This window comes from Providencia sp. PROV130 (genome assembly GCF_028482225.1).
GTDB classification, from domain to species: domain Bacteria; phylum Pseudomonadota; class Gammaproteobacteria; order Enterobacterales; family Enterobacteriaceae; genus Providencia; species Providencia rettgeri.
Window position 1 is genome coordinate 173,014 of sequence record NZ_JAMPQC010000003.1, and the last position, 57,671, is coordinate 230,684.

At 39.7% G+C, this 57,671-nt stretch carries 54 protein-coding genes, 3 tRNA genes and 2 pseudogenes (1 of these 59 running past the window's edge); 36 read left to right on the top strand and 23 right to left on the bottom strand.

What is annotated here, in order from left to right; all coding sequences use genetic code 11:
* Positions 1–149: 149 nt before the first annotated feature.
* From PSF28_RS01910 to PSF28_RS01930, 5 genes are read right to left on the bottom strand one after another with little or no spacing between them, the layout of a single operon-like run.
* Complete coding sequence (locus PSF28_RS01910; protein WP_210840045.1) at positions 150–593, bottom strand: universal stress protein; 444 nt, start codon at positions 591–593, stop codon at positions 150–152.
* A 21-nt stretch (positions 594–614) separates the two neighbouring features.
* Complete coding sequence (locus tag PSF28_RS01915; RefSeq protein WP_210840046.1) at positions 615–1,388, bottom strand: siderophore-interacting protein; 774 nt, start codon at positions 1,386–1,388, stop codon at positions 615–617.
* Positions 1,369–2,793 carry an efflux transporter outer membrane subunit gene (locus PSF28_RS01920; protein WP_210840047.1) on the bottom strand — a complete coding sequence of 475 codons (1,425 nt, stop codon included), beginning with the start codon at positions 2,791–2,793 and terminating at the stop codon, positions 1,369–1,371. Before PSF28_RS01920 ends, PSF28_RS01915 begins: the two co-directional genes overlap by 20 nt.
* The gene (locus PSF28_RS01925) at positions 2,793–3,851 is read right to left on the bottom strand and encodes an HlyD family secretion protein (RefSeq protein WP_210840048.1); all 1,059 of its coding nucleotides are present in this window, start codon (positions 3,849–3,851) and stop codon (positions 2,793–2,795) included. The genes PSF28_RS01920 and PSF28_RS01925 overlap by 1 nt, the downstream gene beginning before the upstream one ends.
* 23 nt (positions 3,852–3,874) lie before the next feature.
* Positions 3,875–5,416, bottom strand: a complete 1,542-nt coding sequence (locus tag PSF28_RS01930; protein ID WP_272684546.1) for an MFS transporter — start codon at positions 5,414–5,416, stop codon at positions 3,875–3,877.
* A 153-nt stretch (positions 5,417–5,569) separates the two neighbouring features.
* Between PSF28_RS01930 and PSF28_RS01935 the strand changes: the two genes are divergently transcribed.
* Positions 5,570–6,472 (top strand): LysR family transcriptional regulator, encoded by a 903-nt coding sequence (locus PSF28_RS01935; RefSeq protein ID WP_210840050.1) that lies wholly within the window; start codon positions 5,570–5,572, stop codon positions 6,470–6,472.
* 113 nt (positions 6,473–6,585) lie between these two features.
* Here PSF28_RS01935 and PSF28_RS01940 read toward each other — a convergent pair.
* From PSF28_RS01940 to PSF28_RS01950, 3 genes are all read right to left on the bottom strand, one after another.
* Positions 6,586–6,661, bottom strand: a tRNA-Asn gene (locus tag PSF28_RS01940).
* Between the two features lie 263 nt (positions 6,662–6,924).
* Positions 6,925–7,000, bottom strand: a tRNA-Asn gene (locus tag PSF28_RS01945).
* A gap of 135 nt (positions 7,001–7,135) precedes the next feature.
* Entirely contained in the window at positions 7,136–7,639 is a 504-nt protein-coding gene (locus tag PSF28_RS01950) for a YlaC family protein (protein ID WP_210840051.1), read from the bottom strand.
* Positions 7,640–8,118: 479 nt separating this feature from the next.
* Here PSF28_RS01950 and cspE point away from each other — a divergent pair, with 479 nt between their 5' ends.
* From cspE to mgtA, 4 genes are all read left to right on the top strand, one after another.
* Positions 8,119–8,331: a transcription antiterminator/RNA stability regulator CspE gene (gene cspE / locus PSF28_RS01955; RefSeq protein ID WP_004909801.1), complete on the top strand. Its 213-nt coding sequence runs from the start codon at positions 8,119–8,121 to the stop codon at positions 8,329–8,331.
* A 102-nt stretch (positions 8,332–8,433) separates the two neighbouring features.
* Positions 8,434–8,625 (top strand): protein DsrB, encoded by a 192-nt coding sequence (gene dsrB, locus PSF28_RS01960; protein ID WP_210840052.1) that lies wholly within the window; start codon positions 8,434–8,436, stop codon positions 8,623–8,625.
* A gap of 397 nt (positions 8,626–9,022) precedes the next feature.
* Entirely contained in the window at positions 9,023–9,721 is a 699-nt protein-coding gene (locus tag PSF28_RS01965) for an MgtC family protein (protein WP_004255789.1), read from the top strand.
* 149 nt (positions 9,722–9,870) lie between these two features.
* Positions 9,871–12,573: a magnesium-translocating P-type ATPase gene (mgtA, locus tag PSF28_RS01970; RefSeq protein ID WP_272684547.1), complete on the top strand. Its 2,703-nt coding sequence runs from the start codon at positions 9,871–9,873 to the stop codon at positions 12,571–12,573.
* Between the two features lie 114 nt (positions 12,574–12,687).
* On the opposite strand, the gene PSF28_RS01975 is transcribed toward mgtA, so the two are convergent.
* Entirely contained in the window at positions 12,688–12,999 is a 312-nt protein-coding gene (locus PSF28_RS01975; protein ID WP_004909809.1) for a DUF5339 domain-containing protein, read from the bottom strand.
* A 1,039-nt stretch (positions 13,000–14,038) separates the two neighbouring features.
* On the opposite strand from PSF28_RS01975, the gene fliZ reads away from it, so the two are divergent.
* A complete protein-coding gene (gene fliZ, locus PSF28_RS01980) occupies positions 14,039–14,557 on the top strand; it encodes a flagella biosynthesis regulatory protein FliZ (RefSeq protein ID WP_004255757.1) in 519 nt (172 codons plus the stop codon).
* A gap of 219 nt (positions 14,558–14,776) precedes the next feature.
* Here fliZ and putA read toward each other — a convergent pair whose 3' ends face one another.
* Complete coding sequence (gene putA / locus PSF28_RS01985; RefSeq protein ID WP_272684548.1) at positions 14,777–18,760, bottom strand: trifunctional transcriptional regulator/proline dehydrogenase/L-glutamate gamma-semialdehyde dehydrogenase; 3,984 nt, start codon at positions 18,758–18,760, stop codon at positions 14,777–14,779.
* A 498-nt stretch (positions 18,761–19,258) separates the two neighbouring features.
* On the opposite strand from putA, the gene putP reads away from it, so the two are divergent.
* Positions 19,259–20,743 (top strand): sodium/proline symporter PutP, encoded by a 1,485-nt coding sequence (gene putP, locus PSF28_RS01990; protein WP_272684549.1) that lies wholly within the window; start codon positions 19,259–19,261, stop codon positions 20,741–20,743.
* Between the two features lie 69 nt (positions 20,744–20,812).
* On the opposite strand, the gene cycA is transcribed toward putP, so the two are convergent.
* Positions 20,813–22,213 (bottom strand): D-serine/D-alanine/glycine transporter, encoded by a 1,401-nt coding sequence (gene cycA / locus PSF28_RS01995; RefSeq protein WP_210838623.1) that lies wholly within the window; start codon positions 22,211–22,213, stop codon positions 20,813–20,815.
* Positions 22,214–22,468: 255 nt separating this feature from the next.
* Between cycA and PSF28_RS02000 the strand changes: the two genes are divergently transcribed.
* A tRNA-Lys gene (locus PSF28_RS02000) sits at positions 22,469–22,544 on the top strand.
* 14 nt (positions 22,545–22,558) lie between these two features.
* Here PSF28_RS02000 and PSF28_RS02005 read toward each other — a convergent pair.
* Genes PSF28_RS02005 through PSF28_RS02015 form a run of 3 tightly spaced genes read right to left on the bottom strand, consistent with a single transcriptional unit; the run spans position 22,559 to position 24,163 of the window.
* Positions 22,559–23,716 carry a site-specific integrase gene (locus PSF28_RS02005; RefSeq protein WP_272684652.1) on the bottom strand — a complete coding sequence of 386 codons (1,158 nt, stop codon included), beginning with the start codon at positions 23,714–23,716 and terminating at the stop codon, positions 22,559–22,561.
* A complete protein-coding gene (locus PSF28_RS02010; RefSeq protein WP_272684550.1) occupies positions 23,599–23,946 on the bottom strand; it encodes a helix-turn-helix domain-containing protein in 348 nt (115 codons plus the stop codon). Before PSF28_RS02010 ends, PSF28_RS02005 begins: the two co-directional genes overlap by 118 nt.
* The gene (locus PSF28_RS02015; protein WP_210838626.1) at positions 23,939–24,163 is read right to left on the bottom strand and encodes a hypothetical protein; all 225 of its coding nucleotides are present in this window, start codon (positions 24,161–24,163) and stop codon (positions 23,939–23,941) included. Before PSF28_RS02015 ends, PSF28_RS02010 begins: the two co-directional genes overlap by 8 nt.
* Positions 24,164–24,427: 264 nt before the next feature.
* Here PSF28_RS02015 and PSF28_RS02020 point away from each other — a divergent pair, with 264 nt between their 5' ends.
* The 9 genes and pseudogenes from PSF28_RS02020 to PSF28_RS02060 all read left to right on the top strand — a co-directional run bounded on the left by PSF28_RS02020 (position 24,428) and on the right by PSF28_RS02060 (position 32,422).
* Positions 24,428–25,774, top strand: coding sequence for an HNH endonuclease signature motif containing protein (locus PSF28_RS02020; protein WP_210838629.1), 1,347 nt, complete (start codon positions 24,428–24,430; stop codon positions 25,772–25,774).
* A 2-nt stretch (positions 25,775–25,776) separates the two neighbouring features.
* Positions 25,777–26,037, top strand: coding sequence for a bacteriocin immunity protein (locus PSF28_RS02025; protein ID WP_210838631.1), 261 nt, complete (start codon positions 25,777–25,779; stop codon positions 26,035–26,037).
* A gap of 457 nt (positions 26,038–26,494) precedes the next feature.
* Positions 26,495–27,676 (top strand): hypothetical protein, encoded by a 1,182-nt coding sequence (locus tag PSF28_RS02030; protein WP_210838633.1) that lies wholly within the window; start codon positions 26,495–26,497, stop codon positions 27,674–27,676.
* A gap of 34 nt (positions 27,677–27,710) precedes the next feature.
* Positions 27,711–27,806 (top strand): annotated as a pseudogene (locus PSF28_RS02035) (DUF4113 domain-containing protein); the annotation flags it as partial.
* Positions 27,807–27,926: 120 nt separating this feature from the next.
* The gene (locus PSF28_RS02040; protein ID WP_272684551.1) at positions 27,927–28,430 is read left to right on the top strand and encodes a DUF4365 domain-containing protein; all 504 of its coding nucleotides are present in this window, start codon (positions 27,927–27,929) and stop codon (positions 28,428–28,430) included.
* Positions 28,427–28,681 (top strand): hypothetical protein, encoded by a 255-nt coding sequence (locus tag PSF28_RS02045; RefSeq protein WP_272684552.1) that lies wholly within the window; start codon positions 28,427–28,429, stop codon positions 28,679–28,681. Before PSF28_RS02040 ends, PSF28_RS02045 begins: the two co-directional genes overlap by 4 nt.
* Before the next feature lie 236 nt (positions 28,682–28,917).
* Complete coding sequence (locus PSF28_RS02050) at positions 28,918–29,559, top strand: hypothetical protein (protein ID WP_210838641.1); 642 nt, start codon at positions 28,918–28,920, stop codon at positions 29,557–29,559.
* 84 nt (positions 29,560–29,643) lie between these two features.
* A complete protein-coding gene (locus PSF28_RS02055) occupies positions 29,644–30,036 on the top strand; it encodes a hypothetical protein (RefSeq protein ID WP_272684553.1) in 393 nt (130 codons plus the stop codon).
* 331 nt (positions 30,037–30,367) lie between these two features.
* Positions 30,368–32,422 (top strand): hypothetical protein, encoded by a 2,055-nt coding sequence (locus PSF28_RS02060; protein WP_272684554.1) that lies wholly within the window; start codon positions 30,368–30,370, stop codon positions 32,420–32,422.
* A 271-nt stretch (positions 32,423–32,693) separates the two neighbouring features.
* Here PSF28_RS02060 and PSF28_RS02065 read toward each other — a convergent pair.
* The 3 genes and pseudogenes from PSF28_RS02065 to PSF28_RS02075 form a co-directional block, all read right to left on the bottom strand.
* Positions 32,694–32,867 (bottom strand): annotated as a pseudogene (locus tag PSF28_RS02065) (integrase); the annotation flags it as partial.
* Between the two features lie 116 nt (positions 32,868–32,983).
* Complete coding sequence (locus tag PSF28_RS02070; RefSeq protein WP_272684555.1) at positions 32,984–33,979, bottom strand: acetyltransferase; 996 nt, start codon at positions 33,977–33,979, stop codon at positions 32,984–32,986.
* 482 nt (positions 33,980–34,461) lie between these two features.
* On the bottom strand, positions 34,462–34,914 hold the full coding sequence (locus PSF28_RS02075) for a hypothetical protein (RefSeq protein WP_210840497.1): 453 nt from the start codon (positions 34,912–34,914) through the stop codon (positions 34,462–34,464).
* Positions 34,915–36,562: 1,648 nt separating this feature from the next.
* On the opposite strand from PSF28_RS02075, the gene flhD reads away from it, so the two are divergent.
* From flhD to PSF28_RS02140, 13 genes are all read left to right on the top strand, one after another.
* The gene (gene flhD, locus PSF28_RS02080; protein ID WP_004909823.1) at positions 36,563–36,913 is read left to right on the top strand and encodes a flagellar transcriptional regulator FlhD; all 351 of its coding nucleotides are present in this window, start codon (positions 36,563–36,565) and stop codon (positions 36,911–36,913) included.
* Positions 36,910–37,500, top strand: a complete 591-nt coding sequence (gene flhC, locus PSF28_RS02085; RefSeq protein ID WP_004909826.1) for a flagellar transcriptional regulator FlhC — start codon at positions 36,910–36,912, stop codon at positions 37,498–37,500. The genes flhD and flhC overlap by 4 nt, the downstream gene beginning before the upstream one ends.
* A 97-nt stretch (positions 37,501–37,597) precedes the next feature.
* A complete protein-coding gene (gene motA / locus PSF28_RS02090) occupies positions 37,598–38,485 on the top strand; it encodes a flagellar motor stator protein MotA (protein ID WP_004909829.1) in 888 nt (295 codons plus the stop codon).
* A gap of 7 nt (positions 38,486–38,492) precedes the next feature.
* The gene (gene motB / locus PSF28_RS02095; RefSeq protein ID WP_210837451.1) at positions 38,493–39,410 is read left to right on the top strand and encodes a flagellar motor protein MotB; all 918 of its coding nucleotides are present in this window, start codon (positions 38,493–38,495) and stop codon (positions 39,408–39,410) included.
* A 103-nt stretch (positions 39,411–39,513) separates the two neighbouring features.
* Positions 39,514–41,583 carry a chemotaxis protein CheA gene (cheA, locus tag PSF28_RS02100; protein WP_210837449.1) on the top strand — a complete coding sequence of 690 codons (2,070 nt, stop codon included), beginning with the start codon at positions 39,514–39,516 and terminating at the stop codon, positions 41,581–41,583.
* Between the two features lie 16 nt (positions 41,584–41,599).
* A complete protein-coding gene (gene cheW / locus PSF28_RS02105) occupies positions 41,600–42,097 on the top strand; it encodes a chemotaxis protein CheW (RefSeq protein ID WP_004909833.1) in 498 nt (165 codons plus the stop codon).
* A gap of 104 nt (positions 42,098–42,201) precedes the next feature.
* Entirely contained in the window at positions 42,202–43,887 is a 1,686-nt protein-coding gene (locus PSF28_RS02110; protein WP_272684556.1) for a methyl-accepting chemotaxis protein, read from the top strand.
* 116 nt (positions 43,888–44,003) lie between these two features.
* A complete protein-coding gene (locus tag PSF28_RS02115; RefSeq protein ID WP_210837445.1) occupies positions 44,004–45,572 on the top strand; it encodes a methyl-accepting chemotaxis protein in 1,569 nt (522 codons plus the stop codon).
* A gap of 133 nt (positions 45,573–45,705) precedes the next feature.
* Entirely contained in the window at positions 45,706–46,542 is an 837-nt protein-coding gene (locus PSF28_RS02120; protein WP_210837457.1) for a CheR family methyltransferase, read from the top strand.
* Entirely contained in the window at positions 46,542–47,609 is a 1,068-nt protein-coding gene (locus tag PSF28_RS02125; protein ID WP_210837443.1) for a protein-glutamate methylesterase/protein-glutamine glutaminase, read from the top strand. The genes PSF28_RS02120 and PSF28_RS02125 overlap by 1 nt, the downstream gene beginning before the upstream one ends.
* A gap of 41 nt (positions 47,610–47,650) precedes the next feature.
* Positions 47,651–48,043: a chemotaxis response regulator CheY gene (cheY, locus tag PSF28_RS02130; RefSeq protein ID WP_004255705.1), complete on the top strand. Its 393-nt coding sequence runs from the start codon at positions 47,651–47,653 to the stop codon at positions 48,041–48,043.
* A 24-nt stretch (positions 48,044–48,067) separates the two neighbouring features.
* Positions 48,068–48,706, top strand: coding sequence for a protein phosphatase CheZ (locus PSF28_RS02135; RefSeq protein ID WP_210837441.1), 639 nt, complete (start codon positions 48,068–48,070; stop codon positions 48,704–48,706).
* A gap of 87 nt (positions 48,707–48,793) precedes the next feature.
* Entirely contained in the window at positions 48,794–49,111 is a 318-nt protein-coding gene (locus PSF28_RS02140) for a helix-turn-helix transcriptional regulator (protein WP_247605343.1), read from the top strand.
* 51 nt (positions 49,112–49,162) lie between these two features.
* Here the strand turns inward: PSF28_RS02140 and PSF28_RS02145 are convergent, their stop codons facing one another.
* From PSF28_RS02145 to PSF28_RS02155, 3 genes are read right to left on the bottom strand one after another with little or no spacing between them, the layout of a single operon-like run.
* Positions 49,163–49,720 (bottom strand): hypothetical protein, encoded by a 558-nt coding sequence (locus PSF28_RS02145; protein WP_210837439.1) that lies wholly within the window; start codon positions 49,718–49,720, stop codon positions 49,163–49,165.
* A 15-nt stretch (positions 49,721–49,735) separates the two neighbouring features.
* A complete protein-coding gene (locus PSF28_RS02150; protein ID WP_210837437.1) occupies positions 49,736–50,044 on the bottom strand; it encodes a CcdB family protein in 309 nt (102 codons plus the stop codon).
* Complete coding sequence (locus PSF28_RS02155) at positions 50,044–50,283, bottom strand: type II toxin-antitoxin system CcdA family antitoxin (RefSeq protein WP_198641275.1); 240 nt, start codon at positions 50,281–50,283, stop codon at positions 50,044–50,046. The genes PSF28_RS02150 and PSF28_RS02155 overlap by 1 nt, the downstream gene beginning before the upstream one ends.
* A 164-nt stretch (positions 50,284–50,447) precedes the next feature.
* Between PSF28_RS02155 and flhB the strand changes: the two genes are divergently transcribed.
* The 3 genes from flhB (at position 50,448) to PSF28_RS02170 (ending at position 54,201) form a co-directional block, all read left to right on the top strand.
* A complete protein-coding gene (gene flhB / locus PSF28_RS02160; protein WP_210837435.1) occupies positions 50,448–51,599 on the top strand; it encodes a flagellar biosynthesis protein FlhB in 1,152 nt (383 codons plus the stop codon).
* Positions 51,592–53,691: a flagellar biosynthesis protein FlhA gene (gene flhA, locus PSF28_RS02165; protein WP_272684557.1), complete on the top strand. Its 2,100-nt coding sequence runs from the start codon at positions 51,592–51,594 to the stop codon at positions 53,689–53,691. The genes flhB and flhA overlap by 8 nt, the downstream gene beginning before the upstream one ends.
* A 189-nt stretch (positions 53,692–53,880) precedes the next feature.
* Positions 53,881–54,201 carry a helix-turn-helix domain-containing protein gene (locus tag PSF28_RS02170; protein WP_210837433.1) on the top strand — a complete coding sequence of 107 codons (321 nt, stop codon included), beginning with the start codon at positions 53,881–53,883 and terminating at the stop codon, positions 54,199–54,201.
* Between the two features lie 46 nt (positions 54,202–54,247).
* Here the strand turns inward: PSF28_RS02170 and PSF28_RS02175 are convergent, their stop codons facing one another.
* From PSF28_RS02175 to flgA, 3 genes are all read right to left on the bottom strand, one after another.
* Entirely contained in the window at positions 54,248–54,688 is a 441-nt protein-coding gene (locus tag PSF28_RS02175; RefSeq protein WP_336298956.1) for a flagella synthesis protein FlgN, read from the bottom strand.
* An 11-nt stretch (positions 54,689–54,699) separates the two neighbouring features.
* A complete protein-coding gene (gene flgM / locus PSF28_RS02180; protein WP_210837431.1) occupies positions 54,700–55,002 on the bottom strand; it encodes a flagellar biosynthesis anti-sigma factor FlgM in 303 nt (100 codons plus the stop codon).
* Between the two features lie 266 nt (positions 55,003–55,268).
* Positions 55,269–55,937, bottom strand: a complete 669-nt coding sequence (gene flgA / locus PSF28_RS02185; protein ID WP_210837430.1) for a flagellar basal body P-ring formation chaperone FlgA — start codon at positions 55,935–55,937, stop codon at positions 55,269–55,271.
* Between the two features lie 204 nt (positions 55,938–56,141).
* On the opposite strand from flgA, the gene flgB reads away from it, so the two are divergent.
* The 3 genes in view from flgB to PSF28_RS02200 are tightly spaced (at most 12 nt apart) and all read left to right on the top strand, a layout consistent with a single transcriptional unit that may run on beyond the window.
* Positions 56,142–56,555, top strand: coding sequence for a flagellar basal body rod protein FlgB (gene flgB, locus PSF28_RS02190; protein WP_210837428.1), 414 nt, complete (start codon positions 56,142–56,144; stop codon positions 56,553–56,555).
* Positions 56,556–56,560: 5 nt separating this feature from the next.
* On the top strand, positions 56,561–56,965 hold the full coding sequence (flgC, locus tag PSF28_RS02195; protein WP_004909868.1) for a flagellar basal body rod protein FlgC: 405 nt from the start codon (positions 56,561–56,563) through the stop codon (positions 56,963–56,965).
* Between the two features lie 12 nt (positions 56,966–56,977).
* Positions 56,978–57,671 carry the 5' portion of a flagellar hook assembly protein FlgD gene (locus tag PSF28_RS02200; protein ID WP_210837426.1) on the top strand. 164 nt of this gene lie beyond the right edge of the window, so only the first 694 of its 858 coding nucleotides appear in the window; it begins with the start codon at positions 56,978–56,980; the stop codon falls past the right edge of the window.

A 57,671-nucleotide genomic window follows, 5' to 3' on the forward strand; every position in this document is an offset into this window, starting at 1 on the left:
GAAAATAGGGTAGTGTTGATTAATCAAGGCCATACACTAACAAAAAGACGGTTACAAATTTAAGTCAATGGGAGGTATATGATTTCAAATTTAGTGGTTAACCGTAGCTAACCACTGAGTAATGGGTGGATGTAACTTACCGAAAATATCTACAGCGGAATAACGAGAACCGGTTGGGCGATGTCATCGAGTAAACTGCGAGTCACTGAGGTACTAAGCCAGCGTCCAAGCGAAGAAAGATGACGATGAGAGATAATTAATAACTCACAGTTATATTTTTCCATTTTTTTGGGAATGGTATCGATAGGAGTACCTGCAGCGAGTAGTCCTTGGGCTTTAAATCCCATGCTATTTAAGGCGTTTGTGACCTCTTTTAATTGTTTTTGTGCCAAAGCTTCTTCATTTTGCGCGGCAGGGTATTCATCCCACTCATCACTCTCTTTAGTTAATCCAGTGCGGCTTAGTGCAAAGGTATTATCAACAACAGTTAATACAATCACATTGCTGACACAGCCAGTCATTCGTTGCATAAAACTAAGCGCATTACTGCTATTCTCAAAGCTGTCGACTGCTAACAACACATTATTAATCATGATTATTTCCTGATGGGCGAGCTAAATAGCGCCTTTAAAGTTAGATTCCCCTTTTTTCCAATACCCTTTGGCAAACAGCGAGGTTTTGGGGATCATCCGTTCATTGATAAAGTGATTTTTAAGATAAGCAGCGGCTTGTTGTTCACAAGCGAGCCAAATTTGACCCGGTTCAGCGGGAAGCGCGTAGCGACTGACTGCTTTAACAAGTAGGCTGTTCATGACATTTTCGTAATGGCGTTCACGTACTTGCCAGCTATTGACTATCAAATGTGGATAATCAAGGCATTGAATTTCTTGTTTATCACCCACTTCAGCAAACCAAAAAACAGGAATCGGCCGAGTTAAAGAGGCTAAAATAGAGCGCATTGCAGGAATGGCAGTTTCATCTCCAAGCAGTAGTAACCAGTTAGCGTCCGTTAGCGGTTTAAATCCTCCAGAACAGGGGCCTGCAAAGCCCAGTTTATCGCCAACCAATGCCTTTTCCGCCCAACATGATGCAGGGCCTTCACCATGTAAAACCATATCAATATCTATTGTACGGTTGGTTTTATTAATTTCACTGATGGTGTAAGCGCGGCCTGCTAGGTTATCTTTCCATGGAAAGAACACTTTTATCCAACAAGCGGGCTCATAGGCACGTAAATCATCTAAAAATTTATCAACATCTTCACCGCATAATGTAATGCGGCGCAGGTATTTGGTTGGTTTCTGTACAGCACTAACCGTAGCTTCACGTTTACGCTTGGTATCTTTTTCCAATATGTCACCAACAATTTTATTCATTGTGTTGTGCATAAGAATGCTCCTGCTGCATATTTGATGGATAAGTTTGCTCCCAGCCGCCTCCAAGGGCTCGATACAAATTCACGACGGCAAGTGCAGTTTCTTCTTGAGAGGCAATTTGAGCCGATTGCAAATCCAATAAGGCTCGTTGTGTACTCAGTACATGTATAAAATCGCTAGCACCATTGAGATAGCTATCTCGTGCCAGTGAAAATGCGTGTTGATTGGCGCTAACAGCAGTGGCAAGGTGAGATTGCCTAATTTGTTGAGTTTGGTAATCCGAAAGTGCATCATCAATTTCATGCCAAGCACGTAATACAGTTTGTTGGTAAGCAATGGCCATTTCTTGTTGACGATACTCACTGAATTTGACTTGTTGTGTGATTTTTCCACCATTAAAAAGGGGTAAATAAAGTGAAGGGCCAATCGAAAAGGAGCGTGTTGACCAGTTGCCCATATCTGACAGGGAAAGCACTTGGTAGCCAGCATTACCGGTAAGTGTAATTCGTGGATAATAATCCGCTTTTGCAACGCCAATTTCTGCGGTTGCTTGGTGTAATCGCTGTTCAGCTTCGCGAATATCAGGCCTACGCAATGCTAATTCAGAAGGAAGCCCCATCGGCACTGAACTTGTTAAATGTGGTAGGGATTTGGTCGCTGCAAGTTCAGTTTTAAGCGCTCCGGGCTGTTCACTAAGTAATAGGCTCAGCGCATTATTCAAGCGATTTTCTCTATCATTTAAAACAGGCAACAAAGCTTTTACTTGGTCTAATTGAACTTGAGCTTGTTCAACATCTAATTGATTACCCGAACCATTTTTCAATCTCACTTTAGTTAACTGTAACGTTTTCAGGGCAGTAGCATGGTTCTCTTTTGCAACAATGATTTGTTGCTGTGTCGCTCGTAAACGTAGGTAATTAGCGGCAATTTCTGCGGCGATAGATGTGAATAAAGCACGACGGTTTTCCTCGGAAGCGGCAAAATTAGCTAGTGCACTTTCAGAGGAACGACGTAATTTCCCCCACAGATCAATTTCCCAGATAGCACTAAACCCGCCTTGCCAGTTATTGAAATCAGCTTCGTCTTTTTTACCTGAAGGATCACGTTGACGTTGATAAGCGCCATCAAAGTTTAAATCAGGTGTTAATGCTGAATCTGTGATACCCAATAAAGCGCGACTTTGTTGTATACGTGTCGTTGCTAGCTGAAGGTTTAAGTTATGCGTTGTTGCACGTTGTACTAACTGAGTTAGTTGTGGATCACCAAAGACAGCCCACCACTCGGTGGGCAAAGTTGCGGAGTTTTGCATTGCTCCCCAGTTGCCTGGAAGTGAGGCTTGCGGTGGAGAAAAGTCTGGCCCAACGGCTTGGCAGCCAGTGAGTGCTAACAAAACCAATGCGATCACAGTTTTGTTCATCAGCGGCTCCCATCGTGTGTATTAATGGTGACATCTGCAGACATACCCACACGTAGCGCATCCATCATCACAGCATGGTCGGTGTTGCTATCAAAAATAATTTTCACGGGTATACGTTGTACAATTTTAGTAAAATTACCCGTTGCATTTTCTGGGGCTATGGGTGAGAAACTCACACCAGACGCGGGAGCAATACTATCGACATAGCCTTTTAATATTTGCCCTGGGAAGGTATCGATACTAATATCAACGACTTGGCCATGAGTAATATTTTCCAGTTGAGTTTCTTGATAATTCGCGATGATGTAGAGCTTATTTTGGGGGACAATAGCCATTAAAGCATCGCCTGGCTTAACAAACTCACCGACACGCAAACTTTTTTTACCAATTACGCCACCAATGGGTGCAGCAATACGGGTGTAAGAGAGGTTAAGCTCAGCCATCGCTTTTTTAGCTTGAGCTAGTGTCAATTCAGCATTGCTATCGGCCTGTTTTGCTTCTAAAACTTGCAACATATTTTTGGCTGCTTTTAATGATGCTTCGGCTTGTGCAACACTTGCTGTCATTGTTTGTACACGTGTAGTTGCTTGTTGTGCCGCTTGTTGTGAGCCTGCGCCAGTATTTGCCATTTTGTGGTAGCGAGTTTTTTCTTGGTACGCAAATTGTAGTTCTGCTTTTGCAGATTGCAGTTGGGCTTCTGCCGCAGCGATTAAGGCCTGTTGACGCGTTAAATTGGCTTTTGCATCATCTTGTCGTGCGCGAGCAGATTGCTCTTGCGCAGCAGCCTGAGAAAGTGCAACTGTAAATTCTCTGGGATCAATGACTGCTAATAATTCACCTTCTTTAACCCATTGGTTATCTTGCACAAGGACTTCGGTCACCACACCTGAAATTTGTGGTGATATACGTGAAATATCCGCTCGGATATAAGCATCATTGGTATTTTGAGCAGTTTTTTTAATGGCGAATTTATTAATTAATAAACCTCCCATTAAAACAACAATAGCGATGATAGCTAGAGCGACATTTTTATTAATTTTTAATTTGATCTTACTCATTCTAATTTCCTGATAATCAATAACTAAGCAGCGGCAACAGACCGCGGTGGGTAAATACGAGTTGGCATCACTAAAATCAGGCCGGTTAATAACAGTGCTAAACCAGAAACCAACAGATATAGGTCAGAGCTAGCTAAAACATGTCCTTGGCTTGAGGCGAGTTTTGTGAGCTCGCCGATAGAATTCGTCGCAGTATCGCGATAGGTACTGCCGTAACTGTCAGTAATTACGCCGGAATGAAAATCACCTCGCTGGCGGCTTAATAGGGCAATAGCTCCCCCTGCAGCGGTTGCTGCAAATCCTTTAACCGCATTAAACCAAGCAGCAGCAAATGGACCATCAGTGGGCAATAATCCGCCCGTTGCCATCATCAATAGCGGAATAACGGCCATGGGTTGTGCTACAGCTTGTAAGAGAGAAATCATTCTAAAGTTGTCACCATTCCAATCAGGGGTCAGTTGTGATGCGAGAACACAAGCTGCCGCCATCAAAAGTAAACTAATGGCGAGTACCCAACGGCAATCAACTTTGGGGGTATTACAAATAATGGCTATGATAGGGAGCGTGATGAGTTGTGGGAGTGATACCCATAGCATCATGTCGGAGGTTTGTTCTAAGCGATACCCTTGAATAGCCGATAAATAGCTAGAGGTAATATTCACCAAAGAAACCATAATCAACAGCACACCACCAAGGGTGATTAATGAAAACGACAGGTTCCGTTTGCCAAGTAACTGTAAATTGAAAAAGGGTAATGGGTGATACCACTCGTTTATTAAAAACAGGGCTAATAAACCAAGCCCACCCATTAATAAAACATAAATCAGTGGTGAATTTAGCCAATCAAGGCGTTCTCCTTGAGAAATACCCACGGTGAGCATGGCAAGTGCACTTCCCCCTAGAAGTAAACCTCGCCAGTTAAACTGTTTGAGTCGTTCTAAGCGTAAAGGGTCTTGTGGCAAACCAAAGCCAATGCAGATGGTAGCTATCGCCATTAGCGGTAAGTTCCAATAAAAGTATCCACTCCATCCCCAGTGAAAGGCAAAAGCGGCTGCAGTGGCACCAAAAGTAGCACTCCATGCAGAAACCCAGCCATAAGCTCCTAAACCTAATACTTTAATCAGTGGAGGCATAAAACGTAGCACTACCGTCATTAACATCGGTGGGAGAGCTCCGCCTGCAAAGCCCTGTAAACTACGTATTGTCAATAGAAGGGTATAATGATCTCCTAGCCATGGTGTAATTAACCCTCCAACCAGATATATAGAGCACATAACAAGTGCAACACGGCGTAAAGAGAATGTCGGCCAAAAGCAAGGAGTAAACCCCGAACCAATTACAAAACCGGTTACATAACAAGTAATTAACCAACTGCCAGTATCGATATTTAATGCCATTGCGCCCTGAATATCGCCTAGGGCGAATTTACTGGCGTTTTCTCCCACGCCACTCGCCATTACTGCTAAAAAAACACCAAATAGACCCATCCATGTGCGACCACTGATTTCACTCGCACTGGCTATCCATTTGTTTTTTTTAGGTTGTGTGATAGACGCATCAACCATTTCAAACTCCTGCTATTTAAAAATTTGTTCTGTCATTTTTCAGCAGTAGTATCTAAACTTTATTTAATTGTTTAAAATGAAATGATGTAATTAAATTATTGCATAAAACGCAATCCACTAATAAGGAGGACTGCAAAGGGGCGAGGAGGAAAAATGCCACAAAAAATCGATTTCAATTTGATTTATGCGTTGAATTTATTATTGGAGGAAGGAAGTGTCGGAGGAGCAGCTGAAAAAATGAACCTGAGTGCTCCTGCCATGAGCCGAATTCTAGGGCGAATTCGTGAGCAATTTAATGATCCGATTTTAGTCAGGGCAGGGCGTAAATTAGTACCAACTCCCAGAGCATTAGAATTAAAAGAACAACTTAGCCATATTATTGCTCAAGCAGAAGCGTTAATTAATCCTGATGAATTATTCAATCCAAAAACATTAGAAAGAACATTTGTTATTCGCGCGAATGATATTTTTATTGGTGCTTTAGGCGGCGGATTATTAGAAAAACTCAGGGAATTAGCCCCTCGAAGTAGTTTAATTTTTATTGCGGAAAGTGATACTGAAGATGATTCCTTACGTAGCGGTAAAGTTGATTTGGTTATTGGTTCTTCTCGAGATTGGCATCCTGAAATTAAGGCTCAAAGCTTATTTACCAGCACCTTTCAGGCGTTGGTTCGCCCTGAGCACCCGATAATTGGGCAAGTGACACCTGAAAGTTTAACGCATTACCCGCATATCAGTGTATCGCGACGGGGGCGTACATTGGGGCCAATTGATGACGCATTACGTGACCTTCAATTGCAGCGTAATGTTGTGTTGACTTTACCGAGCTTTCATTCTGCAATGATGCTAACGATGAACTCTGATTATATTTTGCCGCTCCCTCGCCATGTACTGCAAGGGGTAAAGAGTGTTAATTTGCCGTTAATTGAAATTGAACTTCCTTTGGAATTGGAATCTATATTTATCGTGCAAGCATGGCATCCAAGGTTGGACAGAGATCCTGCACATCAATGGTTACGCCAGACAATTAAACAATTTTTTCTAGAGAAAGAGTAGCTATTCATTCTATGGTGCGGGTCTTTGTGGTTGCTTAGTCAGTAGCTGAATATTCAGAAGCGTAATTTTCAGGTAGATAGCAAAAAGCCCGCATTAAGCGGGCTTTTTAAATTTGGCTCCTCCAGCTGGACTTGAACCAGCGACATACGGATTAACAGTCCGCCGTTCTACCGACTGAACTATGGAGGAATTGCTTTGTTCCTGAGAACGAGGCGCATATTACCCATCCTGTTCACTGTTGTAAAGTATAAAAACGAAAAAAATAGCCAAGTGGGTGTTAAGTAATCGATTTGATGATTATCTACCCCAATAAGAGGTGTCGTTGTCTATATTATGTGATTTATAGGGGAAGGGGATGCTAGGGAAACTGATAATAGAAATGAGTAATACATAAGTAATGAGGTATATTTAACGGATAGCAAAAAGCCCGCATTAAGCGGGCTTTTTAAATTTGGCTCCTCCAGCTGGACTTGAACCAGCGACATACGGATTAACAGTCCGCCGTTCTACCGACTGAACTATGGAGGAATTGCTTGTTCCTGAGAACGAGGCGAATATTAACGATATCATCTCAGGCTGTCAATCATAAAAACAGAAAAAATATCTAACTGCTCATTCACTGCACATTATGACGAAGTTTTGCTCTAGTTAATTGATATTGAATTAATTTTGAGTTGCAAGTGTACCAGGTAATTGCGTAGAAACTTCAGGATAAGCGACATGATAGATATCATAAAATGATATCATTCCTTTTAATGCAATTAAACGCGATATTTCTTGCTTTATTGCAGAGCTAACATCTTGTGAATCAATGATTTTACTTATCGCATTATCAGAAACGGGTTCGGTAACAAACCATTCTCCGTTATAACAAACGCGTAAATCTAATACACCAATATCTTCAAAATGATAGACAGGCTTAATGTCAAAAAGTAGCACACTTGCTAGTACAATAAAGAGAATGGTGATACCCAGTGCCCAATAAGGGCCAAAATAAGGGGCATACCAAAGAATAATAGCTAGGGGGACGTAAGCTGCAACCATGCCAACACATAAATAAGGGTGGTTGGCGAGAAACTGGCTATTAAAGTAAGGTTTCCCATCTCGGTTTTCACGTTTATTGATGGTATCCAAGTCTTCGACGAGTATTTGTTTGATAATATCCATGTGTATAACTCTCTGTCAGATATCTATACTAGGAGGGTATCACGAGCTGTTGAGATTGTTATATATCAGTTAAAAAAAATATTTACACAGATTGTCATCGTATCAGATAATTCTTACTGACATTTATTGAGTTGTTGGCTTTTTAAATTAAAGTTTTCTTTAAACTATCAACTAAATGCAGCATTTTTGTTAACGTTATAGTCGATAAAAGTGACGCAATCGAAAAAACGACATATTTTTGAAGTTTGTCCGTATAAAATAGTTGCTATTATCTTTAAGTCATGAGTTAATGAGTGTCGGCCTGTTTAGCAGTCCTATTTGATGTATGATTACTGAGTTAGTGTGTTCTAAAGAAGAAAGTTATCACAGATAGCCTTTGACCGTGACGCTGCATCTTGGTGTTTCCCTGATTAAATAGTTGACTCTGGCCCGTATATGCCAAAAGGCAAGTTTTTTTGATGTTATATAGGAAAAGTCAAATGTCCGACAAAATGAAAGGTCAAGTTAAGTGGTTCAACGAGTCTAAAGGCTTCGGTTTCATCACTCCAGCTGATGGTAGCAAAGACGTTTTCGTCCACTTCTCTGCCATTCAGGGCAATGGTTTCAAAACTCTGGCTGAAGGTCAGCAAGTTGAATTCACCATTGAAAACGGTGCAAAAGGCCCAGCAGCTGCTAACGTAACTGCTATCTAAGCTAATTGCTCAACTGATTTTCTAAAGCCCGTCATTTTTAATGACGGGCTTTTTCGTATGCGCTACATTTATGGTTAATATATTTTGTTGGAAAAGATTGCTATGAAAATTAATGACCGTGTTTATGTAAAAACAGACGGGGAAGAGCGTCGAGAAGGCACTATTTTACTTATCGAGCCCTTTAATGAAGGAGTAATGTATTTAATCGCATTACCTGATTACCCTGAAGGTATTTGGTTTTTTAATGAAAAAGAGGGTGATGAAGGGATTTTTGTTACGCCAATTGAAAGATAAGTTTCAAGTTAATGAACACTTTGTTCTTTACTTAATAATTTTCCCCACTTATACTCCTTCCATCTTTTACTTAGGAGATTATTACTTGGACAGTCAGAGTTGGAATAAAAACTTAATTTAATGGCAAGCCAGTAATCATCTTTTCTTTTAACTGCTTGCCACAATGGCGGGCGGTGTCTGATGTTTCCTCATCATACTACTCCCTTATAATTGTATTTAATTAGATAGCATATTATAGCTGTATTGAGTGTGTATCATGTTGGTCTATATTTATTCTCTATTTCCTCCAGGCAATAGCTAATGGTTTTTGAGTAATTTATTTTACTCAAAATATATGGCTATATGCTTTTTATTAGGCATATAAATCATTATCCAAGTTATTTTTGGAGGGATTATCATGCTTTTTTCCCCTGATATTTTAAATCTACTGTCTGCTATGTGTTTTGGTGCATTAATCGGTGCTGAGCGCCAGTGGCGTCAACGAATGGCGGGCTTGAGAACCAATGCACTGGTTGCAACAGGTGCTGCAGTGTTTATTTTAAGTTCTGTAACAACATCTCCTGATAGCCCTGGGCGTATTGCTGCCCAAGTGGTGTCTGGAATCGGTTTTCTCGGGGCGGGTGTGATTATGCGTGAAGGCATGAACATTCGAGGTCTCAATACTGCGGCAACGCTTTGGTGTTCTGCGGGGATCGGTGTTTTATGTGGATTAGGGCAATATTCTTTGGCATTGATGGCGACGTTATTAATTTTATGCGCCAACATTTTATTAAGAGAAGCAGCTTCACGAATTAATAAACAGCCACAGCAGCAAGCGCTTGATGTCGAACAGCGTTATAAAATCCGTGTAATGTGCCATCAAACGGATGAAATTTTAGTAAGAACACTTATTTTACAAGCAATTAACGGGTTGCATATTCGGTTGCAATCGTTAAGTAGTGCCGACACATTAAAGCCTGAACAATTGGAAGTGTGTGCTGAATTCCTTGCAACCCCCGCGGAGCAAAAGGAAATTGAAGCATTGGTATGCAGAATAAGTCTTGAGCAAAGTGTTAGTGCTATCAATTGGAAAGTCGCATCAGAGCTACCTGCCTGATGATTTTAAATTAACTCACTATAGGAGCCGAAATGGACGACCACCCTCCGTCATGGAGTCGTAAGCTGGAGCTATCTAACTGATAATAAGCTAATTTTATTTCAGTTAGATAGCGTTAAAATCACGAGTGTTGTATTCGAGACAACGTTATGACTGAAATAAGAGAACCGCGTAAAAGCGTCAAAGCGGCTGCACGCCAAAAATATATTGTTGGCGAACAAGCGAGTAAAAATATTGAGCAAGTGCTCAATGAATATCAAACAAATCTATTAGGCTTATCTGAGAATGAGGCGATGGATCGCCTAGTGACCGAAGGAGAGAATGAAGTTGCTCATGAAAAAGCCCCTCCAGCATGGAAACAACTACTCACTTCCTTTAAAAATCCATTTATATTCGTACTGATTATATTAGCAGTTGTTAGTTTTTTTACGGATTATGTTATTCCCGAACGTCAAGGTGAAGAAACAGATTTAACCGGGGTGATTATCATTATCACTATGGTTTTACTGAGTGGATTTTTGCGTTTTTGGCAAGAATATCGTACCAATAAGGCTGCGGAAGCATTGAAATCCTTAGTTCGAACGACAGCTACGGTATTTCGCCGCGACAATAAAACGGGGCGTTCAGTTCGAAAAGAGGTGCCGATTAAATGCTTAGTACCAGGGGATATTGTGTTGTTATCCGCAGGGGATATGGTTCCTGCTGATTTAAAGCTAGTCGAATCAAGAGATTTGTTTATCAGCCAAGCGATTCTAACAGGGGAGTCCATACCCGTTGAAAAATATGACACATTGGGTGACGTTTCAGCCAAAAGTTTAGATCCCGTATCGCCAACAGAAAATGAATTATTAGAGATTTCAAATATTTGTTTAATGGGAACCAATGTTACCAGCGGTACAGCACGTGGAATTGTGGTGGCAACTGGTGGAAAAACCTATTTAGGTTCGTTGGCTAAATCCATTGTGGGGAGCCGTGCGCAAACATCATTTGATCGTGGTGTGAATAGCGTAAGTTGGTTATTGATTCGCTTTATGTTAGTCATGGTACCAATTGTCTTACTTATCAATGGGTTTACAAAAGGTGATTGGTTCGAAGCAACATTATTCTCACTGGCGGTTGCTGTGGGGTTAACGCCCGAAATGTTACCGATGATTGTTAGCTCCAATTTAGCCAAAGGTGCAATTGCCATGTCAAAACACAAGGTGATTGTCAAAAGATTAAATGCTATCCAAAACTTTGGTGCAATGGACGTGCTGTGTACGGATAAAACGGGAACCTTAACGCAAGATCGTATTATTTTAGAACATTATTTAGACAGTAATGGGCAGAAAAATAGTAAAATATTGCAACTGGCTTGGCTAAATAGCTTCCATCAAAGTGGCGCTAAGAACATGATGGATCAGGCAATTATTCGTCGTGGTAGAGGGAATAGTGAAGTTGAGCAGTTAAAAGGATTTCAAAAAATTGATGAATTACCCTTTGATTTTATTCGGCGCAAATTGTCAGTGACAGTACAAACACCAGAAGGCGAAGCCCTACTTATTTGTAAAGGCGCCGCTGAGGAAATGTTAGCCGTTTGCCAAAGTTATCAGCAAGATGGTGAGCTTCATTTGCTTGATAACCAAGCAAGAGCAAAAATTACTGAGCTAGTGAGTGACTATAACAGACAAGGATTTCGTGTATTGTTACTCGCAACTCGTCGTTTGAATGATGCAGAAGCCAGTTTACCGCTTTCAGCTCAAGCTGAGCACCAGTTAGAACTACAAGGCATTTTAACTTTTCTTGATCCTGCAAAAGAAAGTGCAATTTCAGCCATTGCAGCGCTACGAGAAAATGGTGTTACTGTGAAGGTTTTGACGGGTGATAATGCAATTATTACCGAAAAAATTTGTCATGATGTTGGCTTAAATATCAGTGAAATCATGACCGGCCTGGAAGTTGAAGCTTTGACGGACGAAGAACTCGACCAAAAGGTTGAGCAGGTTTCAGTTTTCTGTAAATTAACACCCTTGCAAAAATCTCGTATTTTAAAGCGGTTACAAGCAAATGGGCATACAGTTGGTTTTCTTGGTGATGGGATCAACGATGCACCGGCATTACGTGATGCTGATGTGGGAATTTCAGTTGATACCGGCACAGACATTGCTAAGGAATCTGCGGATATTATCTTACTTGAAAAAGATTTAATGGTATTAGAGCAGGGGGTGATTAAAGGACGTGAAACTTTCGGTAATATTATTAAATACTTGAATATGACCGCGAGCTCTAACTTTGGTAACGTATTTTCTGTATTGATTGCCAGTGCATTTATTCCCTTCCTGCCGATGTTAGCCATTCATTTGCTCGTTCAAAACTTGCTGTATGATATCTCCCAGCTTGCATTACCCTGGGATAAAATGGATAAAGAGTTTTTAAAACGCCCTCGCAAATGGGATGCAAAAAATATCGGTCGCTTTATGCTTTGGATTGGGCCAACGTCATCTATCTTTGATATCACGACTTTTGCGTTAATGTGGTATGTATTCCAAGCAAATAGTGTTGCTCACGAAGCATTGTTCCAATCAGGTTGGTTTGTGGAAGGATTACTCTCTCAGACGCTAGTTGTTCATATGTTAAGAACACAAAAAATACCCTTTATACAAAGCACCGCCGCACTACCGGTTATGTTAACGACAGGGCTAATTATGGCTCTCGGGCTATATATTCCATTTTCTTCATTTGGTGAAATGATAGGATTACAACCGTTACCAATAGAATATTTCCCATGGTTAGCTTTGACATTAGTGAGCTATTGTGTTGTCGCTCAACTGATGAAGCAGTTTTATATTAAACGTTTTGGTACATGGCTATAATATATTGTTAAGTCAGGAAAAAGAAAAACCAAGGATGGTTCTTCTTTTCTGTGCGCAATAAAAAGAGCCACCAGTGTGGCTCTTGTTGATCTACAGAATAAAGAAGAATAGGGCTTATTGCAGGCCTAAAGCAGCTTTCATCTGTTTCATTGCATCAATACCTTGTTGGCAAGCTTTATCTTGCTGATCCTTAGGTAGTGCAGCAACTTGTTTTTTACCTTCTTCCAGCTGACCTTTCATTGCATCTAACTGAGTTTTTGCTTGCGGGTTTTCTGAAGCTTTAGCAATTAAGCTATCAACTTCAGCGAAGTAGGCGTTACAAGTTTCAGTTGCACCAGCAACTTCGCCTTTTTTCTCTTCTTCCGAACAAGCAGTGATTGTCAGTGCCAATAAACCCATACCACAAGCTAAAATCAACTTTTTCATAATCAACCTTATTAAAATTATTTATTTATATAGCAAATTGAGTATATAAGAGATGTTTTTAATATCAAACGTGACAAATCCTAAAATAATATTTTAGCTAATTAATTAAGTTTCAATTTAATTAGGTTATCATATTTCATTTTAGGATGTTTACATTACTTAATTTCGTGATTATAACTAAATTGTTTTTTATCATGTTGTTATGGAATAGCTTTGACTATTTTTCGCTTATCTAGAATGATTGATAGATGGATGAAGTGATTGAAGCTTGAGATAAGAAGTTAACGGTTTATTAGTAGAAGGAAAAATGGTTATCTAATTTAATAAACATATTTTTCGACGATAATTATGTTTCCACTCGCAAAATAGAATAATGCGTTATGCGTGAATTTACCTATATATGATTTTGAAATATTGTTATAACATTTTTTCATATACAATTAAAATTATTAAAAAATCGTTTATTTGTAACAAAATATTTACGACTGAATGATAAAATTTTACTATGAAATATTTATAGAATTAATGCCTGTTCATTTAAGATGCAATTATAGATGTGAAAAGTGAGCTAGTTCACAAATTTAAGAAGAAAACCTTTGTATCGGTATAAGTTTGATTTTTAAATTAAATTTTCTTTGTACGAAGATGAAATTATCAGGTAGAGTCTGTGTTTTTAAGCGAACTAATGAGTAAATATCGCTTAACTTATGGTTAATGATAGGTGTACAGGGTTAACGACAATTAAGTTAATTTTGTTGACGCTAACTCAAATTCATACCAAAATTGACTCACCGTAGAAATTCGCCAAAGAGCGAGAGACGGGTTAGAATGTTTTTAACAAAGGGCGATACCTTTTCTTACTGTACATTTTTAGAATGATTAGTTCTCTAAAGGTAAAGTAAGAATATATGATATGGATTCACCATATCGCAATGCAACATAGCAAATAATATATTAATGCTATGGGCATACAATGTATGTAACCTGATTTATTTGGTTACAATTTTATATTTAGACTTACACACAGGGCTTTACCATTATGTCTGCTTCTATTGTAAAGAAACGGCCTCTGAGTCGTTACATCAAAGATTTTAAACACAGCCAAACTCATTGTGCACATTGTCACAAGACCCTTGATCGTATCTCTTTAGTTTTCAACGATGACATCTTAAATAAAGAAGCTATCGCTGATATGACTGAATTGGTTGATGAAGGTACTTGGGGGGAGCTGCAAGATAAATTTACTGCACTTTGTCGTTTTTGTAGTGAAATTTATTGCAATAGTAATACTGATTATTTTGATATTATGTCATTTAAACAGTATTTATTCTTACAGACTGAGATGAGCCATAGTACTGTTCGTGAATATGTTGTTCGTTTACGACGTTTAGATGAGCTGTTATCTTCCTCTAATTTTTCTATGAAAGAATTTACTGCAAGTAAAGTTCAAGAGGAATTAAGTGAAAAAATGACAGACTCTGCATTTAGTAATTACAATATTGCATTACGTAAATATGAACAATATTTATTCTGGGAATCAGAAAAGTGCAATAATTAGAACGACATACTGAAAATAAGCATCGTTATTTTCATTGTTGTTTTTAAACAATGGTGTCCTCGTGGGCACCTTTTATGTTTCTAGCAGTAAATATATGAGATAGCACTTATCTGATAGGAACCGGGACTGTTATTCTTATGAGATAAGTGTATTTTTAAATAAATACATTGTGATGTATGGCCTGATCCTCATAAACTGCGAGGTCAGGCTTTTTGTTTATTACCCGATCGTCATTAAGCTAGCATTACCACCTGCAGCCGCGGTATTGACACTCAATGAGCGCTCATGAAGTAAGCGTTCAGTCAGCAGATTAGTTTCACCTCGTTCAAAGCCTTGTACTGAAATAATAGGCCCTTTACGTTGTGCAACCACCGCACAAACTTCTTTTAACTGATCGCTGTCGCCATGGTAAATAACCCCTTCGATAGGCTCTTTAGATTCTATCCAGTTTTTAGTTAGCGATATGGTTTTTCGCACTTTTTCAGGTAGTGACTTAAATAGCTTCTGATGAAGTTCGCTATCTGGCCATAACACCTGACAACCCGCAGAAAGCACCGCTGTTAACTGCGTTAAACAATCATGTTCATTATCGCTAAGGCATAAAATCAAACCACGTGGGCGCAAGGTATAGGTATTCCTTTCTCCCGTTGGCCCAGGCAATACACGAGTGGTTCCTGTCTGACTATGGCGTGTAAATAGCTCAATAACGGAGGGGGAAATAACCGAATTTTGTTTTTCAGACCATTGAGTAAGTGCTTCAAATGGCTCGAGTAATACGGTTCGGGCACTGGCATCCATCGGTAAATGGCTATCTTGTCTCTCTAACGTGTTTGAAACCGCGTTATCTGGGCGTTCGCTTAATAAACGATAGAGGTATAGTGGCCCGCCTGCTTTAGGCCCAGTTCCAGATAAACCTTCACCACCAAAAGGTTGCACGCCAACAACGGCACCAACCATATTTCGGTTTACGTACAGATTACCTACTTTAGCTTTTGAAACAACTTGGTTGATAGTTTCATCTATACGAGTGTGAACACCAAGTGTCAGCCCATAACCCGCAGCGTTAATTTGTTCAACGAGTGCTTCTAGCTCATCTCGTTTAAAACGTACAACGTGCAGAACAGGGCCAAAGATCTCTTTTTTCAGCTCACTAACATCATCAAGTTCTATCAATGTCGGCTTAACATAGGTTCCTTCCATTTGTTCTTGTTGATCATCATGATTTTCAAATGCGGCTTGGAAGACGATTTTCCCTTTACTGCGCATTTTTTGAATATGTTGATCGATATTTTCTTTTGCTTCACGGTCAATCACCGGGCCAATATCGGTTGATAAATGTTCTGGATTCCCCATGCGGCACTCTTCCATTGCGCCTTTTAACATACGAATCGTTTTATCTGCGACATCTTCTTGGATGCATAGAATGCGCAGTGCTGAACAACGCTGACCTGCGCTATCAAATGCAGATGCGACAACATCAGTGACAACCTGTTCTGTTAATGCAGAAGAATCAACGATCATTGCATTTAATCCGCCCGTTTCTGCAATCAGCGGGGTTGGTCGGCCCTGTGCATCTAAGCGTCCAGCGATATTACGTTGAAGTAATCCTGCAACTTCAGTTGACCCCGTAAACATGACTCCACGAACACGGCTATCACCAACGAGTTGGGCGCCAATCGTTTCACCTTTACCTGGTAAAAATTGCAGTACATCGTGTGGAATACCCGCTTGATGCAAAATGGAAACCGCAATAGCACCGATTAATGGTGTTTGTTCCGCCGGCTTCGCGAGTACGGTATTACCTGCTGCGAGAGCAGCTGCAATTTGGCCTGAAAATATTGCTAACGGGAAGTTCCATGGACTAATACAGACCACAGGGCCTAAAGGGCGGTGCGTATTGTTATCAAAATCATTCTTGACTTGAGTTGCATAGTAATTAAGAAAATCTACCGCTTCCCTAACTTCCGCAATTGCATTGTTGTAGGTCTTACCAGCTTCACGCACTAAAATATCTAATAGCGGCTGTAACTGTTGTTCCATAAGATCAGCAGCTCGTAATAAGATAGCTGCTCGTTCAGAAGGCGGGGTTGCGAACCAGATAGTACCCGCATCGTTAGCGGTATTTAATGCATGTTCAGCTTCTTGTTCTGTTGTTTCACGAACATGGCCAACAATATCTTTATTACAGGCAGGGTTTATAATCGGTGTTGCTTCAGGTAACGTTTGTGAAGCTTGGAAATTCCCCCCTAGCAGTGGTTCTGCCATTTTTTGCTGCATACCTGCACTCAGTAGGGCACTTGATAAGGAAGCCAGTCGATGTTCGTTTGATAGGTCAAGCCCCATCGAATTCACACGTTCTTGACCGTATAAATCACGTGGTAACGGAATTTTTGGATGCGGTAAGCCAATTTGACCTTCAGTTTTAGACAGTTCTAAGACATCTTTAACTGGGTCAGCAACTAATTCATCTAGCGGAATAGTGGCATCAGCAATACGGTTTACAAATGAAGTATTTGCACCATTTTCTAATAATCGACGTACCAAATAGGCAAGTAGTGTCTCGTGAGTACCGACAGGTGCATAAATACGACAAGGGCGGTTTAGTTTGCCATCAGCGACTTTACCAACCACTTGTTCATAAAGTGGCTCACCCATTCCATGTAGACATTGGAATTCATATTGGCCCGGGTAGTAGTTTTTACCTGCAATTTGGTAGATAGCAGAGAGGGTATGTGCGTTGTGCGTTGCAAACTGCGGGTAAATTAAATTGGGAACCGACAACAGTTTTCGTGCACAGGCAATATAAGAAACGTCAGTATACACTTTACGCGTATAAACTGGGTAACCTTCTAGCCCATCCATTTGAGCACGCTTGATTTCACTGTCCCAATAGGCACCTTTTACCAGGCGGATCATTAAACGACGTTGGCTGCGTTCAGCTAAATTTATGATTGAGTCAATCACAAATGGGCAGCGTTTTTGATAGGCCTGAATTACAAAGCCAATTCCATTCCAACCCGCGAGCTGTGGTTCAAAACAGAGTTTTTCTAGTAAATCTAAAGAAATTTCTAAGCGATCGGCTTCTTCTGCGTCAATATTAATCCCTACATCGTATTGATGCGCTTGTAATACAAGGGATAATAGACGTGGATAAAGCTCTTCCATTACGCGGGAGTATTGTGCACGGCTATAACGTGGATGTAATGCAGATAGCTTAATTGAAATACCGGGGCCTTCATAAATACCGCGGCCATTTGATGCTTTACCAATCGCGTGGATAGCTTGTTGGTAAGACACCATGTAATCTTGTGCATCTTTTTCCGTTAATGCGGCTTCCCCCAGCATGTCGTAGGAATAGCGGAAGCCTTTATCTTCGAGTTTTCGTGCGTTAGCGAGCGCTTGGGAAATAGTTTCGCCAGTAACAAATTGCTCTCCCATAAGGCGCATTGCCATATCAACGCCTTTGCGTACCAGCGGTTCACCACTTTTACTAATGATGCGATTAAGTGAGGTTGAGAGTTTAGCTTCATTATGTGTAGAAACTAACTTACCTGTAAATAGCAGACCCCAAGTCGCGGCATTAACAAACATTGAGCTACTTTGGCCAAGGTGTGATTGCCAATTCCCATTACTAATCTTATCGCGGATGAGCGCATCTCGAGTTGCTTTATCTGGAATGCGCAATAAGGCCTCGGCGAGACACATTAATGCGACACCTTCTTGAGATGAAAGTGAAAATTCTTGAAGTAGACCTTGAACTAAGCCTGAGCGGCCGATGCCATTTTTTTGATTGCGTAGTTTTTCAGCTATTGAATAAGCTAATTTATGAGCGGCTTCAGCTTGTTCTGTAGGGAGCTGTGCTTGCTGTAACAACATTGGCACGGCTTGTGTTTCAGGAATTCGGTAAGTAGAAGTAATTGCAGAGCGTTTTACAGATTGTGGTAAAATGTGCTCTGCGAAATCTAAGAATGGTTGATAGTTAGATTCAACGGTGGTGTCTTCATCAGAAGTTTGATTTTCTTTTACATCGATACCCGGTGCGAGCTCTGGAAAAGCTTGGCCATTATCGAGTTGTTCTAGGTAATTATAAATAGCTTGTTTGATAAGCCAATGTGATGTTCGGTCAAGACGCTGAGCGGCATTTTTAATGCGTTCACGAGTTGCTTCATCAAGTCTCACACCCATAGTTGTAGTGCTACTCATCTTAATTCCTCTAGGTCACGAGTCATTTTAATCAAAAAGTTACACTACATTATCTTAATGTTGCAACTTTGTGCAACATTGTTACGTGTGATTTCTGAAAGAAATGTGAAACATATCGAGTTTTTTGAGTTCTAATAATTTCAATTAAATAGATATTCATTTATTTTCTATGTTTTACATATGGTTATATTTAACCTCTTTAGGTAAGGCAGTTAAACATCTGATTGTGAATTTAAGTTTAAATTTTAACATTTGTGATATGGATTCTATTTATGCAATAAAAAATAGTTAATTTCTTGTTAATTTAATACGACTCTGTCTAGGATGTGGCAGTTAAGATATTAAGTTAGTGCAACACAAACAATCACAACCTATTTGGTGTTTGCGCAGATAAATTAAATATGTGCAATAAAGTGCAACACCATGAAGTTACAAGTTATCAGCGGTCACTTATAAAGATAACTAATAATATTAAAGCTACTCAATGGAGAAAACAGGATGACTGTAAGCACTCCGATGATCATTATGTTCGTCGTATACATTACTGGCATGTTATTAATTGGCTATATGGCCTATCGCTCAACGAAAAACTTTGACGATTATATTCTAGGTGGGAGAAGTTTAGGCAGTGTTGTAACCGCATTGTCTGCGGGTGCTTCAGATATGAGCGGTTGGTTACTCATGGGGTTACCGGGTGCGATTTTTTTGGCCGGGATTTCTGAAAGTTGGATTGCTATCGGTTTGAGTCTCGGTGCATATCTTAACTGGTTATTTGTTGCTGGGCGTTTACGTGTCCAAACAGAAAAAAATAATAATGCGTTTACATTACCGGACTACTTTACTAGCCGTTTTGAAGATAACAGTAAGATTTTACGTATTATTTCTGCTGTTGTTATTTTAGTTTTCTTTACGATTTATTGTGCGTCAGGTGTGGTCGCAGGTGGCTTGTTATTTGAAAGCACATTTAATATGAGCTATGAGAAAGCGATGTGGTTAGGTGCACTCGCGACGATTGCTTACACGTTTTTAGGTGGCTTTTTAGCCGTGAGTTGGACCGATACTGTCCAAGCGTCATTAATGATCTTCGCATTGATTCTTACACCTATTGTTGTGATCCTTTCTTTAGGGGGAATAGATACCTCTATTGAAGTGATTAAAGCTAAGAACCCTGAATATCTTGATATGTTTAAAGACATGAATATTATCGCAATTCTGTCATTATTAGGTTGGGGATTAGGCTATTTTGGGCAACCTCACATTTTAGCACGTTTTATGGCAGCAGACTCTGCTCGTACTATTCGTTCTGCTCGACGTATTAGTATGACATGGATGGTGTTATGCCTAGGTGGAACGATTGCGGTTGGTTTCTTTGGTATCGCTTATTTTGAAAATAATCCGGCTTTAGCGGATTCGGTCATGCAAAATAATGAGCGTATATTTATGGAGTTAACGGGGCTTTTGTTTAATCCATGGATCGCTGGTATTTTATTATCAGCCATATTAGCCGCGGTAATGAGTACGTTAAGTTGCCAATTATTAGTTTGTGCGAGTGCGCTAACGGAAGATTTATATAAGCCTTTTATCCGTAAGAGTGCTAGCCAAAAAGAGTTAGTATGGGTCGGGCGTTTTATGGTGTTGTTGGTCGCTGCAATAGCCATTTACATTGCTCGTGATCCAAATAATAAAGTTTTGGCATTAGTGAGTAATGCATGGGCTGGTTTCGGTGCCGCATTTGGTCCTGTTGTTTTAATTTCTGTAATGTGGAAACGAATGACGCGTACGGGTGCACTAGCAGGAATGTTAGTTGGTGCAGTGACGGTACTCGTTTGGATCAAATACAAATGGTTTGATTTGTACGAAATCATCCCAGGTTTCTTATTCGCAACAATCGCTATTGTTGTTGTCAGCTTGATAACTAAAGCGCCAAGTGCAGCAGCGCAGGCTCGTTTTGATGAAGCTGAGGCAGAATATAAAGCAAGCTAATTGAGCCAGTTTATAAACTAAAAAGGCCGAGTAACGATACTGTTATTCGGCCTTTTTGCTTATTTTTCATTAATGGTTCTTTTTGCGCTTAGCGAATTGGTAACCAATGAAGAGTAAAATAAACCAAACTGGTGTTGCTAGTAAGGCTTGTCTTGTATCGTGCTGAAATGCCAATAAAACAACCATAAAGGCAAAAAAGGCGAGGCTTAACCATGACATCACAATACCCGCAGGCATTTTATAATGGGATGCTTTATGCATCTCAGGGCGCTTTCTACGGAAATTTAAATAGCTATATAAAATCATGCTCCAAATAAACATGAAAAGAATCGCAGACACGGTTGTGACTAGTGTGAATGCATGCATGATATCAGGAATAAAATAGATCAGAACAATACCAAAACTGAGGCAGATACAGGTAAAAATTAACCCAGTAGCGGGTACGGCTTTTTTCGATAATTGGCTGAACTGCTTTGGTGCATCCCCCTCTTTTGAAAGCCCAAAAAGCATTCGGCTGGTGGAAAATACACCACTATTTGCAGAAGAAGCTGCAGACGTTAAAACGACAAAGTTAACAATACTTGCTGCTGCAGGTAAGCTTATCAGGACAAACATTTCTACAAATGGGCTTTTATCGGCCAATATGGTTCGCCATGGGGTTACTGCCATAATCACAATTAAAGATAACACATAGAATGCTATGATCCGGATAGGAATTGCGTTGATAGCTTTCGGTAAAGATTTTTCTGGGTCGCGTGTTTCAGCTGCTGCCGTTCCGACTAATTCAATCCCAACAAACGCAAAAATAGCAATTTGAAAGCCAGCAAAGAAGCCGCTGATCCCCATCGGGAACATTCCACCATCATTCCAGATGTTGCTTAAAGATGCCGTATGACCCGTAGGGGATTGGAAATTCATGGCAATTAATGTGCCACCTACTGCAATGAGAGCCACTATGGCAACAATCTTTATCATGGCGAACCAAAATTCGAGCTCACCGAAAAGCCTGACAGAAACGAGGTTGAGCGTTAATAAGGTGACTACGCAGATAAATGAGGTTACCCATTCAGGAAAATCAGGAACCCAAAAGCTCACATAGGCTGTTATGGCAATGATATCGGCAATACCTGTGATAACCCAGCAAAACCAGTATGTCCAACCGACAAAAAAGCCTGCCCATGGGCCGATAAGGTCAGCAGAAAAATCACTGAATGATTTGTAGTCCAGATTAGAAAGTAGCAGTTCACCCATTGCGCGCATCACAAAAAATAGCACAAAGCCAATTATCATATACACAAAGATAATTGATGGGCCTGCAAGTGAAATGGTTTTACCAGAACCCATAAATAAGCCTGTACCAATTGCGCCACCAATAGCAATAAGTTGTATATGGCGGTTACTAAGACTACGTTTTAGCTGATTACGATCAGCATTGGGTTGTGTTGATAGTGAATTCGCATTTTCTTCCATACTAAAGATGTCCGTAGTGGTTTGTGATAATTAGCCACAGTCTTTTTTATAATTTTGTGGTTATGTTTGCGTGAAATATTGTGACACAAATCTCAATTAGAATAAGGAAAAGTTATCTTGTTAGAAACGAAGTGATGTTTATTCAAGCGATAGTTCTCTTAAATTTTACATTCGTAACTTTAAATTAACTTAGATAATAAAAATAGCAGAATCATATTGACTGTAGCAATTGTTAGGCGTTAAATAATTTGTATCGGGTTGTTAGCTCAGTTGGCAGAGTAGGTGACTCTTAATCATTAGGTCGGGGGTTCGAGCCCCCCACAACCCACCAGTATTTTCAATGAGTTATGAGCGTGCCGCAGAACTTATACTGACTGTATGGGACGTATTTGGGACGCAGCCATTGAAAACAGCATCAATTTGTTTGGCGTGTTCAGCTAAATGGTCGGGTGCTAAATGAGCATAGCGAAGAACCATTTCGATACTTTCCCATCCTCCCATTTCTTGAAGCACAGAGAGGGGAACTCCAGATTGAACTAACCAGCTTGCCCAAGTATGTCTCAGGTCGTGAAACCTAAAGTTTTCTATTCCTGAGCGCTTTAGAGCTGAACGCCAAGAGCGGTTATTATCAACCCTCATCTTCCTTATTTTTGGTGTCACAGTTCCATCGGTTCTATTAGCGGCTTCCATGTGAACAAAAACCCATTTATTATGATTTCCTATTTGAGATCGGAGAACCTGACAAGCTGTATCATTTAAAGCTACCCCAATAGCTTTTCCTGACTTACTGTTTTCAGGGTTTATCCAAGCAACTTTGCGCTGCATATCTATCTGCTGCCATTCCAAATCTACAATATTTGAACGCCTAAGCCCTGTTGCCAATGCAAATTGAACTACAGATTTCAATGGTTCAGGGCACTCATTTATTAATCGAATGGCCTCATTAGGTTCTAACCAGCGGATCCTTTTATTTTTTGGTTGATTGACTTTGATAATAGGGGCTCTATCTAGCCATTGCCACTCTCTTTCAGCCGCTCTTAGCAGAGACTTTATAAACGCAAGTCTTACAGTTTTAGTAGCTGCTGCCGCTTGCTTTGGTGTATATAAAGGGACGTCCTTTCCCCTCTTAATGCATGCTTCCTTCTTTGCTTCCCACCTAGCCAAGTGATTTCTGTTTACCATCTTAGATATTGCTGCATAGATGCTCGCAGCGGTAATGTTTTTTACCAGGCATCCACTATAATGCTCTAACCAAAAACCAATACTGCTCTTATCTGTATCAATAGATTTCTTATCTGATTTTTCTTCAAGCCACCTGACACACGCCTCTTCGAATGTTATATCTGGATAATCTCCTAACTTATCCACTCTCCAGAGATTAGCTCTTAATTGGTCGTGCAACTCCTGCGCCTGCTTTCTGTCCGTTGTCCTAAGAGATTGTTTAACTCTTTTACCGCTCTGGACTGTGATGTCGGCGTACCAAGTGTTGCCCCTGCGGAATATTGACATTTTTTACCTTCCTTAGCGTCAACCGCGCTCACATCTATAGTTTGTATCGGATTGTTAAGTGCCGCAATGCAATTTTGCCTTGTCAGCATATATGGGGATTGTTTCTTTTGAGGGTCTTTTCTTGTTGCAACTATTCTTCCGCTTCTTATCCAGCCGCGTAAAGTAGGTGGAGAAACGCCAATAAACTTGCAGGCCTCATTAAAAGTAAGAGAGTATTTATCCACTATTAATCTCCTTATCAATGCTATTGACATACCAAGTTAGCCACATGATAGGTGGAAACTTTTTGTGTTTTTCGCTTAGTGTTAATTGAAACTTCGGTAGGTAATCTTTGAGTATTGCAGTGCTTTGTTTATCGCTGAGTTTTTTTAGTTTCTTTAATTTGTCACGGCATTCCCTTGCTATCTTTCGGCGTCCATTCTCCATTTCCTGTGGTGTCATATCCTCTGCCTTTTATTTCTCATTGTTACCATATAAGTCTTTTGACAGTTTTGAATTTCGACAGGGTAGATATTCTTCCCTATCTTTATTTTGTGATTAACGATTATTCCTGTTCGACTGTGATTCTTTTTGTGGAATTCTAGCGCCGCATTAATTGCGATTCTTTCTATATCAGATACGTCACCTTTTATTATTAGTTTCATTTTCCATGTCATTTCCATGATTAATATTAAAAGGTAATCCATCGGCTTTCATTGGCTTTATGTGAGTAAACGTACAAGGGATAAAGATATTTCTCGTCAAAAAACAGTGCCGGCTAAGGTTGTGGTTGAACAGGTTGTTTCGCCAGAAAAGAATAAAGTTACGCCCGCAATGACTAAAAACCCGCAACAGGTCAATGTTGTTCAAGCTAAAAAAACTGGGCGACCAGGTGTATATTCTGTTGAAATTGCACCAGGTAAACCGGCATTACAGATTGAAATGACGGATAAAAAGCCGAGTGCATCGTTTAAAACACCGTCTTATGACAATGTTAAGCCAGAATCGGTTATTCCGAGTGTAACGTCTGAGACATATCAGGGGATTGTTGATTTTGGTGGCGACCATGCGCCAATTTATATTTCAATATCGAAGAATCCAACGACTGCACAAGAAAAACAACTAATTGAGGAAGCTAACCGAGATTGGCGTGCTTTATATCCAGCTGAAGCTGCGGAATTAGATTGGAAGCAAGCAAGTAGCGAGTTATCACAAGCAGATGTAGATGCTCAGACAGCAAAAAGAGAACTCGATAAAACTAAAAGCTCTCCGGAAGGCGGTGCTTTAACTGATGTGAGTAAAAATCCTTTACAAATTAAACAGTCAAGTCAGGTAATTTCTAGCGTATTTGGTATTGAATATATTGAAAAAATTGATAATCAAAAAGCATTGTCATATTTACTCAATCGTAATCCTGAAGATTATGTTATTAACATTTTGAGTATTGCTAGCGTATATGGATATGAGACTGATGATGGTAGCGAACCTGAAGTTCTAATTGATGATCCGGAAATTTATGAGTCTATTGTAGAGCGTTTCACATTAGCAAAAGAGCGACTTTTAGACGCTGAAAAAGCAATTAAAGAAGCAGAGAGAAAGCTGGGCATAGCTTTAGAGAAAAAGAAAAAAGCCGAAGCTAAAGAAAAGAAAGCGAAGGATAAAAAAGAAAAAGAAGAGAAGCGTAAAAAGCCTGGCACTGCTACAGGAAAAGGCAAAAAAGTTAGCGATAAATGGCTTAATGATGCCAGTAAAGAAAATGGTGCTCCTATTCCTGAGCAAGTAGCTAATAAATTACGAGGTAAGAAATTCAACAGTTTTGATGAGTTCAGGAAGGCCGTCTGGGATGAGATATCAAAATTTCCAGAATTGATTAAAAACCTTAGTAAGAATAATAAAACTCTTGTTTCTAAAGGATACTCGCCTTTTGCTAGGAAAAAAGATCAAGTTGGTGGTAGAAAGGTACATGAGTTGCACCATGACAACCCAATTAGTGAAGGGGGAGAAGTCTATGACATGGACAATTTAAGAGTTACGACCCCGAAAAGACATATTGATATCCATAGAGGTAAATAAGAATGGAACTAAAAAATAATATTACTGATTATACAGAATCTGAATTTTTAAAGTTTTTAACAATTATTTGTAATGCAGATACAGCAAATGAGGAAGAACAAATTAAGTTTGTGACTCACTTTGAAAAAGTAACAGAGCATCCAAGCGGAAGTGATCTTATTTACTACCCAGAGGATGGAGCCGATGATTCTCCAGTCGGAATTTTAAAAACAGTCAAAGAATGGCGGGCTAAAAATGGCAAGCCTGGTTTCAAGAAAGGTTAAAAATTACTGCTAATGGAATAGCTTAATATAAAGCATCAATGATTTAAGGATGAATTGTTGATGCTTATCCGCCAATCATTTCAGGTGATGAATTTACTCAACATTAAAGATAAAGCGGCCGTGTTTAGTGATATCCAGTTCATGGAGTCAAAAGCTTTAGAATTGATACATAAAAAGTAGGGCAGTAATGCCCTAGTATTAATGCGTACCAAGTAGGTATCTTTGTGTATGCATACAGTGTTTTGGTGGGTAAAGAGCGTTAAGTTAGAGTTATTTATTAGAGTTGTTATTTTTAGTACATGCACTACTTTTAATCAATAGATAACATTTAATCCCGTTTAAACTCATTGCATGAGTAATTTCTGGTTACAATTTATGCGCATATTTCATACTCAGATAGATAAAAGGGTTATATGATTAATGCAACTTAAAATGATTAAAAATAATGGCGCAAGGTATGAAGAAGAAAATAAGTTACTTTTTGTGTGTGACTGCACTCGCTATGAGCGCGCTAGCTCCTGTTTCGTATGGAGATAATTTGCGGGTTTCTGTTGGTGCTACAGGTTATCTTGGTGAGGTGTCACCACCTGTGAGAGTGGTTAATTTTGAAGAGCGTGCAGGGACCAGAAGAATTAACCCTAACTTTCCATTTATTGAATTGATAACATGGAAGAAGGGAGGACGCCCCAACTGGGAATACACCTATTACCCACCTGAAGGAGCATATGGTGTTACGCTAGTTAATGAATTTGATAAAAATAATAGAATAATTTTACTGATAAACGGTACATTCAGTACAAGATATTTACGATATAAAGTTATTAATGATGTTAATTCAGGTCATGTATGGGAAAGCGCTTCCTTTACGCTTAAAAATTCAAAAATGACATCATCAGATAGAATGTATCATGTGCCTATTGGTTCTTCGCTTCCAAATCCATTAAATTTTGGACTAGAGCCCCAAAATGGTGCGAATGGATATATAGTTGATAGTATTTATGTTGAACCTATGAAGTTCACAGGTATTATTACGAGCTATTCTGCGTATGCACCTCAACCATTAAAAAAAGGGCGTTATTTTGCAGATGATAGGTTAATCATGGCGCATCGTGATGGCCCTGGTGATGGTTTTTCAGTTAATCAATCGAATGCTACATTTATAAATGAATATCAGGACTTAGGCGTATTTGCAGTGGATTCATGCAAGGTTGCTCCAATTACAAATACTCAAATTAATTTTGGTTCTCAGCTAGCGGGGACCTATCCAAGCCCGAAAAATTTAGCGAATGCCCTTGCTCAAATTAATGTCAGCTGCCCAAATACAGGTAAATACTTCATGTCTGTTAAGCCAAACAATGCTTTGGTGAGTGGAAGCCAAACTGGTATGGTATTAGACTCGCTAGATGGCCATTCTGGTGATTTACCCTATATAGCGACATCAGTTGGGGCGACAACTAAAGGTAATGAGGTTTGTACGACTGATTCGTCACAAGCCATTAATTATACAGAAAGTAAGCAGATTTATAGCACGGCAGGGAAAAATTTTATTCAAGGATTAAACTTTGCTTTATGTGTTAATGGGAAAATAGATCCAGGGAAGTATAGAGGAAGTTTGGATGTCAATTTTCTGATAGAATAATCACAGCCTATGGCATCAAACTAAAACAGCTACCAAGGGCTGTTTTTGGTTTAAATACCAAATGAAGCGCGAAATGCTGTCACCTGCGTACACGACTAATTTCGAAGAGTTGCAAGTGGTTAAGGCGTAACCCCTGATCAAATTACCAGATAACGATTCTTAAATTAAATTGATAGTATGCTCACTAAATTCATATGTTTATGAAGCTCAAATTACTTTATGTGATAGTGCAACAGAAGAAGAAAAGTGAATGTATATATCTCATAAGAAAGAACAATTCCAGATTGGATATATAAGAGCCCTGTCTTCCTACGCTGGGTTTGATACTGGGTCGTGGCAAGTAGATAATGATAGCGTTGATTTAACGCTAAAAGGGACTGGTTATCATGACTCTGAGATAATGAGCCCTTGCATTGATGTACAATTAAAAGCTACTTCTACCTTTGATGAGCGGGATGGTGGCTTTACATTTAGATTGAAAGTAAAGAACTACGATGACCTGAGGAGCACAAAGATTTCTCAGCCTAGGTACCTTGTTGTTTTGCATCTTCCTGAAGATGACTCATGTTGGATTGATGAGAAATGTGAAGGGATCAAACTGATGAATAAATGCTATTGGGTATCCTTGAAAGGGCTACCTGATACTAAAAACACTGAAACTGTTAGTATTAAAATACCGAAATCACAAGAGCTGACAGCCGACGTGTTACGGAAAATGATGTTAGAAGCCAGCAACATGAGAAGTATAGCATGAAGTTAAATAATGAAAAATTCATAGCTACACTAGATTTTAATAAGTACCTTGAGTCTAAAGGTTGGTACTTAAAATCTGTGCTGAATGATATTGTTGGCATCTGGCGGTCAAGTCGATATCCAGACAGCGAAATATTACAGCCTATTGATATAAATTTGATGGATTTTAGTCGAAGAGCTGAAGTTCTACTTAGCGTTTTGTCAGAAACTCAAGATAAAAAAATCAATGAAATAGTTGATGAAATAAATTAAATTAGCAACGACATAATAAGAATTAGAGTAATACATAATGATGTTGATAATGGAACTATACCTTTCAATGATGGTGTAGAGCTTTTTGTCAAAGCTAAAGAGCTTTTGGTGTCGGCAGCTAGATCCGTGGTTAAAGTTCAAAGGGGTTTTATGGTGGTAAATTTCCAGAAATAGTAACTAACTATTTTGATTCGCTTAAACTATCGCAGACAGAAATAGGAAGCTATATCCTAAAAGTGGCATCCCCTATATACCAGCAAGATGAAGATCAATCGGACCATTGTGACGTTCCATTTGGTAGGATTGTATCAAGTAGAATTATTCATAGTGTTTTAAAATTAGAAAAGGCTGTAGAAAGCTTTAAAAAGACAAATAATCATATTCATTTCGAACAAGTCATTGGTGATGGTGTTGGGGCTTCATTATGCTCGGCTATTGTTGGATTAAGTGGTCAGCGAAGAAATAGAACAGTGGAGATATCAATTCAGCCATCCCCATACGCCTCAGATGAAAACTTAAAATCTAGAGTGGTAACAGTTCCGGCTAATGACATCCCTGTAATTGAACATGCTAGGGATTATTACTTAAATAATTATAGTGCTATGAATTATGAACTATCGGGTAAAGTCACAAAACTAGATAGAGACAGGGATATAGACCCTGATAATGGTGTTGTTACAATAACTGAGACTATAAGTGGATCCAAAAGTAAGACAAGGAAAGTAGAAGTTGTTCTGAATGATAAAATGTATGATGAGGCAATAAAAGCACATGAAAAGTCAGAGGTAATGCATTTCATTGGAACTCTTATTGTCTCAGGCAGAAAAGTGAGGCTTTCTAACATACAGAAAGTTACAATTAATTCTAAGATTCTATAAACCTGCTTCGGCAGGTTTTTTGTTTGCTTCAATTTGCACTCCCGCTAAGCTAACATTACTGAAACTAATTGATGGGATGGTGAGATGAAAAGAATATTAGCAGTGGCTGCGGTGGTTGCTTTGCTGGCTGGGTGCGGTGGAGAACAGAATAAATTTAATGGAACGTATTCTTGTAAAGTATCTAACTTACTAAATAATAAATCTATAGAGAGCAAGAGTGAGCATGTTTTTCCTGTTGATATTATTGACGCAAAAATAACATTCAATGCGCCAACAATGATTATTCATGGAATGAAAAACGGTGATTATACTAGTCATGAAATGAAAGAAGTTAAAAATGATGGAAAAGTTAGTTTTATTTATCAAGAGGACGGAGTCCTAGAAACGTTTACTCCAGATAGTGGCGCTGCGATTGCCTTCGGCGGCAGTGAATCAAAAACTACGACGCAAGCATTATCCGATTGCGTGAAGAATTAACAGAACAGATAATGCATTTCATAGCCGAGGTAAGAATGGCGCTGTACGCATGGATAGGCTCATTGTGCTTGAGAAGAAATTCACGAAATTGGAGTTTATGAAATATGCCGATAGTTGAAATACAACGAGTAGCGGGCATCCCGAAAGAGAGAGTCGATTTAGAAATCGGCTCTTTTTTTGCGACTGGCTCAATAGTGAGGGATTTTACTCCGATATTGTAATTGTTGTTAATGGTCGCGAATTACAAGAAGAAGATGACTTAAATTTCGAGATAACACCGACTCACTTTATCCAAATATTCGACCAGCCAAAAGGGGTCATCGGCGATATCTTGAATCCAGTATTCAGCCTCGTAACAAAAGTATTCTCGTTTCTAGTACAAAAGCCACCGTCATTTTCTGCTGCTGACTCTAACGCGAAAGATAGCCCAAACAACCGACTTACCGCACAAACGAATATCGCAAGAGCGTATCAAGCAAGACCTAGAATTTGTGGTCAAGTGAGAGCGTTTCCCGACCTCATTCAACAGTCAATGTTTGAGTATAGCGGAAACCTTAAAACTGTTACTGAGTTAATGTGCTTGGGTGTCGGGCGATATAAAACAGAAAGTGTCAGGTTTGCTGAGTCTGATTTTACCGCAATGGCAGGTGCTAGCTATAAAATTTATCAACCGAATGAAGTGATACCGCAGATCAATGAGGGATTTGAATTCCCTGATATCGACGGACAGGAATTGCCGGGGCCTAATGAAAGTAAAGATATACCACAGCAAACAGCGACAGCAAATGAAGTCGTTTCAGGCGAGATAAAAGGTGGAGAAGCTGCGATAAAAATCGCCAAGCAAGATGAGTTTGAATACTTCTATGAGCTCACAAAGCCACGTTCTATTTCTATGACTGTGAATGTGAGCTACGACACACCGCAAGGCTCCATCACTAAGGATGTGAAAATTGACGCTCAGTTAGTTGATGCAAAAGAGAGTGACGATGGCTCACTAATTAACCCTGTCGAGTATTACGAATTCTTCTTTACTAATCTAAGCGGCACTGACTTAGCGCAGTTACCATCGAATGCAGTTGTGAATATTCCTGATGCGACAGAAGATACATTTGCAATAACATACGGAGCAGTTAATGAGTATAGCAATAGTTACGGGAAGATTCATGATATCAAAGTAACAGTCAAAGATGAGTCATCAAGCGTTAGTTTAATAAAAGTAAACACAACCTCGCGCGGCGCAATCATGCAAGATTGCACCCTACATGTAGGTGCAGGCTGGTGCGTAACGATGGAGGCGTGTTTTTATTACAATTATCAAAACGTGACTTTTGAAGGAAGATATATACCTAAAGATGAGATAACAGCAGAAAACGAATTAAAAGGCGGAGCAATTCGTTGCGTTGGAACAGAGATAAATAATATACACTTCAATAATTGCGATATTCGATTCTTGAAAACAGTATTTAAGGGTACTGGCCAATTTGTTGGCTCTAACTCATTAAAAGTGGCAAATGCTGCAATAGAGTCTATAGGTGATAATTTAGGCAATATTTATGGATGGTATGTTGATTTTGACTGCATGTATTTTGAAGGTATAGGGCTAAACAAACATAATACAGATTCACTTAGATATTGTTTTCTCGGTACAGGGGTAGGAACAGCTAACTTTAATAACTGCTTAATCAATCTCGGTGGAACTAGAAAAGATAAGCCTATTTTTTCTGGCACTATCGGCAGAGTTAGCTTAGTTCGGACGCAAATGAATACCTCCGGCAGAACTGCGCCAATTATGGAGCCAATCACATACAGTACCCGCAGCATGCTTGAAGTTGATAATTCATCATGTCTACCTCCAAGCGTTGTGGACAGCTTGGGTTCTCAATGGGTTGGTGGGTACCGAGGTGAGGGGGCAACTATATCCCCAGTAGTTTCAGCGTCAGACATCGCATTAAATACATTTAAATTCAGAATGCGTCCGCGGATTAAAATCAATTCGTACAATAATCAATTAATTGGCTATGTCAATTTTAGCACAAGCATTCCAGTTATCGTGTCGATTCGCGTCGCAGGTACAATTGTTGCTGAAAATACACCCAAAGCAGTTGAGTTTATAACGTACATTAAATTTGTAAATGGTGAGCAAGTTGGTCGGTCAGTGTCTGTTATAACAAATGGAGCGCCTGATTTAGTTGGGTTTAATCCGCAGAATGGCTGTACCATGAGCACATACAGAACATCTGAAGCAAATAACATCCGCTCTTTTTATCTGAGGGTGGCTGATTTGATTGGTAGCTCTACACAAGTAGATGTTTTTCTTGATTGTGAAGTGTCTCTTATTTTTGAGAGCAGAGACACACGAACAAGCGGTGTTGTTAGTGAATACTAGGGCGTGTGAATTTAAATTTCAGAAAATAACTGTGCCGAAATTGTGACACAAAAATGAGAGGGGAATGATGGGACGTGGTTGGGACAAGGAAGTTTTTAAACCATTTTCAAGTGTTGCTAAGTTTTGCGAAGTGTACCGTTGTGAGACGCGATTTTCGCTGTATCTATTTGTTTTAAAACGTAGTTCTATGCACTCTTAATCATTAGGTCGGGGGTTCGAGCCCCCCACAACCCACCAGTTAAAACGAAGTGTTACGTGTGATTGTGAGTTATCAAATTATCTTGCGTGCCATATTCGTGCCACTCAGATTTAAAATATCATCGATGTTTTTGGCGTGTTCTTGCAAGTGAGTGGGTGATAAGTGAGCATATCGTTTAACCATTTCGATACTTTCCCTGCCGCCCATTTCTTGAAGAACTGACACAGGGACGCCGGATTGAACTAACTAGGATTGCAAGGAATTTAAACAGCGTTTCAAACTAACCTGCTGAGGTGATTTTTTATCTGTTTTAATTAGTATTCAAATAGCATTGATTGTTTATGAGTTAGGCTTTTACCTCATTATTTCAATTTATTAGAGTAAAAAATAGGATCTATAAACCAATGAATAATTGGAATTGATGCTAATAAAAGTGCTATACAAATGGTTAGTAGAGTAAATGTTATTATTAATAATAAATTAAGCTCTATACCTAAAAAAACTAATGTTTGTAATATAATAAAACAAATAATTGGGTGGATTAAATAAACACCTAAAGCATTGTTTGATGTTTTCGCATATTTATCAGTTGATAAGGCAAAGTAAATAATGCTTGACCCTAACACTAGACTTATAGAAAAATTTAAAATATGAGTAATAAATTCGTTGAAGAATAAATAGGAGTTGATACCGCTGAGCATTTCACTTAAGAAAGCATCTCGATAATGAAGGAATAAAATAGCTGAAATTGTAATACAAGAAATTACCATGGTAGGTTTTTTTCTTAACGAAGATATACTTTTATTATTAATAAAATAAGCGATGACAAAAAATGGAAAATATAGAATAATTGAGAAGAAACTAGAAAATGGCATAAGGTAAGTTTTTGTTATATAAGAAATTATCAATGATAACGTTAAAATTATAGAGAGGTAGAATTTATTTAATTTAAAGCTTTTCGGTAATAATAAAAAAATAGCTTGCCAGATAGGCGTTGCTAAGAAAAACCAAACTCCGTACTGAGGAGAAAGTAAATAGGTTCTAAAAGTTAACTCACCGGTGAAATAAAGTGGGAGCATATCGATTGTTTGGAACGTAAAATAAATGATAACAGCAGGAAGAAGATGAGATTGTAACCCTTTCCATGTCGTATTTTTTGTTATAAATGCAACTATAAATACAAACATAGGGATTAATGTTAATTCAAAAGTATTAATAAGCAACGCATATTTGTTTTTATCAACTAAATTTAAATAAAAATTAAAAACAATTAATGAACTCAATATAAGCTTTAGTGTAGGCCAGTATGGTTGGTTATTATCTTTTATATTCGAGATTAAGTGATTTTCATTTTTCATACATATACCCTATATAAAAACTCACTTATTGTACCTCATTGAGATTTTTATTTAAAATAAATTATTTTAGGGATTATGAAAGGGAAGGTAATACGTCAAATATTGATGAGTCTTATTAAGTTAAATGTTACTCTTAATTCGAGTTAATTCATGATTTAGTAACTGGATATAAGGCTACAATATCCTTTATTCATCATTTAAGAGTACGATAAAAATCACAGATGCTTAAGACATGAAACGTGATAGACACCCCAAGGAATCTGCATTGGGTTGGAAAAGTATGATTTGGTTGAATTGCGAACAATTTAAAGAGACTATTTTTTAGTATGGAATGTACCTAAAAAATGATTCCAATTACAGAGTTTGAGACATGAGGAAAATAAAATTAACTCAAGTCTCTGCCATTTCATCAACGCCTAACAATCAGTATAGGTAAATAAAGGTGTTTCAGGCTATTTCGGCGCTATTCTTATCAATGATGATCAGTTCATGCTGTTATCAACCAATTTTTGGGTGATTGTAATTGAAGCTTCAACGCCTAATATATATAAAGCCTGCTCTAAAAGTTCAATTTTAGATGCGTAATGAATATCGAGTAAGCGTTCTATCTGTTGTGCATTGATGTTCAGCCTGCGAGCGAGGTCGATGCGTTGTGTTGCAGAATTGAGAATCGCGTTATGCAAGGCAATTTTTAAGCAGCAGATTATGGGTAAATAAACAGTAAAGGTTGCTTCACTTTTTGTTTGTGTTGCTAATGGAATAGGTTTTCTGAGTTCAATTAGTTCAGCAAAAGAAGCGAGCAAAATTTCTTGGGCTTCTAACTCAACATCTTCTTTACAATAGCTAACACCCTGTAGCTCAGAAAAATCACTAAAGTTGATTTCATATACGTTTTCTTCTTCAATGAAGTCTACAGTTGCTTGATAATTGAACATGCTTTTCCTTAGAATTATATTTTAGTGCGCCCAGTGTTGCATTGGTGCATGAGGAAAACAAGTTTATCACTTCACCGGCCTTGTTATTTTTCCCCTCATTTTGTCTATATTGATCCTACATACTACTTAGAGAGCATTGTAAGGAATATTAATGTGATCTCCTTAACATAAATATATCAATGAGAGTATCGTTTTATTCGGAAACTATTGAGAAACAAAGAAAACAAGTGTGAAGACTGTCGCAAATTGGAGAATATTTTTGCCAATAAAAAGCACAACAAATTTGCTTGTTTTATAAGCAAGCGTCTCACTGAATTATTTTAACTAAAAGTGATTTTTTTTCTAATCCTTCATTATTAGATTAAGCAATTTTACTTAAGTTAGGATGATGATTAGGGTATTTTGTTAAAATAAAAGTATATAGTAATCAATGGTTATTATAACTTTGGTTAATTAAAATTGTTATCGTTGCGTGCAAACAGCTAGAACGGATAAGCATGAAGACATGTAATAATACGCTTAGTTGTTTTTATTTTAAGTGCCAATGGAATGTTTTAAAAGTGATATGAAAAATATATAGAAAATGGAATGTTCTTAATTGAAACCTTCATTTTTCACCCTTAACACAAAAGTGATAGGTTAGCGTAGGTTGATCTTTTTATTAAAAAAAATGAAATCTCAGCTATTTTATATAAAAAAACAAATATTAATTAATCAAAAAAATTACTTTAATAAATTAATAACAAAATGATTACTTAAAATATTAAACAAACAAAAATAGCCAACAGAAGTATTTAAGCTAAATAAATTTTTATTATTGGTAATTTATTTAAATTTTATTAATTTTATTAATATTACGAGATGATGATATTATAATCATTGTTTAATTAATCTAATGAAAATTGAGACCAGATACTTAATATGTATGACAATATAGTGAGAATTTGTATGATAACCACGATTGAATAATTTTGAATGATGATTGGAATGTGGATTAAACTTATTGAAAATTAATGATTAAGTTTTATTCCAATAGTGCCGATAAAGCTTTATTACAGACATATGTAACTCAGTTTCTTAATACTACAAATTGATTTGGATCAATATATTGTTTTTGATGTTGTGCTTGGTTTTTTTTGCTTAGTAATCACATTTAAAGAGTGAATGCTTTGATTAAAATCCTGCCATTTTGCTTAAGGTGACTCAAAATGTTATGGATATTTAGGATAAAGTAATAGAAGATAAAGAGATAATGAAGATTATTTAATGAATTAAGGGGTAATCATCCCATTGGTATAAAAAGAAACATAAGTACCTTGAATAGTTAATTTAGTGGTGCATAATAATTGGCGACTAATAATGACATCAGCTATTTCTGATTTTTATGGAAATCGCTAATTTTTTAGTCATTCTTTATTGTTGTAGGTATTCAGGAAATATCTTTAATTTAAGTTTGGAAATTTGTGTGTTTATACTCCAAATTGGGTACTTTTGAATGGATGACATGGGAAAATTAATGGAATTGTATTTACCCAATTTAATTACTTTTTAAATTTAATAATTTGATTACACAATACTTTCAAATTTATATTTGTTCTTTTTGCACACAGATCGCACAGATGTTGATAATTTTCGGAAAGGAAAAAAAATGAGCTCGACGACAGATTTTCTGAAGCATATATACGATATTAACCTCTCATATTTGCTATTAGCCCAAAAACTCATCTCCCAAGAGAAAGCCTCTGCGATGTTTCGTTTAGGCATCTCTGATGCAATGGCAACTACTTTAGCAGACCTCACACTCCCTCAATTAGTCAAATTAGCAGAAACAAACCAGCTAATCTGCCAGTTTAGATTTGATAATAGTGACACAATTGAAAAGCTAACCCGTGATTCAAGAGTTGATGAATTGCAACAAATTCATACAGGTATCTTACTTTCGACCCGATTATTGCAAACGCATAATGAGGGCGACACAGAAATAGCGAGAAAAAGATGAGTACCGCAGCTGAAAAAAGTATAGTCCAAGAAGCGAATGATATTCGATTAGCCATGGAATTAATCTCTTTAGGCGCTCGCCTTCAAATGTTAGAAAGTGAAACTCAAATCAGTCGCGGCCGTTTAGTTCGTTTATATAAAGAGCTAAGAGGCTGCCCACCACCAAAAGGCATGCTACCTTTTTCTACAGATTGGTTTATGACGTGGGAACAGAATATTCATTCATCCATGTTCTATAATGCTTATCAATTTTTACTTAAAAGTGGTCAATGTCGTGGTGTGGATGCCATATTAAAAGCCTACAGGTTATACCTTGAACAGTGTATTCCTGAACCTGGTGAGGAGCCTTTGTTAGCTTTAACACGTGCTTGGACATTAGTCCGCTTTGTGGAAAGTGGCATGTTGCAAAGTTCACAATGTAGCTGTTGCCATGGTTCTTTTATTACTTACGCACATATTCCTGAAAATAGCTTCACTTGCAGTTTATGCCAACCGCCATCACGTGCAATAAAAAAACGTAAACTTTCCGAGCATCTAGCCGATATTACGGTATATCGACAGGATGGCATTACTAAAGCGGTAATGTAATTGGATTGATTTGGTTAACAGGCAAAGGTGTTTGCCTGTCACTCCTAATATTCCCTTTGACTGCCATCTGTTAACCAACGGAGTGAAAGGGAATATTGTGTTAATACTCATCGGGTATATCATTGTTACAGTTGCGGTTATAGGCGGATACTTAATGGTCGGTGGCCATTTAGGTGCGCTTTATCAGCCTGCTGAATTTGTCATTATTTTAGGTGCAGGTTTAGGTGCCTTTGTTGTTGGTAACAGTGGCAAATCCATCGTCGCCTTGTGTAAAGTATTACCAAAACTCTTCCGTCGTTCCTCTTACAATAAAACAATGTCAATGGACTTAATGGCGTTGTTATTTCAATTACTTAATAAATCACGCCAGCAAGGGTTACTTGCACTTGAAAAAGATATTGATAACCCAAGTGAAAGTGAAATTTTTTCCCAATATCCCCGTATTTTAAAAGACGAATCCACCATGATGTTCATCGTGGACTACTTACGTTTAATGGTAAGTAGTAACTTACAAAGCCATGAAATTGAAGCATTAATGGACGAGGAGTTAGAAACTTTTCGTCAAGAAAATGAAGTCCCAGCTTCGGGATTAAATATGGTCGGTGACTCTATGCCTGCTTTTGGGATCGTTGCGGCCGTTCTTGGGGTCGTAAATGCCTTGGGTTCAGCTGACCGTCCTGCTGGTGAACTGGGTGCTTTAATTGCTCATGCCATGGTGGGAACATTTCTAGGTATTTTAGTGGCTTATGGCTTCATTTTACCTTTGGCTGCACTAATAAGACTACGCAGTAGTGAGCAATTGAAAATGATGGAATGTATTAAAGTCACTTTCCTTTCAGCATTGCAAGGCTATGCCCCTCAAATTGCGGTTGAATTTGGCCGCAAGGTGTTATTCAGTGCTGATAGGCCTTCATTTGTTGAACTTGAAGATAAAGTTCGAGAAGTGAAAGTTGGTGCTCGCTCACAAGAAACAACTGAGGAGTAACTATCCGATGGCAGCCAATACACCGCATGTTATTCGGGTTAAAAAACGCAGTTCGCATCAGCAAAACGGGCATGGCGGTTCATGGAAAATTGCTTATGCCGATTTTATGACGGCGATGATGGCATTTTTTTTAGTGATGTGGCTAATCTCAATTTCAAGTCCTCAAGAATTAACACAAATTGCTGAATATTTTCGTACTCCCTTAAGTACAGCTATCAATCCAGGAAGTAAAAGTGGAGATGCCACAAACCCTATTCCAGGTGGTGGTAAAGACCCTATTTTCCGTGATGGGGATGTGATGCCAGAACCTAATAATATTATTGATGGAAATGCAAACTATCGTTTTGAAAAATTAAAAGAGTCACTTGAGCAGGCCATTTTAAAAGACCCACGTTTGAATGAATTAAAACCACATTTACTGATTGATATGATCAACGATGGGCTGCGAATTCAAATTGTAGACAGTGAAAATCGCCCAATGTTTAAAGTTGGTTCGGCAATGGTTGAACCGTATATGCGTGATATTTTGCGAGCAATAGCACCACTTCTTAATGATGTTCCCAATCGAATTAGTATCTCCGGTCATACTGATGATCTTGCTTATGCCAACGGAGCCAATTACAGCAACTGGGAGCTTTCATCTGATCGCGCGAATGCTTCACGCCGTGAATTGATTCGCGGTGGAATGGATGAAAACAAAGTCTTACGTGTGGTTGGAATGGCATCAGCTATTCACTTAGACAAAGATGATGGCTTTGCTCCGATCAACCGCCGGATAAGTATCATTGTATTAAATGATGAAGAAACAAAGCAGATCCTCCGCGAATATGATGGCGCGAAGCCGATCAATGATGTGCTGAATAAACCGCAAAAACCCACACCAGAAACGGCCGTGGGTGTTGTCGCTGCGGTGAAAATACCGTGATGAATTGCTGTTATTTGAATTTATTACATAACATGTTTAGTTGTCTGCCGGAGTGTCCGGCAGTCAGCGTTAAGTGAAACTTAAGCGAAATTGGATAAAAACCATGGATATTACCGAGTTTTATCAAACATTTTTCGATGAAGCTGATGAGTTGCTCAGGGATATGGAACAACATTTACTTGAGCTTGATCCTTTTGACCCGGATAGCGAGCAGCTAAATGCCATCTTCCGCAGTGCCCATTCAATAAAAGGAGGGGCTGCAACCTTTGGTTTCACTCAGTTGCAGAATACGACTCATACATTGGAAAACCTTTTAGATAAGGCGCGTCATGATGAGTTAACACTCACACCTGACATTATTGATATTTTTCTTGATGCTAAGGATGTCATGGCATCACAGTTAGATGCCTATAAAAATGATTCTTTGCCGGATGAAGAGACCTTTAAGCGCATTTGTGAGGTGCTTAGCCGGGTTGAAAATAGAGCAGAAGAGATCACTGAGAAAACTGTTGCGTTACCCGAGACTAAAGTTGAAGTTGCGGTTTTTGAAGAAGCGCTCGCGGAGCAAGGTGAATATTCACACTACTTTATGATCTCGTTAAATCAGCTCAAAGAAAATGAAGTTGATTTACTGGCAGATGAGCTCAGTTTATTTGGGCACTTGTATCATACTGAAAAAACAGCAAATAGTTTGCAAGCATGGCTTGGTACAAACACCGATATTGATGATATTAGTGGCGTATTATGTTTTGTGGTGGATGAATCACAGATTGCTCATCAAGTCATATCATTTGCGGATTGCCTCGCTTTATCTCCTGAAAAAGTCATCACAGATGACTCCGAAGATCCAATCGAAATTGAGGCTCCTGAGTCGGAGAAAGAAGCAAAACCTGTAGCTGTTTCACCAGCGGTAGCTGCGCCTGCAAATACATCGAAAAAACCTGCAATCGCTAAACCGAAAGGGGATTCGAGCAGTATCCGTGTGGCTGTAGAGAAAGTTGACCAGTTGATCAACTTAGTTGGGGAGTTGGTCATTATTCAATCAATGTTGACTCAGCATAGTCAGCATGTCGATCAAAATGAATACAGTGATTTATTAAGCTCAATCGTACAATTGGAGCGTAATTCTCGCGCCTTGCAAGAATCCGTTATGTCAATTCGCATGATGCCAATGGATTACGTATTCAGTCGTTTCCCACGGATGGTACGCGATATTGCATCGAAATTAGGTAAAAAAATCGAGCTGAAAGTGGAAGGAAGTTCAACTGAACTCGATAAAAGCTTGATTGAGCGCATCGTCGATCCCCTGAATCATCTTGTTCGTAATAGCCTCGACCATGGAATTGAAAAGCCAGAAGTTCGCGTGGCAAATGGTAAGCCAGAAGCTGGCACATTGACCTTAGCGGCAGCACATCAAAGCGGCAATATTTGTATTGAAGTTCGTGATGACGGCGCAGGGCTAAATCGTGAACGTATTTTGGCAAAAGCGAAGTCACAAGGGATGAACGTGCATGATGGTATGAGCAATGATGAAGTTGCGATGCTGATTATGGCTCCAGGATTTTCAACCGCAGAGGTAGTGACAGACGTTTCGGGACGCGGTGTTGGAATGGATGTAGTGAAACGAAATATCCAAGACATGGGCGGCCGTATTCAAATTGGTTTTACCGAAGGCAAAGGCACCATTATCCGCATCTTATTACCGCTCACTTTAGCCATTTTGGATGGTATGTCTGTGAAAGTAGCGGAAGATGTCTTCATCGTGCCATTGAGTGCAATTATTAGCACTTTGCAGCCTCGGCAAGAAGATATTTATCGCTTGGCTGGAGAGGAAAAAATGCTGCTTGTGCGAGGTGAATATCTACCGCTTGTTGAATTACACCACGTATTTTCCATCGAAGAAGCCGAACGAAATTTAGATAACAGCATTGTGTTGATTATTCAGAATGCAGGTCATCGTTTTGCTTTGTTGGTCGACAAATTAGTCGGGCAACAGCAAGTGGTGGTGAAAAACATTGAAAGTAATTATCGCAAGATCCCCGGCATTTCCGCAGCAACGATTATGGGTGATGGTTCTGTTGCATTGATTTTAGATGTGGCTGAACTACAAAAAATGAATAACAGCATTTTGATTAAAAAGAAACAGCAGGTTTCTCAACCTGTCGTGCACTAAATAGAGGCCATACACCATGTCTATGTTAGATGATGATTTAAATAAACACGAAGAAGAAAAAAACGGCGAAGGCTACCTCATTTTTACCTTGGGTGAAGAAGAGTATGGCATTGAGATCTTAAAAGTGCAGGAAATTCGTGGTTACGAACAAGTGACTCGTATCGCGAATACCCCTGATTTTATCAAAGGAGTGACTAACTTACGTGGGGTCATCATTCCGATTATTGATTTACGGGTGAAATTTTCCCATGAAAACGTGGTGTATAACGATAACACGGTCGTTATTGTCGTGAATTTAAAAGATCGCGTCGTCGGTATTGTCGTCGATGGCGTTTCGGATGTGCTGGTCTTGAATGAAGAACAAATTGCACCACCACCTGATTTTGCCGTTACATTATCAACTCAATATCTGACAGGGCTCGGAACATTAAACGACCGTATGTTGATTTTAGTCGATATCGAAAAATTATTAACAAGCGATGAAATGGCGCTGATTGACAGCATGGCTGAGTAATTCTCAGCCCCAATAATTGTTCAAATAATAATAAGTCATTAACTAAAGTTTTTGGTTGGATGACCGATATCCAAAATACAACAAAATTATGTTAGTAAAACGTCATGTACAGTCGAATTAAAATCGTATCGGGACTTTTGTCCGTCATTTTTATCTTTATTTTGCTGCAACTGGTATCCAGTGGGTTGATGTTTACCAAACTGGGCGATAACAGCGACAGCATCAGTTATTTGAATTCATTACAACGCCAAAGACAAGTCTTAACGGAAAGCTGGGTCAATTTGTTACAAGCTCGAGCTAACTTAAACCGCTCTATCAATGCCTATTTACTTGAAGGCCGTAAAATTCAAGACGATGCAACGACAGAAGATTTGATTAAAGCCGCTAAACGTAACTTTAAATCAGCGGATGATGCCTATGCGCGTTATAACACGCTAATGCAAAGTTCGGATTATGATAAGGCCAAATTTGAAAAACTATTTAGCACCTATGAAACCTATCGCGATGCGTTAATCAAGCTAGGCGAATTTGCTGAAAAAGGTGACCTTGAAGGTTTTTATGCACACAGAACCTCAGGGCACCAAATAAAATTTGAAGAACAATTTAATGCTTATTTTGCGGATATCTCATCGGATTTCCAATCTGAGGTCGTCAATGCCGATAATAACTATCGCCAATCATTATACATGTTGGTGACGTTATCGATTGTACTCGCGTTGATTGGGTTCTTTAGCTATCGCTATGTTCGTAAAGGCATTATTGAGCCACTCGGCGTGTTAATCGAGCGTATCAAAGTCTTTGCTTCAGGGGATTTAACACCGAATGTGACAACAATTGCCAAGAATGAAATTGGTGAGTTGGCCAATGGTGTTCAACATATGCAGCAGGAATTGATTAATACCGTTCGTGGTGTACTAGATGGTAGCGAAACTATTTACCAAGGTACAACCGAAATTGCAGCAGGTAACAATGACTTATCTGCACGAACTGAGCAGCAAGTCGCTTGCTTAGAAGAAACCTCAGCCAGTATGAGTGAACTAACTGCAACCGTAAAACAAAATACCGAATACGCCCACCAAGCGAGTGAATTTGCAAACCAAGCTTCAGTGATAGCAAAAGAGGGTGGCAAAGTGGTATCGAATGTGGTCAGTACCATGCTGAACATTGCCGATAGCTCACAGAAAATCTCTGATATTACTGCAGTTATCGATAGTATTGCTTTCCAAACTAACATCTTAGCGCTGAACGCAGCGGTTGAAGCTGCGCGAGCAGGCGAGCATGGTCGTGGTTTTGCTGTGGTGGCTGATGAAGTGCGTAATTTGGCACAACGCAGTGCTGATGCGGCTAAAGAGATTAAAACGTTAATTGAAGATTCAGTGTCAAGAACTGGGACAGGTGCTCGCCAAGCAGAAGATGCGGGCGAAACAATGACGAAAATTGTTGAGTCTGTCACACGTGTCACTGACATTATGACGCACATTGCAACCGCATCAGATGAGCAAAGTAAAGGAATTGCACAGGTCAGCATCGCTGTTGCAGAAATGGATAAGGTTACACAGCAAAATGCGTCGCTGGTTGAGCAATCTGCGGTTGCAGCCAATGTATTGGAAGAACAAGTGGCAAAACTGTCACAATTGATTTCAATCTTCCGTTTACCACCATTAAAACAAAGTGAAATACGCAATATTCAGCCGGCAGCAAGAACGGTTTCAAATATCGTTAAAACGCCGGATCTGACAAAACTGTCATCGAAAGAACATAAAGATGATGACAATTGGGAAACTTTCTAAGGGTTAAGCTCAGTTTTTCGCTGCAAGGCTTTGGTTTTGCAGCGTTTCTGTGCATTAGAAAACAAGGCAATGTTTCAGAGGTTCAGTTCTCTTAGCTGGCACAAGTGGGGATTTCTATGTTTGGTAAAAATATCCGGATTTCGGTGAGTTTGTATCTACTTCTCATTCTATTTTGTGGGATGCAGATTGTGTCTAGCGGGGTTTCTGTTGGGATTGTTGTAAGTGAATTAAAATCTTTAGAGCGTATTGATTTGGGGTCTGATAAGCGAGCGATGCTTGAGGAAACCAGTAAACACCTAATGCAAGCACGCAACAGCCTAACGCAAATTGCTTTGCTGCATAAAGTGGGTGGTAACGAACCGTTGATTGAAGAAACGAGAGTAACTTTTGATAAATTACTCGAAGAAGCTGAGAAGGATTACACCACGTTTAAAAACCAGCCTCTTTTGAGTGAGAAAGAAAATCTCGCCGCTCTTGAGGCTCGGTATCAAGCCTTTGTATTGACACTCAAAGCATTAAAAACACATTTAGATAATAAAGATATTGCGGCCTATATTGAACTTCCTGCCCAAGAAAACCAGGATCAGTTGGAGCAAGTTGTTGAGGAATACCTTGAATTACTGAATGCTGAAAACGATGAATCTCTTGCTGCAGCAAGAATGTATAACACGTTTGCGTGGAGTTCATTCGCTTCAGTGATTGTCATTATTCTTGCCGTTATTGCTTTTGTCCACTACTGGATGAAACGTAAAGTGATTAACCCACTGAAAAGTATGGGGGAGCACTTTGCATTAGTGGCTGATGGCAAACTCAATCAGAAAATTGAAGTTACTACTCGTGATGAAATTGGTGAAGTGTTTGGTAAGCTAAAAGACATGCAGGAGTCTTTAGCGACTTCAGTAACAGCGCTGCGTTCAAATACGGACCAAATGTACACGGGTATCCGTGAAATCGCATTAGGAAATAATAACTTATCTTCACGTACTGAACAGCAAGCGGCATCACTTGAAGAAACTGCGGCCAGTATGGAAGAATTAACAGCCACCGTTAAGCAGAATGCGGATAACGCACGCCAAGCCAGTGAACTTGCAGTTAGCGCATCGAAAACGGCAACGAAAGGTGGAGAGATCACCGAAGACGTGATTGACACCATGACCTCCATTTCCAATAGCTCACAAAAAATTAGCGCCATTATTAGTGTGATTGATGGCATCGCTTTCCAAACCAATATTTTAGCATTGAATGCTGCTGTTGAAGCCGCTCGAGCGGGTGAACAGGGGCGTGGTTTCTCTGTGGTTGCTGGTGAGGTTCGAGCGTTAGCTCAGCGTAGTGCGGAAGCGGCAAAAGAAATTAAAACCTTGATTGATGAATCTGTAGGTAGAGTTAGCCAAGGCTCTCAACTGGTTAATGAAGCAGGTGCAACCATGAGTGAACTTGTCGCAGCAGTTAACCAAGTTACTGAATTAATGGGTAATATTGCCTCTGCCTCCAATGAGCAAAGCCGTGGTATTGAGCAAGTCGCAACAGCAGTAAGCCAAATGGATTTAGTCACACAACAAAATGCGGCGTTAGTTGAACAATCTACTAGTGCGACGGCAGCACTAGAAGATCAAGCGAATAACTTAGTCGATACGGTTGCATTCTTTGAATTACCTGAAAGCCAATTAAATCGTAATCGGCGTTAAGTGTTGTGAAAACTCGTTTTTGAGTTTTCGGTGGATAATCGTAATTGGTTATTTTTTCTTAGGTTATCCATCCTAAAAGGCAGCCAAATAACTGGCTGCCTCTGGGTTTTTATTGAATAGGACGACAAGTACGATGCTTTTTGTACCACAGGTAGAACCACTGACTGATGATGAGTTTGGTCGGGTTTGTCGATTTATTCATAAAAAATCAGGCATTGTCCTCACCATGAATAAAAAAAATATGGTCTATAACCGGCTGTTAAAGCGGTTACGTGATTGTAATATCGACAATTTTTCCGATTATTTACGGATGTTAGAACGTGAGCCTCACCATGCAGAATGGCAAGCTTTCGTGAATGCTCTGACGACAAATTTAACCGCGTTTTTTCGTGAACCGCACCACTTTGTGACGCTAGCGGACTTTGTTCGCACACGTAAAAATAGCACGATTAATATTTGGTGCGCTGCATCTTCAACAGGAGAAGAGCCGTATTCGATAGCCATGACATTGAGTGATGTGCTTGGGCCAAACGCAATTAATGCCAAAGTCATTGCCAGTGATATTGACACGGAAGTGCTCGAAAAAGCGAAACAAGGCGTGTATCGCATAGAAGAGCTGAAGTCTTTAACGGCATTACAGAGACAACGCTATTTTATGAAAGGCGTTGGCGAGTTTGATGGCTATGCTCGAGTCAAGCCAGCATTACGCCAAATGATTGAATTTCGTTATTTAAATTTGAGTGATCATGATTGGCAAATGCAACATCGGTTTGATGCGATTTTTTGTCGTAATGTCATGATTTATTTTGATAAAGAGATGCAGATAAAAATGCTAGAGCGTTTTGCTCCATTGCTTAAGCCAGATGGCTTGTTATTTATTGGGCATTCTGAAAATTTATCGCAGTTATCGCAAAGTTTCGTTATTAAAGGGCAAACCGTCTACAGCTTACAGGCTGCGAGGAGGGGGTAATGAAAAAAATTAAAGTGCTATGTGTGGATGACTCAGCACTGATGCGCCAATTAATGCGCGAAATTATTAATAGTCATGATGATATGGTCGTGGTTGATACCGCACCAGACCCTTATGTTGCTCGTGATTTAATTAAGCAATATGAGCCTGATGTAATCACTTTAGATGTGGAAATGCCACGAATGGATGGCATTGATTTTTTAGAGAAATTAATGCGATTACACCCAATGCCAGTGGTTATGGTTTCCACTTTAACCTCGAAAGGCTCTGAAGTAACGCTAAAAGCACTGGAACTTGGGGCTGTTGATTTTGTCACCAAACCACAGATTGGTATTCGTGAAACCATGATGAGTTATCGCGATATTATTGGTGAGAAAATACGTGCCGCTGCGATGTCTAAAATCACTCAGCGCAGCCGTTTTGCTCGTCCGGACAAAAAGGTCAGTGAACCAGTTTCTCAAGCCAAAGCGCTTTCTCCCTACGTTTGTAATAGCCGTGTGATTGCGGTTGGTGCATCGACAGGAGGAACAGAGGCGATACGTCAATTTCTGGAAATGTTGCCTCATGAATGCCCACCCGTCGTGATTACTCAGCATATGCCTGCGGGTTTTACACGTTCTTTTGCTGATCGCTTAAATAAGCTCTGTGTATTGACCGTAAAAGAAGCTGAACACAACGAGTTATTACAAAAAGGCCATGCATATATTGCACCAGGCGATTCGCATATGTTGATTGCCGATAAAGGCAAGGGATTTCAAGTTATTTTACAGCAAAGCGAACCTGTTAACCGGCACCGTCCTTCTGTCGATGTGTTGTTCGATTCAGTAGCTCAATGTGTTGGGCGAAAATGCATTGGTATTTTATTGACGGGAATGGGGATGGATGGAGCGAAAGGACTATTAAATTTACGTAAGCAGGGGGCAATCACTTACGCACAAAACGAAAGTAGTTGTGTGGTATTTGGTATGCCGCGTGCTGCTATTGAAATGGGGGCGGCGGATGAAGTGCAAGATATTCTCAAGATTGCCCCAAGTGTTTTAGCAAGACTTTCTTCTGTCACGGTTTAAACCGAGGCAGGAATTCACAATTGTATTTTGAAGGAGTGGTTATGGCCGCTAAAGATCTCAGTTTTTTGGTTGTTGATGATTTTTCTACAATGCGACGTATCGTCCGTAACTTATTAAAAGAGCTCGGATTTAACAAAATAGAAGAAGCGGAAGATGGTGTTGATGCATTAGAAAAAATTCGTACCGGCAGCATCGACTTTGTCGTTGCTGACTGGAATATGCCAAACATGGATGGCCTTGAGTTGCTTAAAACCATTCGTGGTGATGATGCATTGAAACATATCCCAGTACTCATGGTGACAGCAGAAGCGAAAAAAGAAAATATCATCGCAGCGGCGCAAGCTGGCGCGAGTGGTTATGTCGTTAAGCCATTTACAGCGGCTATCTTGGAAGAAAAACTGAATAAAGTTTTTGAAAAAATGGGTCTGCAATAACAGTGCGTGCCAAAGGAGATTTTCATGACTGAACAAGTGGGTATGGAAGGTATTCGCAACGGTAATGATGATTTAAAACAAGTCATTACACGCATTGGTACGCTAATGAGAACCCTGCGTGAAAGTATGCGCGAATTGGGCTTAGAAAAAAGCGTTCAACAAGCCGTGGCGAGTATTCCAGACGGAAAAGACAGACTGCGTTATATCGCACAAATGACGGCGCAAGCGGCAGAAAAAACCTTAAATGGCATTGATGTCATCAAACCACTGCAAGTGGAAATGAATAAAAATGCGCAGGTGCTGCAACAGCAGTGGCAAGAAACCGCTGGAGATACGGTTCCTGCACAATTGCGTGAGTCAACAGAAGCCTTTTTAGGGCAAGTGATCCAAGACAGCGAAACGACTAAAGCAGAGTTGTTGGAAATTATGATGGCGCAAGATTTCCAAGATTTAACAGGACAAGTCATCAAAAAAATGATGGAAGTGGTTGAAGAAGCTGAAAAACAACTGCTCGCATTATTAATGGAAAATACGCCACCTGAAATGCGTGCGAAAACGCAAAACGAAAGTTTGCTCAATGGCCCGCAAATTAATAAAGAAGGCGTTAATGTAATGGCATCACAGTCTCAAGTTGATGATTTACTTGATGAGCTAGGTTTCTAATTACCGACAAATTTTTTAATGAAACTACTCTAATTATATAGGGTTAGGGTAGTTTTATTGTACTTGCGTTACAAGGAAGGGATTGCAATGATAAATAACGATTTAATTTCTACTTTCGTGATTAAAGAACAAAAAGAACAAGCTGACATCGTTCAAGAAAATAACGGGGATGTTGATGAGTGCTCTTCAGAATTACAAATGAGGCAGGCGTTAATCAACCAACTTAAAAAAGCGCGTTTAGCCAATAACTTAACCCAAATACAAATTGCAGAAAAAATGCAAACTCAAAAGCAAAACGTGTCGCGTTTGGAAAAAGCGCAATTCGACCCGAAATTAGGCACATTATTAAAATATGCAGAAGCAGTTGGCTTGCGCCTTACTTTGGATTTACCTTCTAAACCTTGAATTATATAGTGTATAGGTAAACCTATACATATTCAGGTGAGCATTTAATCGCTAATCATGTTGATAGACTGTGATGATCTTACTGCCAAGTATTTGTGCAAATAGCTCAATAAAATCATCGCGGACATCCCAATTATGAAAACTAAAACCTAAATTACCGAATGCCCATTGCGGATCAAATTGCCACGCATTAAGTGGACCATGAAAATCGCAACAAAAACAAGCGAGGTTTTCTGGTTTTCCCTCATACCAATCGGATACCGTATCGCTCCATGCATGACTCTGTTCGCTTTGTTCACTGGCACATTGTGGGCAGTAAATACCGAGGCCATTGCCACCTGCGTGAAAAACCGTATGTTCAGTTACGATAGACAGGTAATTTTTTAGCATATCTTCCGGGAGTTGGGTCGGGACGATTTCATCATTAATGACGTATAAAATGGGTTCTTTGTGAGCGGGTGTAGGGCGATAAATGACTTCACCATATTCAACGCCTTGGAAATGTGGGTCAATGATGCTTTGTTCTTTTAGCCAGTCAAGCATGCGCTGGGCATGTTTGGGGGCATCCTCTAAGGAAATATCTGGGGCAACAAGGTGGCAAATATCCATAATAACCCTTTATTGTTAAAAGTCATTAATAAGTAAGTCGATTGCGTGTTTAATGGTGTCTCGTTGGCAACTTAAGTCACCGATTTCTTTCCCTAATAATGAATGAGGGACGCAAGCCATTTGATGAGTCATTAAAATGAAAAACTGCCCGTTGATTGATAATTGTGGATTTAAGCGTACAGGTAATGTTTTTTTAACAAGCCTGCTATCGAATAACGGGATGACTAAGCGAGTATTCAATATATCAATAATATTACTTTGAATATCCAGTAAATATGGGTATTTGACCGTATCTTCTCGATTTTGATAGAGGCAATATTGCATTAAAAATCCTTGTATTTATCTGAGAGTAATCCATATTCTTCATTGATCCTATTTAACTCATTAAACCCGTCAATATTTTCATTTTTCCATTTTTGCGCTTCGAGACGTTTTAATTCAGCTTGTAAGGCACAAGCGAGTATTGCAGATAAGTTGAGTTTGGCTTGCCTTGCTTGCTCATAAAGTTCAGGCGCGATAGTGACACTGACGGTTTTTTTCATTCTTTGAGCCGTTGTACTCATGGTACCCTCTTAATTACACGTGTTCAGGCATGTGTAATTAAGCATGCTTATTGCTCAATAGCCAAATAACCCCCTTGAACTACGTCTATTTTCCACCATTGATTTTTTTACACTCTGTCATGCTATAGCGATAACTCGTATTTTCATTAAATTTTGGAATCACGGTGTCCGACGAGAGTGATGTAGAAAAAACAGAAGAGCCCACCCCCCATAAAAAGCAAAAAGCCAAAGATGATGGGCAGATCGTTCGTTCAAAAGAACTTAGCTCGCTAATGATGATGTTAGCAGGCGTGAGCTTGCTATGGCTAAGTGGTGGACATCTGGCAGCACAACTTCGGCAAATAGCTCGTCAGGGCTTTATTTTTGATGGTCATTACTTACAAAACACAGGCTTGATGGTCAGCTACTTAGGACGTGTTGTCAGCGAGGCTTTATTTGCCTTATTACCCGTGATTGGCGGGTTAGCTTTGGTTGGCATTTCTGCGTCATCGTTAGTGGGTGGGCTCGTTTTTAATAGCAAGTTGATTAAATTTGATTTGAAAAAGTTAAATCCAATCAAAGGGCTAAAACGTATTTTTTCGATGAATGCGTTATCTGAGTTATTTAAAGCTATTTTGAAATCGTTATTTGTGGGGTTGGGGGCGTTTATTTTTCTTTGGCAAAGTTGGCCATCATTACTGCATTTAGTGATGGAATCACCCGTTACGGCGCTAAGTAATGCACTACAGAAAGTCATTTTTGCCGGATATTTAATTGTGTTTTTGCTTATTCCAATGGTGGCTTTTGATGTTTTCTATCAGTTTCGCTCCCATTTAAAGAAATTGCGCATGAGTCGTCAGGAAATTAAAGATGAATTCAAGCAGCAAGAAGGTGACCCGCAGATTAAAGCCAAAATTCGCCAACAACAGCGTGCGATTGCACGTAACCGAATGATGGCGGATGTCCCAAGTGCGGATGTGATCGTCACTAACCCGACACACTATGCGGTTGCCCTTAAATATGACGACAAAAAAATGGGGGCGCCAAAAGTATTAGCAAAAGGTGCGGGCGTATTGGCTCAGCGCATCAAAGAAATTGGTGAAGAGCACCGAATATTACAGTTAGAAGCACCGCCGCTTGCTCGTGCGCTATATCGCCATGCGGAGATAGGCCAAAGCATTCCTGTTGCATTATATGCTGCGGTTGCAGAAGTTTTAGCATGGGTTTACCAATTGCGCCGCTGGCGCCGTGAAGGTGGGCTCAGACCAAAAAAACCGAAAAATTTACCAGTGCCACCGACGCTGGATTTTGCTGGAGATAACAATCGCGATGGCTAATTTGGCTTCATTATTAAAATTGCCGAAAAATTTACAGGGAACGCAGTGGCAAATACTCGCTGGACCGGTTCTTATCTTATTGATTTTGTCGATGATGGTTTTGCCATTGCCGGCATTTTTATTGGATTTACTGTTTACCTTCAATATTGCACTTTCTATTATGGTGCTATTAGTGGCGATGTTCACTAAGCGCACATTAGACTTTGCTGCATTTCCAACTATTTTGCTATTTGCAACCTTATTGCGCCTTTCTTTGAATATCGCCTCGACGCGAATTATTTTGTTAGATGGCCATACAGGGCCAGATGCAGCTGGACGAGTTGTCGAAGCCTTTGGTCATTTTTTAGTGGGCGGTAACTTTGCCATCGGTATTGTGGTGTTCATTATTCTTGTACTGATTAACTTTATGGTTATCACTAAGGGAGCGGGGCGTATTGCGGAAGTGGGTGCTCGCTTTGTGTTAGATGGTATGCCGGGTAAGCAGATGGCCATCGATGCCGACTTGAACGCAGGTATCATTACGGATGATGAAGCGAAAAAACGCCGTGCGGAAGTGACTCAAGAAGCGGATTTTTACGGTTCAATGGATGGTGCGAGTAAGTTCGTGCGTGGGGATGCGATTGCGGGGATCATGATTATGGTGATCAACGTGGTAGGGGGGTTAATTATCGGTGTGGGTCAACACAATATGTCATTGGGTGAGGCGACAAGTGCGTATACCTTACTGACCATCGGTGATGGCCTTGTGGCGCAAATTCCTGCTTTGATTATTTCAACGGCTGCTGGGGTTATTGTCACCCGTGTGGCAACCGATGAAGATGTGGGTGAGCAGATGGTCACCCAGCTATTCAATAACCCGCGAGTGATGTGGTTGAGCGCAGGCGTTTTAGGCTTAATCGGTTTGATTCCGGGTATGCCTAACTTTGTATTCTTACTGTTTACTGCGGCACTGGCAGCCCTTGGTTGGTATTTAGTGCGTAAATCGCAACAGCCCGAAAGTGCCACGGGAGATAATAGCCAATCGCAGCATTTCCAAGAAGCAAATAAAGTGGTTGAAGCCACGTGGGATGACGTGCAACTAGAAGATTTGTTGGCGATGGAAGTGGGGTATCGGTTGATTCCCTTAGTCGATAATGACCAGCAAGGTGAATTATTAGGGCGGCTGCGTGGTTTACGTAAGAAATTTGCTCAAGAAGTGGGGTATTTACCACCTGTCGTACATATTTGCGATAACTTGGCGCTTTCTCCTTGTGAATACCGAATTCTGATCAAAGGTGCGGAAGTTGGGCGGGGAGAAGCACAGCCTGGTCGTAGTCTGGCTATTGACCCAGGTAATGCCGCTGGTTCGTTACAAGGCGATGTCACCAAGGAGCCTGCATTTGGTTTACCTGCAATTTGGATTGATGATGATTTACGTGAGCAAGCGCAAATACAAGGGTATACCGTGGTATCTGCGAGTACCGCAGTGGCAACTCATTTTAATCAAATTTTATTGCAAAACTCCAGCACCTTATTTGGCCGCCAAGAAGCACAAATGTTGTATGATCGTGTGAAAAAAGAGATGCCAAAATTGGCAGATGACCTGATCCCCGATACTATTTCGTTAACCATTTTGCACCGTGTGCTACAAAATTTATTAATGGAAGATGTGGTGATCCGCGATATGCGTACCATCATTGAAACCTTGGCTGAAATGGCAGGGGAAAACGGGGAAAATAAAGATACCGATTATTTAACATCGCAAGTGCGTATTGCACTAGGTCGTGCAATTACTCAACAGTGGTTTGGTAACTCAGAAGAAATTCAAGTTATCGGTTTAGAAGCGAGTCTTGAACAGATCTTACTGCAAGCCGCTAAGAATGGCGGTGGTTTAGAGCCGAATTTGGCGCAGTTTATTCAAACTCAAGCGGAGCAAGCCGTGGCACACCAAGAGGCGATGGGAGCCCCAACGGTATTATTAGTTAACCATGGCTTACGCCTAATTTTGTCGCGTTTCTTGCGGCGCAGCCTGCCACAGCTAGTGGTCATGTCGAATTTAGAAATGACTGACCACCGTAAGATCAGAATGACGTCGATGATTAGTGGTAGTTAATTCTATCGGTATTATTTGCCATTTAGCTACAGTATTAAAAAGAGGAAAATTGCCAATAGGATACGGTAATTTTCCTCTTTTTTATTCCAAGAATTTGCTTTATTAGCATATTTTCTTCCTTAACCATGATAATTTTTACCATAGTAAAATTATAGTGAGCTGAAGCTAACCTGTTGGTGGGGATTCATTATGAATAATAAAATAAATGAATTACTGAAATTTGCTCAAGAAATGGAAGCAATTGGTGTTGCTGATGGCACAGTGGCTCGCCGTATCGAGGCACGGATAAAAGCACAAGAACTTAAGAAAAAATTTACCAACCCTAAGCCTATGACAGGAGAGGACATTAAACGTATTCGTGAGCAAAATAATATTTCTCAATCTTCTCTCGTTTTGATATTAAATATGGCCAAGGAAAGTGTTTCTAAATGGGAAAGAGGGGAGATTAAACCAAATGGTGCAGCATCAAGGCTACTCACATTGATTGATGAAAAGGTGCTTATTATCTAATGCATACAAGGATAATCCTTTGTAGTTTTATAAAATAAAACACACCTTAAATCGAAATTTTCTTACCTAAAGCAGGGCGTTTTGACTCTAAACCATCAGCACCATAAGTGGACTGGTTATTATGCTTTTTCACAAAGTTTAGGCGCTGGGCGTTGAGCTCAATATGTAATTGTAGCATTTGATGATTACGATAATTCAGCTCTTTTAGGTCGGTGGTTAAGGTTTTAATGGCTTCCCATACCCCCGCTAGCGCATCATTGCCTTCATAAGGTGCACTGACTTCAGCTTGTGCTTCTAACGCTAGGCGGTTTGTTTCACCATGGCCAATCGCGGCAACCAGAAACCGCTTTTGTTCAGTGGTTTCCTGAAAAAGCGAAGGTGGCACACGGTGATAACCTAATAATAACTCTTCATTTTTCATCACTATCTGTAATGATTGCAAGTGGGAGAGTTGTTGCTCGAGTAATATCAGTAATTCGTTAGTCATGATGGCTATTTTTATTTCATTGATAACATGCATTCATGGGCATCACGTAAAATGCCATCGGCAATTTTTCCAGCGTCCATTTTTAAGGTGCCATCTTTGATAGCTTGTTTGATTTGCTCAACTTTAGCACTGTTAATATCGCTAGCTTGAGGTTGCAATAATTTTTTTTGTAACTCACTTGGCGCAAAAGAACTTTCTTTAACGACTTCATTGCTGGACACTTTTTTGTCGCGCATCGGGGCAGCCGCATCTTGTGGGTCGCGGTTTGTCACCTGAGTTAGCGCAGAAATTGCAGATGTTTGCTCAATAGCCATAATGTATTTTCCTATTCCCGATTTTTGTCATATGTCAGTTATCGGCTTATATTGATGAATCTTTAGTGTCTATAGTGTTACAAAATATTGCATCATTCACCAGCTATACTCGTCATACTTCAAGTTGCAGCGTTGTTGACTGCGCTCAGCTAGCCGAATCACATACTCATGTATGCTCATCGGTCTATCTTCACTTGTCGCCTAGCTGCAACTCGAATTATTTAGAGTATATACTCGTATTACTTAGCATATCAGTGGGCTTATCTTTATTTTAATACCACTTGAACACTGCCATTTTCTAGCGCTTCCCCACTCACTACTTGCCCATTTAACAAGCGTACTCGGGTATTTTGGCCGGCTGTGGCATTATTAATGGCGCGGCCTTCATATTTCACTGAAAAATTATCACCATTGGCGAACACAAATACCGTTTGTCCCGCTTTTATTGCCCAAGGCTGTCTTATCATTGATTTTGTGAATGTTTGCCCTGCAGGAATATTACGCAGGGCTATCGCACCGCGTAGTGCGATTTTATCGGTGCTTGCACCTGCGGGGAGTTTATGTAATAAGCCCTTCTTGGTGCCGATATCGACAAATTGTATGGGTTCCCCTCTATTTATATTACGTGTAGCCACGTAATACTGACCTGTCACATTCACGGTAAGCTGAATAAACTGCTTTTTTTTACCACACTGTATCGGTAGGGAAACATTACCCATATTGCGCCCACCAACTGGGGGGGTGAGCTGGGGTTTTTCACAAGTCGGCCAACGCTCAATCGGCGTTTTAATTTCAATTGAAACTTGCTTGCCCTTACCATGAATTTGGCGAAAGTATTGGTTGATGTCTTGAGGTAACGACGCTTGAGAAAGCGTTGGAGTAAGCCCTAATAAGCTGATTACCAAGTATAATGGCAATTTTTTAGCGTAATACATCCCTTTTATCTCCCCAGCAAACAAACTTTTCACGATTGCAGTTTACGCAGCTCTGTAATAACGAATGAGCCAAATAGGTCAATTATTTTGCCTTTATCTCGCCATTAGAATTTTTCGTAGGCCGCTAAGATATGCAGGTCGAATTTTAATTTTTACTCGCGAACGTTCAAATCAGGGATCGCGTTATCTCCATTGAGGGCCACTATGATTGATAAATTAAACGCCACGTTTGCTTTCCAGCAACAGGCTTTGTCAATACGCGAAGCAAGGCAGACAGTATTAGCTTCAAACATTGCTAATGCCGACACACCCGGCTACCAAGCACGTGATATTGACTTTAATCGTCAACTTCAACAAGCCATGGATAAAGGTGTGGTAGGGGGAAAAGGTGTAACTCTTGCTGTCACTTCGAAAGGGCATATCGAAGGGCGAGGAGGCAAAGCCTCCAATATTGACCTGAAATATCGAGTTCCTTACCAAACCTCAATGGATGGTAATACGGTAGATATGGATATTGAACGTAGCCAATTCGCAGATAACACCCTGAAATATCAGGCCGACCTTACATTCATCAATAGCCGCGTCAAAAGTATGTTGGCTGTCTTACAGCAAGGGTAATCTTCATGGCTTTACTGAGTATTTTTGATATCTCTGCATCCGCATTGACCGCGCAATCTCAACGCTTGAATGTTAGTGCGAGCAATATGGCAAATGCAGAAAGTATTGCAGGGCCTGATGGCCAACCATACCGTGCAAAACAAGTGGTTTTTCAAATGGCACCACAAGGGCGCCATGAAGTAGGTGGTGTGCGTGTGAGCGAGTTGATAGAAGACCCTACGCCACCTCGTATGGAATATAAGCCCGGCCACCCGTCAGCGAATGAAAAAGGCTATGTGCAAATGCCAAATGTCGACATGGTCGGTGAAATGATCAACACCATTTCAGCTTCCCGTAGCTATCAAGCCAATTTAGAAGTGATGAATACAGCAAAAACCTTGCTGCAAAAGACACTCACAATAGGCCAGTAAGGGAGCGTTTTCATGGGAATTGCAGCCACAATGTACGACCCTTTGGATAATACGACCGCTGGTCCTGAGCCGTCTGCGAGTAATGTGCCAAAGAAAAGTCAAAGTGACGATATGCGTGACACTTTTTTAAAAATGATTGTCACGCAAATGCAAAACCAAGACCCAACCAAGCCAATGGAAAACACGGATTTAACCAGCCAATTGGCGCAAATAGCCACGCTTGAAAGCATGAATAAACTCAGCGATAGCGTGAGTGGTATTTCCCAGCAAATTGGTTCAGGTCAGTCATTACAAGCCACTCAGCTGGTTGGTAAGGGGGTGCTTATTCCGCGCAATGAAATCATCTTAGCACCGCTCAAGAAAGAGAGCACAGGTGAAGACAGCAATGTGACTAAGCCATCAAACCCGCTTCCAGATGAAGGCATCAGCCCAAATAGCCCTTCAACTTTTGGACTGAGTAATAAAGAGGCTATTGAAGGTGAAGAAGGTAGTGAAGAACCGCAATCTGAATATATTTCTTCGCCGTTTGGTTTCTTTTTACCGAAATTGGCAGACAAAGTTGAAATTACTATTCGTGATAAAAACCGAATGGTTGTGCGAACCATTACCTATGATACGGAAGTTAAACCCGATATCTATGATATGGCGTGGGATGGTCGTGATAACAACGGAAACTTAGTCACAGATACAACAGGAAAATATTACT

Bases quoted from the DNA above. Each gene is read 5' to 3' on its own strand.
- PSF28_RS01910 (WP_210840045.1), bottom strand. From the start codon at position 593: ATGATTAATAATGTGTTGTTAGCAGTCGACAGCTTTGAGAATAGCAGT.
- PSF28_RS01915 (WP_210840046.1), bottom strand. From the start codon at position 1,388: ATGCACAACACAATGAATAAAATTGTTGGTGACATATTGGAAAAAGAT.
- PSF28_RS01920 (WP_210840047.1), bottom strand. From the start codon at position 2,793: ATGAACAAAACTGTGATCGCATTGGTTTTGTTAGCACTCACTGGCTGC.
- PSF28_RS01925 (WP_210840048.1), bottom strand. From the start codon at position 3,851: ATGAGTAAGATCAAATTAAAAATTAATAAAAATGTCGCTCTAGCTATC.
- PSF28_RS01930 (WP_272684546.1), bottom strand. From the start codon at position 5,416: ATGGTTGATGCGTCTATCACACAACCTAAAAAAAACAAATGGATAGCC.
- PSF28_RS01935 (WP_210840050.1), top strand. From the start codon at position 5,570: ATGCCACAAAAAATCGATTTCAATTTGATTTATGCGTTGAATTTATTA.
- PSF28_RS01950 (WP_210840051.1), bottom strand. From the start codon at position 7,639: ATGGATATTATCAAACAAATACTCGTCGAAGACTTGGATACCATCAAT.
- cspE (WP_004909801.1), top strand. From the start codon at position 8,119: ATGTCCGACAAAATGAAAGGTCAAGTTAAGTGGTTCAACGAGTCTAAA.
- dsrB (WP_210840052.1), top strand. From the start codon at position 8,434: ATGAAAATTAATGACCGTGTTTATGTAAAAACAGACGGGGAAGAGCGT.
- PSF28_RS01965 (WP_004255789.1), top strand. From the start codon at position 9,023: ATGCTTTTTTCCCCTGATATTTTAAATCTACTGTCTGCTATGTGTTTT.
- mgtA (WP_272684547.1), top strand. From the start codon at position 9,871: ATGACTGAAATAAGAGAACCGCGTAAAAGCGTCAAAGCGGCTGCACGC.
- PSF28_RS01975 (WP_004909809.1), bottom strand. From the start codon at position 12,999: ATGAAAAAGTTGATTTTAGCTTGTGGTATGGGTTTATTGGCACTGACA.
- fliZ (WP_004255757.1), top strand. From the start codon at position 14,039: ATGTCTGCTTCTATTGTAAAGAAACGGCCTCTGAGTCGTTACATCAAA.
- putA (WP_272684548.1), bottom strand. From the start codon at position 18,760: ATGAGTAGCACTACAACTATGGGTGTGAGACTTGATGAAGCAACTCGT.
- putP (WP_272684549.1), top strand. From the start codon at position 19,259: ATGACTGTAAGCACTCCGATGATCATTATGTTCGTCGTATACATTACT.
- cycA (WP_210838623.1), bottom strand. From the start codon at position 22,213: ATGGAAGAAAATGCGAATTCACTATCAACACAACCCAATGCTGATCGT.
- PSF28_RS02015 (WP_210838626.1), bottom strand. From the start codon at position 24,163: ATGACACCACAGGAAATGGAGAATGGACGCCGAAAGATAGCAAGGGAA.
- PSF28_RS02025 (WP_210838631.1), top strand. From the start codon at position 25,777: ATGGAACTAAAAAATAATATTACTGATTATACAGAATCTGAATTTTTA.
- PSF28_RS02030 (WP_210838633.1), top strand. From the start codon at position 26,495: ATGAAGAAGAAAATAAGTTACTTTTTGTGTGTGACTGCACTCGCTATG.
- PSF28_RS02040 (WP_272684551.1), top strand. From the start codon at position 27,927: ATGTATATATCTCATAAGAAAGAACAATTCCAGATTGGATATATAAGA.
- PSF28_RS02045 (WP_272684552.1), top strand. From the start codon at position 28,427: ATGAAGTTAAATAATGAAAAATTCATAGCTACACTAGATTTTAATAAG.
- PSF28_RS02055 (WP_272684553.1), top strand. From the start codon at position 29,644: ATGAAAAGAATATTAGCAGTGGCTGCGGTGGTTGCTTTGCTGGCTGGG.
- PSF28_RS02070 (WP_272684555.1), bottom strand. From the start codon at position 33,979: ATGAAAAATGAAAATCACTTAATCTCGAATATAAAAGATAATAACCAA.
- PSF28_RS02075 (WP_210840497.1), bottom strand. From the start codon at position 34,914: ATGTTCAATTATCAAGCAACTGTAGACTTCATTGAAGAAGAAAACGTA.
- flhD (WP_004909823.1), top strand. From the start codon at position 36,563: ATGAGCTCGACGACAGATTTTCTGAAGCATATATACGATATTAACCTC.
- flhC (WP_004909826.1), top strand. From the start codon at position 36,910: ATGAGTACCGCAGCTGAAAAAAGTATAGTCCAAGAAGCGAATGATATT.
- motB (WP_210837451.1), top strand. From the start codon at position 38,493: ATGGCAGCCAATACACCGCATGTTATTCGGGTTAAAAAACGCAGTTCG.
- cheA (WP_210837449.1), top strand. From the start codon at position 39,514: ATGGATATTACCGAGTTTTATCAAACATTTTTCGATGAAGCTGATGAG.
- cheW (WP_004909833.1), top strand. From the start codon at position 41,600: ATGTCTATGTTAGATGATGATTTAAATAAACACGAAGAAGAAAAAAAC.
- PSF28_RS02110 (WP_272684556.1), top strand. From the start codon at position 42,202: ATGTACAGTCGAATTAAAATCGTATCGGGACTTTTGTCCGTCATTTTT.
- PSF28_RS02115 (WP_210837445.1), top strand. From the start codon at position 44,004: ATGTTTGGTAAAAATATCCGGATTTCGGTGAGTTTGTATCTACTTCTC.
- PSF28_RS02120 (WP_210837457.1), top strand. From the start codon at position 45,706: ATGCTTTTTGTACCACAGGTAGAACCACTGACTGATGATGAGTTTGGT.
- PSF28_RS02125 (WP_210837443.1), top strand. From the start codon at position 46,542: ATGAAAAAAATTAAAGTGCTATGTGTGGATGACTCAGCACTGATGCGC.
- cheY (WP_004255705.1), top strand. From the start codon at position 47,651: ATGGCCGCTAAAGATCTCAGTTTTTTGGTTGTTGATGATTTTTCTACA.
- PSF28_RS02135 (WP_210837441.1), top strand. From the start codon at position 48,068: ATGACTGAACAAGTGGGTATGGAAGGTATTCGCAACGGTAATGATGAT.
- PSF28_RS02140 (WP_247605343.1), top strand. From the start codon at position 48,794: ATGATAAATAACGATTTAATTTCTACTTTCGTGATTAAAGAACAAAAA.
- PSF28_RS02145 (WP_210837439.1), bottom strand. From the start codon at position 49,720: ATGGATATTTGCCACCTTGTTGCCCCAGATATTTCCTTAGAGGATGCC.
- PSF28_RS02150 (WP_210837437.1), bottom strand. From the start codon at position 50,044: ATGCAATATTGCCTCTATCAAAATCGAGAAGATACGGTCAAATACCCA.
- PSF28_RS02155 (WP_198641275.1), bottom strand. From the start codon at position 50,283: ATGAGTACAACGGCTCAAAGAATGAAAAAAACCGTCAGTGTCACTATC.
- flhA (WP_272684557.1), top strand. From the start codon at position 51,592: ATGGCTAATTTGGCTTCATTATTAAAATTGCCGAAAAATTTACAGGGA.
- PSF28_RS02170 (WP_210837433.1), top strand. From the start codon at position 53,881: ATGAATAATAAAATAAATGAATTACTGAAATTTGCTCAAGAAATGGAA.
- PSF28_RS02175 (WP_336298956.1), bottom strand. From the start codon at position 54,688: ATGACTAACGAATTACTGATATTACTCGAGCAACAACTCTCCCACTTG.
- flgM (WP_210837431.1), bottom strand. From the start codon at position 55,002: ATGGCTATTGAGCAAACATCTGCAATTTCTGCGCTAACTCAGGTGACA.
- flgA (WP_210837430.1), bottom strand. From the start codon at position 55,937: ATGTATTACGCTAAAAAATTGCCATTATACTTGGTAATCAGCTTATTA.
- flgB (WP_210837428.1), top strand. From the start codon at position 56,142: ATGATTGATAAATTAAACGCCACGTTTGCTTTCCAGCAACAGGCTTTG.
- flgC (WP_004909868.1), top strand. From the start codon at position 56,561: ATGGCTTTACTGAGTATTTTTGATATCTCTGCATCCGCATTGACCGCG.